General features: G+C 62.3%; 53 protein-coding genes and 1 pseudogene (2 of these 54 cut by a window edge). 26 read left to right on the top strand and 28 right to left on the bottom strand.

What is annotated here, in order from left to right:
• Positions 1–625, bottom strand: partial view of an acyl-CoA dehydrogenase family protein gene (locus MF270_RS17535; protein ID WP_238367134.1) — the 5' portion only. It extends 374 nt beyond the left edge of the window; only the first 625 of its 999 coding nucleotides appear in the window; the start codon lies at positions 623–625; its stop codon lies beyond the left edge, outside the window.
• A 59-nt stretch (positions 626–684) separates the two neighbouring features.
• Positions 685–2115 (bottom strand): MmgE/PrpD family protein, encoded by a 1431-nt coding sequence (locus MF270_RS17530; RefSeq protein WP_027264346.1) that lies wholly within the window; start codon positions 2113–2115, stop codon positions 685–687.
• A gap of 509 nt (positions 2116–2624) precedes the next feature.
• On the opposite strand from MF270_RS17530, the gene MF270_RS17525 reads away from it, so the two are divergent.
• The 5 genes from MF270_RS17525 to MF270_RS17505 all read left to right on the top strand — a co-directional run bounded on the left by MF270_RS17525 (position 2625) and on the right by MF270_RS17505 (position 8951).
• Entirely contained in the window at positions 2625–4052 is a 1428-nt protein-coding gene (locus MF270_RS17525; protein ID WP_027264347.1) for a hypothetical protein, read from the top strand.
• A 224-nt stretch (positions 4053–4276) separates the two neighbouring features.
• Positions 4277–5137, top strand: coding sequence for a CoA transferase subunit A (locus MF270_RS17520; protein WP_036051647.1), 861 nt, complete (start codon positions 4277–4279; stop codon positions 5135–5137).
• A 26-nt stretch (positions 5138–5163) separates the two neighbouring features.
• Positions 5164–5901, top strand: a complete 738-nt coding sequence (locus tag MF270_RS17515) for a CoA-transferase (protein WP_081710587.1) — start codon at positions 5164–5166, stop codon at positions 5899–5901.
• Positions 5902–5946: 45 nt separating this feature from the next.
• The gene (locus MF270_RS17510; protein WP_027264350.1) at positions 5947–6918 is read left to right on the top strand and encodes a TAXI family TRAP transporter solute-binding subunit; all 972 of its coding nucleotides are present in this window, start codon (positions 5947–5949) and stop codon (positions 6916–6918) included.
• An 89-nt stretch (positions 6919–7007) separates the two neighbouring features.
• Positions 7008–8951, top strand: a complete 1944-nt coding sequence (locus MF270_RS17505) for a TRAP transporter permease (protein ID WP_223228103.1) — start codon at positions 7008–7010, stop codon at positions 8949–8951.
• A gap of 83 nt (positions 8952–9034) precedes the next feature.
• Here MF270_RS17505 and MF270_RS17500 read toward each other — a convergent pair whose 3' ends face one another.
• Genes MF270_RS17500 through MF270_RS17475 form a run of 6 tightly spaced genes read right to left on the bottom strand, consistent with a single transcriptional unit; the run spans position 9035 to position 14383 of the window.
• Entirely contained in the window at positions 9035–9439 is a 405-nt protein-coding gene (locus MF270_RS17500) for a Zn-ribbon domain-containing OB-fold protein (protein ID WP_027264352.1), read from the bottom strand.
• A 4-nt stretch (positions 9440–9443) separates the two neighbouring features.
• Positions 9444–10616, bottom strand: a complete 1173-nt coding sequence (locus tag MF270_RS17495; protein WP_027264353.1) for an acetyl-CoA acetyltransferase — start codon at positions 10614–10616, stop codon at positions 9444–9446.
• A 47-nt stretch (positions 10617–10663) separates the two neighbouring features.
• Positions 10664–11806 carry an acyl-CoA dehydrogenase family protein gene (locus MF270_RS17490; RefSeq protein WP_027264354.1) on the bottom strand — a complete coding sequence of 381 codons (1143 nt, stop codon included), beginning with the start codon at positions 11804–11806 and terminating at the stop codon, positions 10664–10666.
• Entirely contained in the window at positions 11803–12240 is a 438-nt protein-coding gene (locus MF270_RS17485; protein WP_051372686.1) for a MaoC/PaaZ C-terminal domain-containing protein, read from the bottom strand. Before MF270_RS17485 ends, MF270_RS17490 begins: the two co-directional genes overlap by 4 nt.
• Before the next feature lie 59 nt (positions 12241–12299).
• Positions 12300–12971 (bottom strand): acetate--CoA ligase family protein, encoded by a 672-nt coding sequence (locus tag MF270_RS17480; RefSeq protein ID WP_027264356.1) that lies wholly within the window; start codon positions 12969–12971, stop codon positions 12300–12302.
• Entirely contained in the window at positions 12968–14383 is a 1416-nt protein-coding gene (locus tag MF270_RS17475; RefSeq protein WP_223228102.1) for an acetate--CoA ligase family protein, read from the bottom strand. Before MF270_RS17475 ends, MF270_RS17480 begins: the two co-directional genes overlap by 4 nt.
• 162 nt (positions 14384–14545) lie before the next feature.
• Here MF270_RS17475 and MF270_RS17470 point away from each other — a divergent pair, with 162 nt between their 5' ends.
• From MF270_RS17470 to MF270_RS17455, 4 genes are all read left to right on the top strand, one after another.
• The gene (locus tag MF270_RS17470; protein ID WP_027264358.1) at positions 14546–15754 is read left to right on the top strand and encodes a CaiB/BaiF CoA transferase family protein; all 1209 of its coding nucleotides are present in this window, start codon (positions 14546–14548) and stop codon (positions 15752–15754) included.
• Between the two features lie 30 nt (positions 15755–15784).
• The gene (locus tag MF270_RS17465) at positions 15785–16951 is read left to right on the top strand and encodes an acyl-CoA dehydrogenase family protein (protein ID WP_027264359.1); all 1167 of its coding nucleotides are present in this window, start codon (positions 15785–15787) and stop codon (positions 16949–16951) included.
• Positions 16952–16989: 38 nt separating this feature from the next.
• A complete protein-coding gene (locus MF270_RS17460) occupies positions 16990–19089 on the top strand; it encodes an acetate--CoA ligase family protein (RefSeq protein WP_036051580.1) in 2100 nt (699 codons plus the stop codon).
• A 144-nt stretch (positions 19090–19233) separates the two neighbouring features.
• Positions 19234–20037, top strand: a complete 804-nt coding sequence (locus MF270_RS17455; RefSeq protein WP_027264361.1) for an IclR family transcriptional regulator — start codon at positions 19234–19236, stop codon at positions 20035–20037.
• Between the two features lie 331 nt (positions 20038–20368).
• Here MF270_RS17455 and tnpC read toward each other — a convergent pair whose 3' ends face one another.
• The 3 genes from tnpC to tnpA are packed head-to-tail and all read right to left on the bottom strand — an operon-like array spanning position 20369 to position 22734.
• Positions 20369–21925, bottom strand: a complete 1557-nt coding sequence (gene tnpC / locus MF270_RS17450) for an IS66 family transposase (RefSeq protein WP_027264362.1) — start codon at positions 21923–21925, stop codon at positions 20369–20371.
• A gap of 54 nt (positions 21926–21979) precedes the next feature.
• Positions 21980–22333, bottom strand: a complete 354-nt coding sequence (gene tnpB, locus MF270_RS17445) for an IS66 family insertion sequence element accessory protein TnpB (RefSeq protein ID WP_027264363.1) — start codon at positions 22331–22333, stop codon at positions 21980–21982.
• Positions 22327–22734 (bottom strand): IS66-like element accessory protein TnpA, encoded by a 408-nt coding sequence (gene tnpA, locus MF270_RS17440; RefSeq protein WP_027264364.1) that lies wholly within the window; start codon positions 22732–22734, stop codon positions 22327–22329. Before tnpA ends, tnpB begins: the two co-directional genes overlap by 7 nt.
• A gap of 312 nt (positions 22735–23046) precedes the next feature.
• Between tnpA and MF270_RS17435 the strand changes: the two genes are divergently transcribed.
• The 11 genes from MF270_RS17435 to MF270_RS17385 all read left to right on the top strand — a co-directional run bounded on the left by MF270_RS17435 (position 23047) and on the right by MF270_RS17385 (position 35108).
• Positions 23047–24090, top strand: coding sequence for a TRAP transporter substrate-binding protein (locus MF270_RS17435; RefSeq protein WP_027264365.1), 1044 nt, complete (start codon positions 23047–23049; stop codon positions 24088–24090).
• Positions 24091–24203: 113 nt separating this feature from the next.
• On the top strand, positions 24204–24671 hold the full coding sequence (locus tag MF270_RS17430) for a TRAP transporter small permease (RefSeq protein WP_157815108.1): 468 nt from the start codon (positions 24204–24206) through the stop codon (positions 24669–24671).
• Between the two features lie 2 nt (positions 24672–24673).
• The gene (locus MF270_RS17425; protein ID WP_027264367.1) at positions 24674–25963 is read left to right on the top strand and encodes a TRAP transporter large permease; all 1290 of its coding nucleotides are present in this window, start codon (positions 24674–24676) and stop codon (positions 25961–25963) included.
• A 19-nt stretch (positions 25964–25982) separates the two neighbouring features.
• Positions 25983–26732, top strand: a complete 750-nt coding sequence (locus tag MF270_RS17420) for an SDR family NAD(P)-dependent oxidoreductase (RefSeq protein WP_027264368.1) — start codon at positions 25983–25985, stop codon at positions 26730–26732.
• Positions 26725–27897 (top strand): acyl-CoA dehydrogenase family protein, encoded by a 1173-nt coding sequence (locus tag MF270_RS17415; RefSeq protein WP_048534161.1) that lies wholly within the window; start codon positions 26725–26727, stop codon positions 27895–27897. The genes MF270_RS17420 and MF270_RS17415 overlap by 8 nt, the downstream gene beginning before the upstream one ends.
• Before the next feature lie 10 nt (positions 27898–27907).
• Complete coding sequence (locus MF270_RS17410; protein ID WP_027264370.1) at positions 27908–29422, top strand: class I adenylate-forming enzyme family protein; 1515 nt, start codon at positions 27908–27910, stop codon at positions 29420–29422.
• Positions 29419–29910: a MaoC family dehydratase gene (locus tag MF270_RS17405; protein WP_027264371.1), complete on the top strand. Its 492-nt coding sequence runs from the start codon at positions 29419–29421 to the stop codon at positions 29908–29910. The genes MF270_RS17410 and MF270_RS17405 overlap by 4 nt, the downstream gene beginning before the upstream one ends.
• Positions 29903–32014 carry an acetate--CoA ligase family protein gene (locus MF270_RS17400; protein WP_198952314.1) on the top strand — a complete coding sequence of 704 codons (2112 nt, stop codon included), beginning with the start codon at positions 29903–29905 and terminating at the stop codon, positions 32012–32014. The genes MF270_RS17405 and MF270_RS17400 overlap by 8 nt, the downstream gene beginning before the upstream one ends.
• Positions 32011–32829: a citryl-CoA lyase gene (locus MF270_RS17395; RefSeq protein WP_238367124.1), complete on the top strand. Its 819-nt coding sequence runs from the start codon at positions 32011–32013 to the stop codon at positions 32827–32829. The genes MF270_RS17400 and MF270_RS17395 overlap by 4 nt, the downstream gene beginning before the upstream one ends.
• On the top strand, positions 32826–33947 hold the full coding sequence (locus tag MF270_RS17390) for a CaiB/BaiF CoA transferase family protein (protein ID WP_027264373.1): 1122 nt from the start codon (positions 32826–32828) through the stop codon (positions 33945–33947). Before MF270_RS17395 ends, MF270_RS17390 begins: the two co-directional genes overlap by 4 nt.
• 6 nt (positions 33948–33953) lie before the next feature.
• Positions 33954–35108, top strand: coding sequence for an acyl-CoA dehydrogenase family protein (locus MF270_RS17385; RefSeq protein WP_027264374.1), 1155 nt, complete (start codon positions 33954–33956; stop codon positions 35106–35108).
• A 74-nt stretch (positions 35109–35182) separates the two neighbouring features.
• On the opposite strand, the gene MF270_RS17380 is transcribed toward MF270_RS17385, so the two are convergent.
• The 4 genes from MF270_RS17380 to MF270_RS17365 form a co-directional block, all read right to left on the bottom strand.
• Positions 35183–35425: an ATP-binding cassette domain-containing protein gene (locus MF270_RS17380; RefSeq protein WP_205964847.1), complete on the bottom strand. Its 243-nt coding sequence runs from the start codon at positions 35423–35425 to the stop codon at positions 35183–35185.
• The gene (locus tag MF270_RS17375) at positions 35422–35778 is read right to left on the bottom strand and encodes an ATP-binding cassette domain-containing protein (protein WP_198952313.1); all 357 of its coding nucleotides are present in this window, start codon (positions 35776–35778) and stop codon (positions 35422–35424) included. Before MF270_RS17375 ends, MF270_RS17380 begins: the two co-directional genes overlap by 4 nt.
• Before the next feature lie 117 nt (positions 35779–35895).
• Complete coding sequence (locus MF270_RS17370) at positions 35896–36138, bottom strand: hypothetical protein (protein WP_238367123.1); 243 nt, start codon at positions 36136–36138, stop codon at positions 35896–35898.
• A 66-nt stretch (positions 36139–36204) separates the two neighbouring features.
• On the bottom strand, positions 36205–37011 hold the full coding sequence (locus tag MF270_RS17365; protein ID WP_071974356.1) for an ABC transporter substrate-binding protein: 807 nt from the start codon (positions 37009–37011) through the stop codon (positions 36205–36207).
• A gap of 249 nt (positions 37012–37260) precedes the next feature.
• On the opposite strand from MF270_RS17365, the gene MF270_RS28220 reads away from it, so the two are divergent.
• Together MF270_RS28220 and MF270_RS28215 are read left to right on the top strand one after the other, a co-directional pair.
• Positions 37261–37785 carry a CoA transferase gene (locus tag MF270_RS28220; protein ID WP_250637868.1) on the top strand — a complete coding sequence of 175 codons (525 nt, stop codon included), beginning with the start codon at positions 37261–37263 and terminating at the stop codon, positions 37783–37785.
• Positions 37760–38446, top strand: a pseudogene (locus tag MF270_RS28215) (CoA transferase). Before MF270_RS28220 ends, MF270_RS28215 begins: the two are co-directional and overlap by 26 nt.
• A gap of 96 nt (positions 38447–38542) precedes the next feature.
• Here the strand turns inward: MF270_RS28215 and MF270_RS17355 are convergent.
• From MF270_RS17355 to MF270_RS17340, 4 genes are all read right to left on the bottom strand, one after another.
• Positions 38543–38722, bottom strand: coding sequence for an SDR family oxidoreductase (locus MF270_RS17355; RefSeq protein ID WP_027264377.1), 180 nt, complete (start codon positions 38720–38722; stop codon positions 38543–38545).
• A 395-nt stretch (positions 38723–39117) separates the two neighbouring features.
• Complete coding sequence (locus tag MF270_RS17350) at positions 39118–40164, bottom strand: TRAP transporter substrate-binding protein (protein WP_036051585.1); 1047 nt, start codon at positions 40162–40164, stop codon at positions 39118–39120.
• A gap of 62 nt (positions 40165–40226) precedes the next feature.
• The gene (locus tag MF270_RS17345; RefSeq protein ID WP_027264380.1) at positions 40227–41513 is read right to left on the bottom strand and encodes a TRAP transporter large permease; all 1287 of its coding nucleotides are present in this window, start codon (positions 41511–41513) and stop codon (positions 40227–40229) included.
• Complete coding sequence (locus MF270_RS17340; protein ID WP_083545805.1) at positions 41510–42103, bottom strand: TRAP transporter small permease; 594 nt, start codon at positions 42101–42103, stop codon at positions 41510–41512. Before MF270_RS17340 ends, MF270_RS17345 begins: the two co-directional genes overlap by 4 nt.
• 218 nt (positions 42104–42321) lie before the next feature.
• Between MF270_RS17340 and MF270_RS17335 the strand changes: the two genes are divergently transcribed.
• The 3 genes from MF270_RS17335 to MF270_RS17325 are packed head-to-tail and all read left to right on the top strand — an operon-like array spanning position 42322 to position 45621.
• Entirely contained in the window at positions 42322–43581 is a 1260-nt protein-coding gene (locus MF270_RS17335) for a CaiB/BaiF CoA transferase family protein (RefSeq protein ID WP_071974357.1), read from the top strand.
• Entirely contained in the window at positions 43578–44453 is an 876-nt protein-coding gene (locus MF270_RS17330) for a GntR family transcriptional regulator (RefSeq protein ID WP_027264381.1), read from the top strand. Before MF270_RS17335 ends, MF270_RS17330 begins: the two co-directional genes overlap by 4 nt.
• 4 nt (positions 44454–44457) lie before the next feature.
• A complete protein-coding gene (locus MF270_RS17325; protein WP_027264382.1) occupies positions 44458–45621 on the top strand; it encodes an acyl-CoA dehydrogenase family protein in 1164 nt (387 codons plus the stop codon).
• A gap of 84 nt (positions 45622–45705) precedes the next feature.
• Here MF270_RS17325 and MF270_RS17320 read toward each other — a convergent pair whose 3' ends face one another.
• The 3 genes from MF270_RS17320 to MF270_RS17310 are packed head-to-tail and all read right to left on the bottom strand — an operon-like array spanning position 45706 to position 48932.
• The gene (locus MF270_RS17320) at positions 45706–46872 is read right to left on the bottom strand and encodes an acyl-CoA dehydrogenase family protein (protein WP_036051588.1); all 1167 of its coding nucleotides are present in this window, start codon (positions 46870–46872) and stop codon (positions 45706–45708) included.
• Positions 46873–46888: 16 nt separating this feature from the next.
• Positions 46889–48127 carry a thiolase family protein gene (locus MF270_RS17315; protein ID WP_027264384.1) on the bottom strand — a complete coding sequence of 413 codons (1239 nt, stop codon included), beginning with the start codon at positions 48125–48127 and terminating at the stop codon, positions 46889–46891.
• Between the two features lie 16 nt (positions 48128–48143).
• Complete coding sequence (locus tag MF270_RS17310) at positions 48144–48932, bottom strand: enoyl-CoA hydratase/isomerase family protein (protein WP_027264385.1); 789 nt, start codon at positions 48930–48932, stop codon at positions 48144–48146.
• Between the two features lie 113 nt (positions 48933–49045).
• Here MF270_RS17310 and MF270_RS17305 point away from each other — a divergent pair, with 113 nt between their 5' ends.
• Positions 49046–50149: a CaiB/BaiF CoA transferase family protein gene (locus MF270_RS17305; protein WP_036051655.1), complete on the top strand. Its 1104-nt coding sequence runs from the start codon at positions 49046–49048 to the stop codon at positions 50147–50149.
• A 25-nt stretch (positions 50150–50174) separates the two neighbouring features.
• On the opposite strand, the gene MF270_RS17300 is transcribed toward MF270_RS17305, so the two are convergent.
• The 6 genes from MF270_RS17300 to MF270_RS17275 form a co-directional block, all read right to left on the bottom strand.
• Positions 50175–50963, bottom strand: coding sequence for an SDR family NAD(P)-dependent oxidoreductase (locus MF270_RS17300; protein WP_027264387.1), 789 nt, complete (start codon positions 50961–50963; stop codon positions 50175–50177).
• Between the two features lie 12 nt (positions 50964–50975).
• Positions 50976–51767, bottom strand: coding sequence for an ABC transporter ATP-binding protein (locus MF270_RS17295; protein ID WP_027264388.1), 792 nt, complete (start codon positions 51765–51767; stop codon positions 50976–50978).
• A 61-nt stretch (positions 51768–51828) separates the two neighbouring features.
• Positions 51829–53067, bottom strand: coding sequence for an ABC transporter substrate-binding protein (locus MF270_RS17290; RefSeq protein WP_027264389.1), 1239 nt, complete (start codon positions 53065–53067; stop codon positions 51829–51831).
• Between the two features lie 34 nt (positions 53068–53101).
• Complete coding sequence (locus MF270_RS17285) at positions 53102–54154, bottom strand: branched-chain amino acid ABC transporter permease (protein ID WP_027264390.1); 1053 nt, start codon at positions 54152–54154, stop codon at positions 53102–53104.
• Between the two features lie 3 nt (positions 54155–54157).
• A complete protein-coding gene (locus MF270_RS17280; protein WP_027264391.1) occupies positions 54158–55042 on the bottom strand; it encodes a branched-chain amino acid ABC transporter permease in 885 nt (294 codons plus the stop codon).
• 15 nt (positions 55043–55057) lie between these two features.
• Positions 55058–56753, bottom strand: the 3' portion of a protein-coding gene (locus MF270_RS17275; protein ID WP_223228100.1) for an AMP-binding protein. 302 nt of this gene lie beyond the right edge of the window; only the last 1696 of its 1998 coding nucleotides appear in the window; its start codon lies beyond the right edge, outside the window; the stop codon is at positions 55058–55060.

The raw sequence follows: 56753 nt of genomic DNA, 5'->3' as shown, positions 1-56753 counted from the left end.
TTGGCCGTCCGAACTGCACCCGGTCGTTGGCGTATTGAACGCTCATCTTCAGGATGGTCTCCATCGCCCCGGTGGTGGCAAGACTGCGGATAAGTGCACCAAGCCCGCGCATCCCTCCCACGGGTCGTGGCAAGGGGGTGACATCGGTCTCTGTCAGGGTATAATCGAGTTCGATGTCGTCGCGTGGCATCCCGGCAAAATCCTGCGCCGGGTCAACGATCAGATCCTTCACCGGCAGGGACAGGACGTGATCGACACCGTCCAGGACGCCAATGGTCACGATCCGGTTCGCCCAGCGGGCAAAGGGCACCAGTGTCAGATGCCCGCTCGCATGGATCTTCTTGCCGCGCCGTTCCAACCGCAGCGCTTCGCCTTCGGCGATGGTCAGCCTGCCACCGGGAAGGGCCATATTCGCGGCCGCCAGAACGGCGTTTGCGATCAGGGTTTCAGCCAGAGGCAAGGGCAGGCCATGCGCCCCGACAATACGCACAAGACCGAGCGCCTCGGCCGGTGGCACGCCGAAACCGCCTGCGTCCTCTGGCACCAGCGCCATGGTTAACCCTGCCTCCTCGATCTGCGTCCAGAGCGCCTCGGGGCATTGTCCCGAGGCGGCGTCTTCGCGCATGCGGTGGGTGACATGGTCGCGGAACAGTCGCTCTGCCATGTCATGAATCATCGATTCCATCAGACGGTCCTTTCAGACGGTGTTTGATCGGCGCTGGACATTTCCTTCACGGGCTTGTCCTGCCGCGCATGGTTTTTTTGCCCGTCGGGGGCCGACGCCTCTCGCAGTGGCGGCAGATGCAGCCGCGTGCGCAGATCCCGGCGGAACGCACTGGCAGAGGGCGCCGCGCCCCCGTCCCTGCGATATTTTCCGAGGCAATCGGCGATTTTGTCGCCGATCGCGGCAGGGGTTGCCGGATCCGAGGGAGAGCCGGGGTGCGCCGCGACCGAGGTTTCGGCCAGGGTTACGTTCCCTTTGCGCAGGCGGACATGGACCGTCCCATGGTCCACGCCAGCGTGATCCCGCCCCGCTTCCGGCATGGTTTGGATATGCACCATGTCCATAAGCCGGCGCACCGCGGGGCGATGGGGGCTGTCCCCTTCGAAATCCACCAGCCCGACCTGGCCCTGCTGCAGGGCCACGGCGAGCGTATAGGCGGCACAGAACTTGGCCTGCATTCCATCTTTGGGGTCGGTGACATGCAACGGGACCATGACGCTTTCGGGCACTGTCATTTCAATCACCGATCCTTCGGGCACCGCCTCGCCGCCGCGTTCGGCGTGAAGGTGCCGCCCGGCGGCGATCATCCTGTGGGTGAGGTAGCAGCAGGGATACAGCTTGCGGGACACCGTGCCCAGATCGATCCGCGGTTCCACCGCTGCGGGGTCGGCCGCAATCCCGTCCGGGCCGGCATAAAGGTCGAAGAAGCCGCGCGCCGCGAAGATGTCCGGGGCGCCCGTGATGCCGGCCTCGGCCATCCGGGTGGCCCGCAATCCGACAAGGGCGGCGTTTCCGGCCTGGATCGGTTTCGCCATGGCGCCGAAATTGATCTGCATTCCCCCGGCCAGCGACGCGGCCAGGGACAGGGCGTTGCGGACTGCGTCGTCGTCGAGCCCAAGCTGATGCGCGACCGCTGCCGCCGATGCCAGAACCCCGATGGTCGACGTTGCGTGCCAGCCCTTGTTGTAGTGGCCAAAACCCAGGATCTGACCGAGCGCGACATTGACGGCTGTTCCGACCGCAAGCGCGGGGGCAATGCGGCCGGCCGTGTCCGGCCGGACATCCACGGTGGCCAGCAGCGCCGACACGATTACAACACTGGGATGGGTGACGCTGACCGTATGGACATCGTCGAAATCGAGCGCATGACCGGCAACCGCGTTCAGGAACGCGGCCTGTTCGGGACTGCCACCTTCAGCAGCTCCTGCCGGGACTGCCGGTCCGCCCGCGTCAAGCGCCGCCAGCCGGCGAACCACCGGTTCATGCCACCCGCCATAGATGGCGGCTATGGTATCCTCAACGCAAAGCGCGGCCTGCTCGGCGTCTGCAACGCTCAGCCGGTGCGGCGCGGCGACGAACCGCGACAAACGGATGGTGAAATCGCTGATCATCCACTTCTTTCTCTGACACTGCATATTGCCTCATCAAGGCGGGCGCTATCAACTCTCGGCCCCACTCTTTCGCACATATGTGTTGGAGCGGGATGCTTGCGTTGTGATCCTTGCTGCCGTTGGATATTCTGGGTGCTCATCCTTCCTCTGTTTCCGTGCAGGATCGGGCGTTGGACGTGACCGTAGAACTTCGGAAAGAAGAACAGACGTGGTTGAGGGTATCGGCGTGAAAAGTCGGGCAGACAAGCACGCATGTGCGGAGAGACATTTCGAGGCATCGTTGTGTCATTGACCGCCAGACGATGTATCCTCGGAGGCCCGGAACCAAGGCGGTCAGTGCCACCACAAATCCGGGCTAGTCCGCCCTGCGCCGACAAGATGAGCACCTTGTGTGTCCTTGCCTGTGAATGGGAAATTGTCGGCATCGCATTTCCGCCGTCGTGCCATGAAAGACCGCATCTGCCGTTGCGTCACAGACACAACGAGCGCCTTCGGAAAAGGGGGGGCAGATGTCGCCTGTCGAGCGCCTGAAACGTTCCGGCAAGCGCAACAGGTTTACGGCCATTTGTCTGCTGATTTGTCTTGGCGCTGCCATCATTCAGGGTGTCTTGCCCTCCGCCGTCGCGTCCATCGCTGCCGCGCCGTTTTTCTGCATCTATCTTGCCATTTCGTCCCGCTACATCGCCCGTGTCGGATGGGTGCTGCTTTTCTTCTCGCTCGCGATCGCCCTTCTGGCGCTGGCCAATGGAATCGACCCCGGCATCTTCGTCCAGGCGGCGGGGCGCGTCGTGTTCCTGTCCGCTCTGCTGACGGCTGTCGCCTTCCTGCGCATCGCGGCCACCCAAGACCCGATTGTCGAGGTTGCCGGTGAATTCCTGACACTGCAGCCGCCGACCCGTCGCTACGCCTCTCTGGGTGCGGGCGGGCATCTGTTCGGGGTGCTTCTAAATCTCGGCGGGCTTGGGGTGATGCTGGAGATCATAATGAAAGGGCTGGCGGCGCATCGGCACGAGATGGACGAATTCGTGTTCCAGGCTCGCAAGCGCAGGATGGTGAGCGCCTGTATGCGGGGGTTTTCCTCGATCGCGTTCTGGACGCCGTTCGGAATCGCTCTCAATCTGATGATTCTCACAATACCGGGGCTCGAATGGACGACCCTGGCGCCTTACGGGATTGCTCTGGCCGGGATTCTGTTTCTTCTGGGATGGCTGTTCGACACGGTGGAATGGTGGCGCCCGCCCTCGGCGCGCGGCCGGGCACCGGCCCTGAGCGGTGACTTGCCGGACTGGAGCCCCTGGGCCGTCCTGATCGTGTCCGGGCATGTGCTTTTTTTGGGCGCCGCCGTGGTCACGCTGGACCGGTTGACCCAGTACAGTTTCCAGACCGTCCTGATCACCATCGTGCCGATCTATGCGCTGCTCTGGTCGGTTATGCGCAGCGGCAGTGGCAGCCTTGCCGGTATATCGCGCCGGTTTGTGACCCAGGCACCGGGTTTCGCGACCGAAATGAGCGTCATCGCGTCGGCGGGGTTCATCGGCCTCGTCGCGCTGGAGGTCGTTCCGGTCGAATGGATTGCCGACCATCTTGGCTGGATCGCAACGCGGCCTGTGCTGACCGTCGTGCTGTTGATCATGACGGTGTTTCTGACGGGGCTGCTGGGCGTGCATCCGATGATCTCGGTGGTCCTGCTGGCAGAGGTGGTCAACCGCGTCGGCGTGGAAGGTTTGTCGCCGCTTGCTCTGGGCCTTGCACTGGCTGGTGGCTGGAGCAGCATCATCTGCATGGGACCGGCCATCACGGCGGTGGTCTACGCCTCCTCCATCGTGGGCGAGCGGCCGCTGACCATCGGCTTGCGGTGGAACGGGATCTTCGGTGTTGCGAGCATCCTCCTCATCACGCTCATCGTTGGCGGCGGTGTCGCGGCAGGGTGGTTCTGACCGGTCTCAATTGCCTGTCAGGAACCGGGCGCAAGCATTTCCACATATGTGTTCGATCAGGCTTTGCGCTAGTCGGAAGGTGATGGACCCCATAGCGTCAACTAGGATGGGTCAGCGCAATCACTATCGGAGTGGCACGCCCAACGATGGAAGGCCAAGCGAAACCCACACGTCGCAGCAAGGTCACAGGCCTGCAAGACGCAGCCCGGCTGGCACGAGGCGCTTTGGAAGAACGCCCCGAGCTTTGTCTCGGTGGTCTGTTCAAGCAAAGCCGCCCTGTCGCACTGGTGCGCGCGTTGCTGGCCGCGGGCGCAGATGGTCTGCATGTGTATTCCTCGCCGGGCGCGGGGTATGATGTCGACCTGATGATTGCGGCAGGCGCGGTCGCACAGGTCTTTATTCCCGGCGTTACGCTGGAAAACCGGCTTTGCCCCAATTTCCGCCGCGCGGTCGAGGCAGGGCAGGTGACCGCGCACGCGCTGGATGCGCTGACCGTGGTGGGCGGGCTGATGGCGTCGGCTCATGGCGTGCCGTTCCAGCCAATCGACGCGCTGCGCGGATCGGACGTTCTGAAGCACAACCCGCTTTTGCACGAAATCGACTGCCCGTTCTCCGGCCGCCGTATTCACGCCGTCGGGCCGATCCGCCCCAGAGTGACGTTCTTGCACGCGCAGGAAGCCGACCGTTGGGGAAACCTGCGCCATCTCAGCACGATGGTCTACGCCGATCAGCTGATGGCACGCGCGTCTGACATGGTCATTGCCAGCGTGGACCGGATCGTGCCGGACGAGGTCGTTCTGGACGATCCCTCGCGGGTTACCGTGCCGTCTTATTATGTCGATGCCGTGGTCGAGGTGCCCTATGGCGCGCACCCAACCGCGAGCTTTCCCAACTATGCGATGGACGAGGACCATATCGACGCCTACGCCGATCTGGGGGATGCCGCCCGGACCGGCGACAGCACGGGGCTGGACACCTATATCGCCCGCCATGTGACCGGACCGAAAAACCAGAGCGACTACATCGAAGCGGTCGGGGGAGCCGGGTATTTCGCCGTGCTCGAAGCCGAGGCACGGAACGAATGAGTGCAGCGGTTTCCCCAATTGAACAGATGGTCGTCGTGTTGGCCCGCGATCTGGCCGACGGAGAACTGGGTGCGGCGGGTGCAGCCGCGTTGGTGCCGATGGCGGCCATTGCGCTAGCCCGCGAGCTGCATGCACCGAACCTGACGGTCGGCGGCGAGATGTTCTTCAACCCCGAGCCGGGGCGTTTGTATCCGTCGATGCTGGACGATCGTGCGCTCGGCCGCTGCGAGGCCGCCGAGACCTTTATCGAGTTGTTCGGCCACAGCCATCACGGGCTGGATTTTTTCTTTCACAGTGGCTTGCAGCACGATGTGTACGGCAACATCAACCTGCACCACGTCGGCGGCACGCTGCACGCACCAAAGATGCGCGGGCCGGGGGCAGCAAACCTGTCATACTGCCACACCTCGTCGCGGTATTACATTTGCCCCACCGTGCATACGGCGCGAAACTTTGTGGAAACGGTCGATTTCATCACAATACCCGGACATCTGTCCGGGCCTGCCGCGAAACGCGACGCCGGGCTGGTCAATGAAGGACCGCGCCTGGTGGTGACACCGCGAGCGGTTATGGATTTCGACAAGACGACGCTGCGAATGCGACTGAAATCGGTGCATGCGGGAAATACGCCCGAAGAGGTCCAGCGTCATACGGGGTTCGATCTGGCGATCAGAGGCGAGGTGCCGCAAACGCGGCCACCAACGGAGGAAGAATTGCGCGTTCTGAGAGAGCGGATCGATACATCGGGGGCCCTGCGTGCTTAAGCGACCGGGCTGACGTTACTTTAAAGGCAAAAACGGGAGGATAAAATGATCCAACGCAAGTTGACCGGATACCGGGCGGCGGTGGGTGCTATCGCGGCCATGGGCGCGATAGCCCTTGGCGGCGCGGCATCTGCCAAGGATCTCACGATGGGCACGACCAGCCCGACGTCGAGCCATTTCACCATTTCGGTTGCGATGAGCAAGGCGATCGAGACCGGCATGGAAGGCACCAATGTCAGCGTGATCGAAACCGGGGCCAGCGTGGACAATGTGCTGCGGCTGGCGCGCGACGAGATCGACCTTGGGCTTGCCACCACCGACATTCTGATCTCCGCCAGAAACGGGACCGGCAAGTTCGAAGGTAACGCAATCCCAGATACGGTTGCGCTTTATCCTTACAGCGCCTCGATCCTGCTGATCGCGGTCACCGAAGAGTCTGGTGTGACGACGCTGGACGAACTGGACGGAAAGAAGTTCAATCCCGGCATCCGCGGATCGGCGGCCGAGACGTTGACGACCGGTGTCCTGTCCATGTTCGATATCAACGCGGACCTGGTGCATGGCGCCGTTGGCGACGCGGTGGAAGGCATCAAGAACCGCCAGATCATCGGTTATAGCAAATACGGGGCCGCAAACTCTGTCGATGCAACCCTGCAAGAGTTGATGACAAGCACCAAGATGCGGTTGATCGGCTTCACCGAAGAGCAGGAGAAAGCGGCGACAGAAGCCATGGAGGGCGTCGGTTTCACGACTCTTCCCGCAGGGCTTATTCCGGGATCCGAGGAAATGCGGGTACCCAAGCTCAACGTCTTCTTCCTGACCCGCACCGGCGTCATGGATGACCAGAGCGCCTATGACATCGCTCGCAGCATCCACCAGAACATGGACCTGCTGGTCGAAGCCTGGCCGCAGCTTGCGGATTACGACATCGCCGCCGATGCCGTCGCCACAATCGAGACCGGTATACCCTATCATCCAGGTGCGGAACGTTATTGGAGAGAGGCGGCCGGAAGCTGACCGGAATCGCGGGCCGTCACGACGGCGGCCATAGGCTGATCCAGACGGGGTGCTGCGGGCACCCCGCCGTTACCGCTCTCGGAGAGAACATGACGCAGACATCGACCGCAATACCCAATTGGGAACGGCGCGGAGGGCAGGCGCTTGGAGTATTGTTGGCGGCATTCGTCGCTCTGCATTTCTACAATGCCTTATTCGGGCAGTTCGAACCGCTGGTTCAGCGGCCGATCTTTATCGGTTTCGGTATCGGCGGCGCGTTCTTTCTTTATGCGGCACGCGCCTCGCGGACCGGTGCGCGAAGCGGGATTGAACGGGCTGTGGACATCATGCTGGGACTACTGGCGTTCGCGGTTTGCCTCTACGTGATCCTGAACCGGGATCGCTTTTCGGATATCATGGTGCGCTATGGGCCGATCGACAAGGCGGCAGGTCTGATAGCTGTTCTGCTGACCCTCGAGGCCGCGCGCCGGGTGATCGGATGGTTCCTGCCGCTGCTGGCCCTTTGCACCGTGATCTATTTCTATTTCGGCTATGACCTGATCGACGGCGCCTGGCGCCCGCCGCGCGTTTCGGCACGTACCGCTGTCGAGACATTTTACAGCTCGACCACCGGCCTGTTCGGCTACCTTGCGGATATCGGGGCACGGGTCATCGTGATCTATGTGCTTCTGGGGGCGCTCCTGCTGTCGACCGGGGCAACGGATGCTTTCATGAAAATGGCAACGTGGATCGCCGGTCGAACGTATGGCGGCCCGGCAAAGGTCTGTGCCCTGTCTTCGGCGATGTTCGGGACGGTGACCGGTTCGGCAGTGGCCAACGTCATGGCGACCGGCTCGATCACCATTCCCACGATGAAGCGGCTGCGCTATCCACCGGCCTTTGCCGGGGCGGTCGAGGCCGTTGCCTCCTCCGCCGGCCAGCTTACGCCGCCGGTGATGGGGGCAGCGGCCTTCATCATGGCTGAGTTCCTGAACATTCCCTATACCGACATTGTCGTTGCGGCGATCGGTCCGGCATTTCTCTACTACCTGGCGGTATGGCTCGGGGTGGATCTCTATGCGCGTCGCACAGGGTTGCAACCGACACCGAGGAGCGAAATGCCCGAACCGGCGGAATTCCTCGCACCGGACAAGTCAATTCCCTTGTTTCTTCCCATCGCGGCGATGGTCTACTTCCTGTTCAACGGCTACACGCCGAGCTTTGCAGGTGCCGGTGCTGTTATCATACTGGTTTTGGCCTGTGTGGTGGTGCGCCCGTTCGCGCGTGACGGAAGAGAGCAGGGCGTGCTGGCCTCTTGGGCCAAGCTGGCGCGCGACCTCTATGAGGGGATGATCGAAGCAGGGCGGGCGTTGGTGATGATCGCCGCGCTGCTAGCCTGCGCCGCCATCGTCGTCAAGGTTCTGACGGCGACGGGTGCCGGGGTCAAAGTCTCGAACCTGTTGTTCTCTGTGTCCGGTCAGGGGTTGATCGTGGCCCTGTTGCTGGCGGCGGTGCTGGCGATCTTGCTGGGTATGGACGTGCCGACGACGGCCTCCTATGTGCTGGCGGCGGCAATCGCCGCGCCCAGTCTCGTGCGGCTTGGCCTACCCGAACTGACGGCTCATCTTTTTGTCTTCTACTATGCGATCCTGTCGGCCATCACGCCACCGGTCTGCGCCAGTGTCTATGCCGCCGCCGCCCTGGCAGGGGCCAATTTCTGGCGGGTGGCGGGTCGCGCGCTGATGTTGGCCGGAGCGATCTATGTGGTGCCGTTTCTCTTTGTGTTCCGGCCGGGCATACTGGCCCAGGGCGGCACGGTGCAAATCCTACTGGATATGGGCGTGGCCTGCGCCGCGGTTTTTGCCGTCAGCGTCGGCACAAGCGGCTGGTTTCGTGGAAAGGTGCCGGTCATCGGCCGGTTGCTGTTCCTGTCGGCTGCCGGCTTGCTGTTTTACGCCGCGCCTGCGGCCGACATCGTTGGTGGGCTGGCGCTGGCCGGGCTCTTGGCGTGGCGGTTTTTGCGCGGAGCACCGCAGCCCGGCCGCGCCGGGTGACCTCCGAAAAGCGAAGAGCCACCGCAGACAACCTCTGCGACGGCTCTTCCACATTCGGCCCCGAAGTGGCGGTGCCTCTGGCCTCAGGTCATTTTGAAGTAGGGAAAAGTCACTTCGTCGGTTGCCTTGACGAACGTCACTTCCACCTTGGCCCCGATATGAACCTTCTCGGGGTCGCCGGTCTGGATCCGGCTCATCATCCGGGGGCCTTCCTCCAGCTCGATCAATGCCACGACATATGGCACGTCATCCGCGAAAGTCGGCCCTGCCGGACGGCGCGCGATGGTGAAGGTATGCACCTTGCCGCGTCCGCTCACGGTGTTGAAGCGCAGATTGTCGGAATGGCAATACGGGCAAATAGAGCGGGGATAGAAATGATGTTTGCCGCAATCGCCGCAAAGCGGGATGTCGAGGCGGCCCTCGCGCGTGGCCTCCCAATAGGGGGCACTGTCATGGTCGATCACCGGAAGCGGTTTTTCAATGCTCATCGTCTTAGCCCTTCTGCAAAATCACGGTCGCACCTGAGGAAAGCGTACCCCCGGTACCATGCACCAGAGCGGTCTCGGCGCCCTTGACCTGGCGCTCGCCGCCTTCGCCGCGAAGCTGCCGGACGGCCTCGATCAGCAGGAACATTCCGAACATGCCCGGATGCAGCGCCGAGAGGCCGCCGCCGCTGGTGTTCATTGGGAACGCCCCGCCTGGTGCCGTGCGCTGGCCCGACACGAAATCCCCGCCTTCGCCGATCTTGCAGAAGCCGAGAGCCTCGAGCGAGAGCAGCACGGTGATGGTAAAGCTGTCATAGATCTCGACCAGGTCGATATCCGAATGGCTCACCCCGGCCATTTTTATTGCGCGTTCCCCGGCCTTTTGCGCGGGAAGCAGGCGGGCGAGGTCCGGCATTTCGCCGATGGCCCAGTGGGTATGCGCCTCGCCATAGCCCTTGACCGCGACGGGACGGGTGTTGAGGTCCTTGGCCCGCTCGGCGGTGGTCATGACGAGGGCGCCGGCCCCGTCGGTGACGAGACAGCAATCGAGCAGATGCAGCGGCTCCGAGATCATCGTGCTGGACAGCACGTCGTCAATGGACAGCGGATCGCGACGCGTCGCCTCGGGGTTCAACTGTGCCCATTTCCGCGTCGCGACGGCGATTTCGGCCAGATTCTCGGACGTGGTGCCAAATTCATGCATATGGCGCTGTGCGGCCATCGCATAGCCGCCCACAGGCGTGGGCATTCCGTAAGGCGTTTCATGCTGCATGGACAGGACTGAAGGCCGACCCCCTAGATTGCGGCTGCGCAGGGATTTCTGGTCCGAGCTGTAGACAATCAGCGCAACCTCGCAATAGCCTTCGCGAAGAGCCATGGCGGCATGTGCGATATGGGCCTCGAATGCCGAACCGCCAATATTCGTGCCATCGACGAATGTCGGCATGATGCCCAGATATTCGCCCAGCGTCACCGTGGCCAGTTGGCCGGGGCCGGGGACCCCCCACATGCCGGCCGTCAGAAGACCGTCGACATCGCTCAACTTCAGTCCTGCTTCTTCGACGGCGGCTTTTGCCACAAATGCGGCATGACCAAGGACCGAAGCCTTGGTGACGAACTTGCCGTCCTTCAGCGGCGCGTCGGCGATGCCGACGACCACCGGTTCTCGTCCGTTCTTCATATGCTCTTTCTCCTTCTTGTCGGGCTGTCCCGGTGCGCCCCGAACTGTTAGCCCGGGCGCATGGTCTTGGCGATGAGCGTACGCTGAATCTGCGAGGTTCCGCCGCCGATGGTGCTTTGCATCCCTTCGCGGAAATACCGCTCCATATCTGCTTCGGGCAGCATCGAGTGGCCACCCAGGATCTGCATTCCGTTGCGCGTCACCGTCTGCAGCGTCTCGGAGGCATAGAGCTTTGCCATCGAGACCTCTCGCGTGCAGGGCGTCTTGGCTGCGGCCAGGCTGGCGGCGCGATAAACCAACAGCCGGGCGGCATCGACCTGGGTCTGCATGTCGGCCAGCATGTGGCGGATCACCTGAAAGTCGAAGATCGGCTTGTCGAACTGAATCCGTTCGTGGGCGTAGCGCAGAGCATCGTCTACGGCTGTCTGGGCATTGCCCACATAGGCGGCGGCCACGGCCACGCGTTCCAGTTCCAGATGGTCGGTGATGATCTTCCAGCCATCGTTTTCCGTGCCCAGCAGCGCATCGGCCGGCAGTTTCACGTCGTCCACGAAAATCTCGGTGGTGCCGGTTGCGCGGCGCGCCATGGTCGGCAGCTTGCGGATGTCCAGACCTTCGGTGTCATTGGGGATCAGGAAAACCGACAGCCCCTTGTGTTTGGGCGCGTCGGGGTCGGTCCGGGTCAGCATTGCAAGGATTGCGTTATCGGCCGCAGCGCCCGAGCACCACAGTTTCTGCCCGTTGACGACCCAGCCGTTGCCGTCGCGCCGCGCGCGGGTCTTTGTCGATGCCGCATCCGACCCCGCGCCCGGTTCGGAAATCGAGATCGAAAAGCGGATGTCGCCATTGAGGAAGGGCTGGATGTACCGCTCTTTTTGCTCGGGCGTGCCGAATTTCTCGACATTCATCGCGGTGAACGTCGCCACCATCAACCCGGTCGAGAAGTCAAAGCCGTATTTGGCCAACCCTTCGCACATCAGGGCATAATCCATGATGTCACCGCCAAGACCGCCGCTCTCTTCTGAAAACAGGATGCCGAGCCAGCCCTGCTTGGCCACTTTTTCATAGGCTTCGTAGGGGTATTTGCGCTCGCGGTCGCAATTGCGGATATAATCGCGGCCGATCTCTTCGTCGACGAAACGCTCGACGGTGGCGCGCCACATCTCTTGCTCGGGTGTCAGAAAGTTCATGCGCTCTGTCCTTGTGTCTTGTCGTGCGCCGCACGGATTTTGGCCGGTTCTCCGGGGCGATCCAGACGCGACTTGCGGATCAGCAGGCTGAACTCGCAGCGCAGGACCGTTTCGTCCCGCTGGTTGATGCCTTCCAGTTTGCTGGTCACGACGCCGTGCCTTTCGTCATGGTCCTTCAGGTCGATGATTTCGGTGCGGGCCCAAAGGGTGTCGTTGATAAAAGTGGGCCGCAAAAAGCGTAGCTTGTCACAGCCATAGAAAGCGGCCAGCACGGAACTGTCGAAGGGGATCATCGCATTGACGATCGAGAACACGAGGCTGCCCTGCACGAGGCGCTGGCCATACAGAGACGATTTGGCGTGCTCGACGTTGGAGTGAAGTTCCAGCCAGTTCCCGGTCAACATGCAGAAATTGACGACATCGGTTTCGGTCATCGTCCGACCGCTCGAAATGCCGGTCTGGCCAAGTGACAACTCTCCAAAAGGGTGACGTATCACGTTGATTTCTCCTGTCCGTCCGCCTTTGATGACAAAACGATCAAGGCATCGGCGGCGACCAATCCCTTCCCGTCGGCCCGAACCATCACAGGGTTGATTTCAATTTCCGAGATCAGATCGGCGTTCTCGGCAAAGAAAACAGATATGCGTGAAATCAGGTCTGCCAGGGCATCTTTGTCGGCCGGTTCTGCGCCGCGTAGTCCAGTCAGCAACCGCGCCCCCGGACCCGATCGCAGCATGGCCGCGGCAGTTTGCGGGGTGGCGGGCGCAAGCCTGATTTCGGCGGCATCAATCAGTTCTACAAGGATGCCGCCAGGACCGGCCAGAACGATCGGACCAAAGGTGTCGTCGCGTTTGCAGCCGATAATCCATTCGGCCACGGACCCTTCTTCCATTTCCTCGATCAGCGCCGTGCCGCCCGCAAAACGTTCCGCCATTTCCGCGGCGGCCTGTTTCGCCTCGTCGGGGGAAAGACCCAAACGGACGAGCCCGTGATCGGACTTATGCGGATAGTCATCGTGACACAGCTTGGCGACACAGCGCCCGTGGTCGGGGTCACGTCGGGGCACCGGGATTCCAATCCGTTGCAGCAGATCCTTCGCATCGGCCTCGTGGATAACCGTGCGCCCGGCACGCTGCCAGTTTTCCAGCGTTTCTCTTTGGGTCATGCCACTTCTCCTGTCGCGACCGCGAGTGCGGCGAGGCCCGATGCCGCCCGAGCGGGCGAATCATAGACAGGAACGGCTCGTTCGCGCAGCGCCTCGCCCGAGGCATTGCTGCGTGCCGAACCGGTCCAGACGATCAGAATCGGCTTGTCTGTGCTGTCGAACGCCTCGGCCAAGGCCTCGATGAACTGCTGATCTGGCACAAATGTGATAATTGCGATGGCAATATCCACGCCCGGATCGGCGGCAACGGCCTCCAGACAGCGTCCGACATATGTGGGATTCGCCAAAACCACACCGGTCAGATCGACCGGGTTTGTCACCGACCCATAAAAGGGCACATAGCGCGACAGCGCCGTCTGCGTCGTTTCATCCAGCACCGGAACCTCGAAGCCGGCGCTTTCGGCCAAGTCGGTCATTTCGACGCCAAGCCCGCCGGTGACAGAAATGATCCCGACCCTGTTTCCGGCAGGTCGTCGACCCGCGGCGAGCGCCGTCACGGCATCGACGGCGGCGACGGATTCACGGGCGCGGATGACACCGGTTTCGCGAAAGACCGCGCTGATCACCCGGTCGTCCCCGGCCATGGCGCCGGTATGCGACTGGACCGCGCGTGACCCGGCGCGGCTGCGCCCACCCTTGACCGCGACAATATGCTTCCCCGCCTGTGTCAGCCGCTGGGCCGCTTCGGAAAAACGGCGTCCGTCGCGCAGTTCCTCGACGTAGCAAAGAACCACCCGCGTCTGGGGGTCGTTGCCCAGATAATCCAGCAGGTCCGCTGCGGTCAGGTCGGTTTCGTTGCCGCTGGAAACGATGGCGTTGATGCCCACGCCGCGTTCGCCCAGGCGCAACGCCATAAGGCCCGCAAGCGCGCCGGACTGGGAAATCATGGCCACGGGACCAGGCCGAAGATCGTTGAACATCGGGCTGAAGGTCAGTTGCAGGTCCGCCGCGGGGCGCACCACGCCTTCGCAGTTCGGTCCGACCAGTCTGAAGGGCGCGTCTTGCATGATCCGGCGCAAGCGCTCTTCGTTGTCATGCCCTTCTTCCCCGGCTTCGGAAAAGCCCGAGGTGACCCCGACCACGACCTTTACATCGAGCCTGGTGCAGGTCTCCAGAGCGTCCAGCGCGACCCCGACCGGCGTTGCCAGCACAACCACGTCGATCGGGCTGTCAATCTCGTCCAGACTGCGCACAGCCGGAAGGCCTTCGATCTCGCCGCCCGAAGGGTTCACGGGGATAATCGTGCCGCTGTAACCGTTGCTCTTCAGCAGGGCCATGACGGCCTGCCCCAACTTGCCCTTGGTGCGGGACGCGCCGACCACCGCAATGGTGCGAGGGTCGAACAACCCGTCCAGTGCGTCGGCTACCGTGGGCCGGCATGCCGTCATTCGATTCGTGTTTGGCTCTGCCATTCTTTCCTCCGTCAAGTGAAAAAACATCGGCTCGTTTCGGCGATCTAACGGTTGTTCGATTGTTCTCGCAATGGATTCTAGTTCCGAGCAGAATGAGGCTTTCAGAGCCGCAAACTAGGGCTTGACGTCGGAAAATTCGCAGAACGAGGCAGACACGTGAAAATGGAAAATGGGCCACTGAGCGATGTCAGGGTGATTGAACTGGGGCATGTGATCGCAGCACCGATGTGCGGCGCATTGCTGTCCGATTTTGGCGCCGACGTGGTCAAGATCGAGCGTCCGGGGCAGGGTGACATGCTGCGGGTACTGAGCGCGCGGGCCAGTGATGGCGTTGGCGCCTGGTGGAAGACCCTGGCACGAAACAAGCGTCTGATGGCGCTGGATTGGAAGAGTGAAGACGGCCGCGCCATTCTGCGCCGGCTGGTCGAAAACGCCCATGTGCTTATCGAGAACTTTCGACCCGGTGTTCTGGAACGGGCAGGGTTGGCCCCAGAGGTCCTGCATGAGTGGAACCCCGATCTGGTGATCGTGCGGATCTCGGGCTATGGCCAGACGGGGCCGCGCGCCTCGTGGCCGGGTTTCGGTCGGGCCGGCGAGGCCATGAGCGGACTGGCGCACATCACCGGCTTTGCCGACAACGCGCCGATGCACCCCGGCTTTCCCGCTGCGGATTCGACCACAGGCCTGATGGCGGCCTACGGCGCGATGATGGCGCTGCATGCGGTGCAGAACGGCCGCGCCCGGGGGCAAGTGGTGGACCTGGCTATTTTCGAGCCGCTGTTGCGCCTGATCGACTATCACGTTCCGACGCGAACCGGCGCGGGGCTGCCGGTTGACCGAAACGGGCTCCAGGCGCCCAATTCCTACGCCCCGGCGGGGGTGTTTCGCGCCCGCGACGGGAAATGGGTCACAATCAGCGCAGGCAGTGCCGCGACCGGGCGGCGGCTTCTGGAAGCCGCGGGCGGAAAGGAATGGGCGGAACAGCCGCAATTCCAAAGCCTCGATGGCTTCGCGGAGCACATGGACGAGATTGTGGACCGTCTCGGCGCATTTGTGGCACAGCATGACGCGCAGAAGGCGATTGACATCTTCCAGGCCCACGATGCCGTGGCTGCGATGGTCTATGACGTCGATGACATCCTGGCCGATCCGCAGATCGCCGCGCGAAGGGACATTGTTGGGGTGGAGGGCGACGACACCAAGGTCGTCGGACCCGTGCCAAAGCTGGACAAGACGCCGGGACGGCTGCGCTGGCTTGGGCGCCGCGAACTGGGTGCTGACACCCGGGCGATTTTACAAGAGCTCGCGTACGACACCGGGCAAATCGACACCCTAATCGAACAAGGCACTGTGGCCGAACCGGGCCGCTGAGCCGGGTCTGCAAGACGTGAGGAGAAAATCATGACCTATCAGATGACATCCGAACAGCAGGGAATCCGCGATGCGATCCTGCGGATCTGCGAAGAATTCGACGACGAATTCTGGCTGACACGCGATCGCGTAGGCGGTTTCCCGCGAGAGCTGCATCAAAAGCTGGCCCGCGATGGCTGGCTGGGGATTGCAATCCCCGAAGAGTACGGAGGTGCCGGTCTTGGCATCGTCGATGCCGCGATCATGATGCAGGCCATTGCGGAATCCGGCGGCGGCAACAGCGCCGCATCGGCGATTCACATGAATATCTTCGGTCTGAACCCAGTCGTGAAATTCGGCACCGATGACCAGAAAAAGAAATACCTTCCGCCTTTGGTGGCAGGCGATGAACGTGCGTGTTTCGGGGTGACCGAGCCGACAACCGGTCTGGACACCACCAAACTGAAAACACGCGCCGTGCGACAGGGTGACCGATATGTGGTGCACGGCCAGAAGGTCTGGATTTCAACCGCCCAGGAGGCCGACAAGATCCTGTTGCTGGCGCGCACGACCCCGCTTGAGGACGTCAAGAAACCGACAGAAGGATTAAGCCTTTTTTACACCGATCTGGACCGATCTTTCGTCACCGTGCGCGAGATCGAAAAGATGGGCCGCAAATGTGTCGACTCGAACGAACTGTTCATCGACGGGCTTCCGATCCCCGCCGGGGATCTGATCGGCGAAGAAGGCCAGGGCTTTCGTCAGATCCTGCACGGGCTGAACCCCGAACGGGTTCTAATTGCCGCTGAAGCAGTCGGAATCGGGCGGAATGCGCTTCGGCGCGCCGCGGATTACGCCAATGAGCGCGTCGTTTTTGGCAGACCAATCGGTCAGAATCAGGGTGTACAGCACCCCCTGGCCGCCAGCTGGGCGGAACTGGAGGCGGCCAACCTGATGGCGATGCACGCCGGCGCGCTCTACGACGCGGGCAAGCCCTGCGGAAATGAAGCCAACGCAGGAAAATATCTGGCCGCCGAAGCGGCGGTGAAGGCGACACAGACCGCGCAGCTGACCTTCGGGGGGTTCGGATACGCCAAGGAATACCATGTCGAGCGTCTTGTTCGCGAGGCCATCCTGTTCCGCATCGCGCCGGTCACCCCGCAGCTGGTGCTTTCGTTTATCGCGGAACATGCCCTCGGCCTGCCAAAATCCTACTAGTTACGAACATCAAAGGAAGTCCCATGCGAATTCATGGAATGGATGCCATTTTCAACCCTCGCTCGGTAGCGGTGATTGGCGCCTCAAGCGATCCCAAGCGCATCGGCGGAAGGCCGGTGGATTTTCTCAAGCGGCACGGTTTCGACGGCCCGATCCTGCCTATCAACCCGAAATCGCCAGAGGTGCAGGGCCTGACGGCGTATCCGTCGATCTCGGAGGCACCCACGACACCGGACCTGGCCGTGATCGCGCTGCCCGCGCCGCTGGCCGTTCAGGCGGTCGAACAGTGCGCGGCCCAAGGTGTGCGGGGGGCGGTGATCTTCAGTTCGGGGTTCTCGGAGGTCGATGCCGACGGGGCCGCCCTTCAGGCGCGCATGGTCGACATCGCGCGCGAGGGCGGCATGCGGCTTGTGGGGCCGAACTGCCTTGGCATCGCGAATGTGCGCCACAACCTCTATGCGACATTCACGCCCGGGGTCGAAAAACACCTGCCAAAACCCGGCGGCGTGTCGATCGTCAGTCAAAGCGGCGCGTTCGGCTCGTATTGCATGACGCTCGTTCGAATGCGCGGACTTGGGGTCAATATCTGGGCGACGACGGGCAATTCCTGCGATGTCGATTTTGCCGATGCCGTGGCCTATTGCGCGCAGGATGACGATACCCGCGTCATCATGGGATATCTCGAAGGGGCAACCGATCGCGACAGGCTGGTCGAGGCACTTGAGCTGGCGCGGGCCCGGGGAAAGCCGGTGGTCATGATGAAGGTCGGGCGCAGCGCGGTCGGAGCAGAGGCCGCGCAGTCGCATACCGCCTCATTGGCTGGGGCAGACGCGGTTTATGACGCGGCGTTCCGGCAGTACGGCGTTTACCGGGCGCAATCGGTCGATGAAATGTTCGATGTGACTTATGCCTGTGCCGAATCCGCGTCGATGATGCAGGGCGACCGGCTGGGCCTTGTGACAGTCTCGGGCGGGGTCGGGGTGCTGATGGCCGACGAAGCCGAAAAGCTGAAACTGGACGTGCCTGCGCTTCCCGATCATGCACAGAAAAAGCTGAAAGAGGTGCTGCCATTTGCCGGTGTCCGAAACCCGGTCGATGTGACGGCGCAGCTGGTCAACCAGATCGATCTTCTGGAAACCAACATGGATGTGTTGTTTGGTGACGGCGAGATCGATGGGGCCATCATCTTCATGTCGACGGTCGGACTTGTCGCCGACCTGAACGAAGCCATTCGGCGCGGACTGGAGCGCATTCGCGAGAAATATCCCGATCGGCCAATGCTGTTCTGTTCGCTGACAGAGCCAGAGGGGCGCGCCGCGTACGAAAAGTCGGGGTTCATCGTGTTCGAGGAACCGACCCGTGCAGTCCGGGCGATGGCCGCATTGCGCTATTTTGCCCGTTCCTTCGCGCGGGCAGGCGAAAAGGACCCGATACCCGAACTCTCCAACCTGTCGCCGTTGCCGGACGGAATTGTGAACGAGATCGAGGCCAAGGCCCTGCTTGCAGAGGCCGGAATCGGGATCGTGCGCGAAACCCTGGCCACCACCCCCGAAGCGGCAGCTCAGGCAGCGCAAGAAATGGGATTCCCGGTCGTGCTGAAGATTGCCTCGCCCGACATCTTGCACAAATCCGACATCGGGGGCGTCGCGCTTGATCTGCGTTCGGCCGAAGATGTCCGCTCTGCCGGGGCACGAATCTTGGAATTGGCGTCCGAGAAGATGCCCGGTGCGCGGATCGACGGGCTGGTCGTGGCGGAACAGGCAGCACCTGGACTGGAGGCTATACTCGGCGTGACCCAGGACCCGGCTTTCGGCCCGGTGGTCATGTTCGGTCTGGGCGGGGTGTTTGTCGAGGCCCTCGAAGACGTGTCTTTCCGCGTCGCACCATTCGGACCTGTCGAAGCGCGCCGTATGATTGACGAAATCCGCAGCCGCAAACTGCTGGACGCATTCCGGGGCGCGCCCGAACGCGACATCGACGCCCTCGCCGGCGCCCTTGCCCGACTGTCTGCTTTTGCCGCCCATCACGGGGCCGCGCTTGAGACCATTGATGTCAATCCATTGATCGTCGGAGCAAGCGGGCAGGGAGCCGTCGCCGCTGACGGTGTGATCATACCCGCCAATCGAGGAGGCCACTGACAACCGAACCCGAAATCTTTCCTGATCCCCAAGCCGCTTGCGGCGTGCCCCCGGCAGTTTTCTAACAGTTGACAGAATTTACAAGCGCGGCCATCCTTCCGTATGGAACGCTGTGCATATAACTGCACACGAAGGGAGGAGATCATGGAAACCGCGCATCAGACTTCAGCAAGAACAGGCGGCGATCAAATTGTGAAATCGGTGGCGCGCACCTGTCAGACTTTGGTGTATTTCGATGAAGTTCAGCGACCGCTTTCGGTCGTGGAAGTGTCCAAGGAACTGGGGTACCCGCAGTCAAGTACCTCGGCGCTGCTCAAAAGCTTGGTGAAGCTTGGATTTCTGACCCACGATGCCCGAAAGAAGAGTTATTTTCCCACCGAGCGCGTTCCGCTTTTAGGGTCGTGGATGAATCCAGATCTGTTCGGCGAAGGCACCATCCACCGGCTGCTCAAGGCAATTTCGGAACGCACACGGCATGTGGTGGTTCTGGCAACCAAGAATGGGGACGAAGCCGAGTACGTGCAAGTTGTCCGCCCGAAAGATTCGCCGATCCACCACATATCGCTCGGGACACGTCGTCCGCTGGGTAACTCAGGTGTCGGGCGCGTTCTGATGAGTCGTTTCAGTGACGACGAAGTGCGCAGTCTGTTCCGCAGGATCAACGCCTATCGCGCGCCCGACAAACCGGCAGTGGATGTGAAAGCTTTCGTGGCCTCGTTGGCAGAAACCCGTGCCAAGGGCTATTACCTCTCAACCGATCAGGTGGTTCAAGGGAGCGGCTTGATTTCCATGCCGTTTCCTAACCATCTGAACTCGCGGCTTTTCGCTGTCGGGGTTGGCGCTCCAACTGATGTTATCTTGAGATCCGAAAAAGAGATCGTAGGGATCATGCACGAAGAAATCGTTCGAAATCTGAAGAAGATGGGTCAACAGTCCCTGACCGCCTGACCGCCTGGATCAGCCAGCGCCGTAAAAAATGGCCCGGCTTGACGAAGACGGGACTTGGGGGGCGCGGACGAAACGCGCCACTTGCCAATGTCAGGGTCCGTTTTCAGGCGGCGGAAATAGCCTCTTCGCGTCAGGCTCAAGGTTGAGCCTGACCGGCGGGGCGTCGTTAGCACCGGCATCCCCGAAGGCCGGGCGGTGTAGGATGCGCTGCCCAGAGCAGTGCGACCACGGTTTCGGCCCGCCCCAAGAATACCGGCTTGAAGAGAGGCGCCGCGAAAGAGGCCGACCATCATCGTGTTGATCGTAAGCGGCGTCTACGCCCCACCGGAGTTCAGCTCGACGGCTTGAAGTTCCAGGGTAGCAACTCGTCGATCCGGTTCGCGGGATGCCCTGCCGCGATCGCCTCGAGCGTCGCCTTGAGATAGACAAAGGGTACGATTTCGTTGATCTTTGCTGTGGCGATGAGCGAGGCGATGCGGCCCCAGGTCCGACCACCTTCGTCGTGGCCGGCGAAGAGTGCGTTCTTCCGCGTCAGGGCGATCGGCCTGATGAGATTCTCCACGGCATTGGAGTCGATCTCGACGCGTCCGTCCTGCAGGAAGGTCTGTAGCCCGTCCCACTGCCGGTGGATATAGGCGAGTTTCTCTCCGAGGCGGGACTTGGCGGAGATCCGGCGGCGCTGGCTCTGCAACCATTCGCCGAACTGGGCCACCAGCGGCGCGGTGCGTGTCTGTCTCGCCGACAGGCGCTGTCCCGGTCCCATGCCGCGGATCTCGGTTTCGATCCGGTAGAACTCGGCGATCCGGCGCAGCCCCTCGGCGGCGATCTCCGATCCATCACGGTCGAAGACTTCCTTCAGCTTCCGGCGGGCATGTGCCCAGCAGTGCGCAACCGTGATCGGCGCGCCGCCCTTGCGCGAGGGGCGCGTCAGCCGATCGTAGCCGGGATAGCCGTCCAGCTGCAGGATGCCGTCGAAGCCCTGCAGGATCTGCTCCGCGTTCACGCCGGCGCGGCTCGGGCGGTAAGTGAAGACCACGCCGGGCGGGTCATCGCCGCCCCAGCCCCGATCATCTCGGGCCAGCGCCCAGAGGAAGCCAGTCTTCGTCCTGCCTCGCCCGGGCTCCAGAACCGGCGCCGTCGTTTCGTCCATGAAGAGTTTGCCCGAGCCCTTCAGGTGCTCGGCGAGCCGGTCGACCACCGGGGCAAGGTGGAAGGCCGCGGTGCCGACCCAATCGGCGGGCGTGCTGCGCCGAAGGTCGATCCCGGAACGCGCGAGGATCTGGCTCTGGCGATAGAGAGGCAAATGGTCGGCGAACTTGGCGACGAGCACATACGCAATGGCGCCCTCGGTCGGCAGCCCGCCCTCGATCAGGAAGGCAGGGGCTGGCGCCTGGGTGACCCCTTCGGCGTAGGCACGGCAGGCATACTTGGGTCGAACCGTCACGATGACGCGGAGCTGGGCCGGCACGATGTCCAGCCGCTCGCTGCGGTCCTCGCCGATCCGGTGCATCGTGCCGCAGCCGCAGGGACACTCCAGGCTGGCCGGCTCGATCATCTGCTCGATCCGGGGGAGGCTCTCAGGCAGATTGCCCCGATTGCGGCGGGCGACCTTGGATCGCCGCGGACCGGACGAGGCCGTGGCGTCTTCATCCTGCTGGGCCTCTGCCTCGACGACGGCAGTTTCCAGATCTTCGAAGGCCAGCTGCCGCTCGTCCTCACTCAGTTTCTCGGACCTTTTGCCATGCACGACCTGGTTCAGTTCGGCGACGAGGTGCTCGAGGCGCTTGTTGGCTTCCCTGAGTGCATCACGCTCGCGCAGGACGGCCAGAACAGCGTCACGCTGGTCTTCCGGAATGGCCGACAGGTCGAGGGATAGGGCGCTGGACATGGCGGCATCATATCCCGCTCCTGCGTTTGTCAGGCCGGCTTTCCCCGCCCTGAGTCACTCTGCCACAGCGGGGGCGCGCGTCTCCAGAGACCGCACCCGCCGCCAGTCCAGCCCGGCGAACAGCGCCTCGAACTGGGCGCGATTCAGGGTCATCGCACCATCCCGGATCGCGGGCCAGGTGAAGGTGCTCTCCTCCAGCCGTTTGTAGGCCATGACGAGACCGCTGCCGTCCCAGAACAGGATCTTCATCCGGTCTGCGCGCTTCGCCCGAAAGATAAAGACCGTCCCGGTGAACGGATCTTCGGTCAAGGTCGACTGCACCAAGGCTGCCAGTCCATCATGCCCCTTGCGGAAGTCTACCGGCTTCGTCGCCACCAGGATGCGGACCCCTTGAGACGGCATCAGCATGCAGGCGCTTCCAGAGTGCGCACGATCGCGGCGATCTGACCTGCCGACGTGTCAGAAGACAGCTCGATCCGGGTTGTTCCCTTGACGATCCGGATCACCTGCTGGGGCTTCGCGTCGGAAAGCTCGGGCGTCTCAGTCGGATCGCAAATGACCAGAGGCGCGAAGACCGGCTCTCCGAGTTCCGCCGGAGGAAGAACCAGCTGGCCCTGCTTTGCCAGACGCCGCCAAGCCGAGAGCTGGTTTGGGCGGATGTCATATCGCTCGGCAATCGCATTCACGGTCGCTCCCGGCTCCAAAGTCTCTGCCACAGCGCGAGCCTTCACGTCGTCCGGCCAGCGCCGATGACCTGACCCGTAGATCTCGACGCCCAGAGATCTGAGAAACGAATTTGTCGCGCACATTGCGAAACACACTCCCCATCATGAGATGGATATCACCTCGCAGTGCCGGAGCTCATCTACAACGTGGGGCGCAGCCGCCGCTTACTGTTGATCGGCAGGCCACGGAATCCTTTCTTTCGGCCGTGAAAGCGCTGGAGATTCCCACCCACGATTGGCGTTCGATCTTCTCTGTTGCGTCGCCGCGGATTCAGTTCGCGTATTCGCATATATGTGTGATCTCGCGACAGTTGCGCTCCCGGCCACCCATAAACATTGACCGGTTCACCGCACCATGGTGCGCTGATCGACAACGCCACAGGGAGGAAGACTGCCATGACAAGAAACACAAAACTCGATCGGTTTGCCGCAGGGGCGGCGCTGGTGATCGCGGTCGGAACGATGCCGCAAATTGCGGCGGCCGAAGTGACACTCAAGGTTGCAGATACCTTTCCGCCCGGCCACTACATCGTCGAGACCGGCACCACCTACTGGATGGACCGCGTAACCGAGCTGACCGATGGCGAGGTCAAGTTTCAGTATTTCGGTGCCGGTCAGTTGGGTTCGCTGCGCGATATGTTCTCGATGGTGCAGACAGGCGTGGTGGACATCGGCTATGTTCCGCCGGCCTATAACGGGGGCACGATGCCGCTGGCGGGCGTGCACACGCTTCCTGGCCTTTTCTCGCAGAGCGTTGTCGGGACGCCCGCTTTTTTTGAAACGGTGACGTCGGATCCGATCCTGCAAAACGACTTCCTGGCCAACGGGATGCGCCCAGTCTGGGGTGTAATGACCTCGACCTACAACCTGTTCACCCGCGACCAGGATGTTAGCGGCATTGATGACATCAAAGGGCTGAAACTGAAAACCATTGCCGGGAACATGGCGGAGTCGGTCAAGGCCCTAGGGGGCGCGCCGGTTGATATTCCCAGCCCGGAAACCTATCAGGCCATCCGCACCGGCACCGTCGACGGCACGATCTTTCCCACCACCAGCATCTATTCCTACAAGCTGGACGAGGTAATCGATACCGCCGTTCTGGGTCTGGATGTTTTTGTGTATTGGGCGCCCTACGCGATCCGCGAGGAGGTCTGGCAGGATCTGTCGCCAGAGCATCAACAGGCCATTCAACAGGCGTCGCAGGAGGCGATGCAGCGAGTTGCCGAAGAAACCGACCGATCGGCCGCCGAGCTTGAGGACAAGATGCGGGACAGCGGTATCGAGGTCATCGTTCTGGATGAAGCGCAGCGCGAAAAGGTCAAATCGGCCACAGCGCCGGTGTTCGATGCCTGGGTCTCTGGTCTGCAAGAGCGCGGACTGCCTGCGGGCGAAGTGCTGGAGATGTTTCGTGCGAACATCGAAAAGCACCAGACGCAGTAAGGCGCGCAACCGTGTCCCGTCACGATCTTGATCCCCGAGAGGACGCCGTGCCGTCGCCGAGAGTTGGATTGCACGGTCCTCTGGGCCGAGCGATGGACCGGGTGGATACCGGGATGAACTGGCTGTCGCGCGCTGCGATGATGGTCATGCTGGTGCTGATCCTCATACAGGTCTTTACGCGCTATATCCTGAATGACCCGATCGAAGGGGTCATTGGCGCTACAGAGCTATATCTGATGCCCATCATCGTGTTCGGAAGCCTGAGCTATCTGGAAATGTATGATGGCCACGTGCGAGTGGGGATAGTGTTTGATGCTCTGCCCGAAGGGCTGCGGGCCGGTTTCAATGTCGTCTTGCGATTGGCAGCGGCCGCGTTTTTTGCGCTGATCTGTTACGGTGCCTCGCGCGAGGCGCTTAAGGCGTGGGACTTCGGATATCGCACATCCGGCGACATCGACGCGCCTCTCGTCACCACGCTTGTGATTGCGCCGATTGGCTGCGTGCTGATCGTTCTGCGCCTTCTCGTAAATGCGGCGGGTGACGTTCAGCACCTTCGCGGCGCTTCGGATCGGATTGGCTGAGTATGGAATTTCTTGCACCTGTGTCGCTATTGCTGGCGGGGCTTCTCGTCGTCGGGATGCCGATAGGCTTCGCGATGGGCATCGCCGGCACCGTCGGCCTGTATCTGATCGGCGGGCTCAATCTGGCGCTCGGCATCCTGTCGGTGGCCCCGTATCGCAACACCGCCTCTTGGCTGTTGACCGCCATTCCCTTGTTCATCTTGATGGCCGAGATCCTGTCGGCCAGTCGGATTTCGTCGGACATGTTCCGCGCCGCCAACAGGTGGGTGGGCCATTTGCCCGGCGGACTGGCCGTGGCCACGGTCTTTACCAGCGCAGGCTTCGGGGCGGTTTCGGGCTCGTCCACCGCGGCGACGGCCACGATGGCGCGCACCGTCGCGCCCGAGGCTGAGAAATATGGCTATGACCGCGGCATGATCGTAGGCACGGTTGCGGCCGCCGGGACGTTGTCGATCATGATCCCGCCTTCGGTTGTGCTGATGGTTTACGGTATCATCACCGAAACCTCGATCGGCGGGCTGTTCATTGCCGGCATTCTGCCGGGTCTCATTACCGCGCTCAGCTTTGCCGGGATCACGATGGTCTGGGCGACGCTGAACCGCGATCTGGCGCCACCAGTGCAAAGCCATGGGTGGCGTGAGCGCTTCGCGTCACTGCGCGACATCTGGCCGGTGGTTCTGCTGTTCGTCTTTGTCGTGGCCGGGATTTATTCTGGCGCTGTCACCGTGACCGAAGCCGCCGCGGTCGGCTGCTTTGGCGCGATCATGATTGCCGCCGTGTTGCTCAGACGTATGGGCTGGCGCGAATTCATGGGGGCGCTCGAACGTACAACGCGCCCGACTGCAATGATCTTCACCATTATTATCGGGGCGCACATTTTCGGCTATTTTGTCACCCTGACCATGGCACCGCAGGCGCTGGTTTCGTACGTGCAAGGGCTTGAGATCGGGCCGGGCGTGGTGATTTTAATCCTGATCCTGATCTACATCCTGCTGGGCTGCGTGATGGATCAGCTGGCGATCCTGATCCTGACCATGCCGATCGTCTTTCCAATGGTCATGGAGCTTGGCTATTCGCCGATCTGGTTCGGCATCCTGGTGACCAAAACGGTCGAAATCGGGCTGATTACCCCCCCAATCGGAATGAACGTTTTCGTCGCCAGCTCGATCACCGGCGTACCTCTTAAACGGGTCTTTGTCGGGGTGCTGCCTTTCGTGCTGGCCGAGTTCGCGGTCTTGGCCCTGATCGCATTCTTTCCCGAGATCGTAACCGTGTTCTCGGGCGAATACTGACAACCTGAAGGAGCGTAACTTGGAACTGGGACTAAAGGACAAGGTGGCTATCGTCACCGGATCGGGTCGCGGGATCGGCGCAGTGACCGCCCGCGCGCTGGCCGAAGAGGGGGCGAAGGTGGTGATCACCGATATCGACCCCGAAACCACAGAAGCCACCCGCGCCGCTCTTGAGGCCGACGGATACGACGCGATCGGCGTGGTCTGCGATGTCACGAACGAGGCACAGGTCGAAGCCCTCGTCTCGCGCACGATCGAAGCATTTGGCGCCGTCCACATCCTGGTCAACAATGCCGGATTTCCGCGCGACAACTACATCACCAAGATGCCCGAACAGGACTGGGACGCTGTTGTGGGCGTGATCCTGAAGGGTGCCTATACCTGCTCGCGCGCCGTGGTGCCGTACTTCATGGAACAGAAGTGGGGCCGGGTGATCAACATCTCCTCTCGCGCCTATCTCGGCAATCCGGGACAGACCAACTATGCCGCCGCCAAGGCCGGCATCATCGGCTTCACCCGGGCGCTGGGGATGGAACAGGGGCGCTTCAATGTCACCGTAAATGCCATCGCGCCGGGGTTCATCGCCACCGAGATGATCGAGGCGCTTCCAAACTACGACCGGATAAAGTCGCGCGCTCTGGCAATGAATACCGTGCAGCGCCTTGGCAACGAACGCGACATCGCCAACGGCGTGGTGTTCCTCGCCTCGGATGCGGCGGAATACATCTCGGGCGAGACGCTTCACATCACCGGGGGGCGATATGGCTAAACATGTCCCGGCCTCCGCCTGTGTCGAGGATCAAGAGACGCGGATGCTGCGAGACAGCATCCGGGGCTTCATGGCGCGCGAGCTGACCGAAGAGCGCATCTCGCAATGCGAGGCGACGGGCGATCTGCCCTGGGCGATAATGGGCGAGCTACGCCAGTTCGGCTATCTTGGCGGGCTTCTCTCGGAAGAGGCCGGTGGCTACGGCCTCAGCTATCGCACCTGGGCGATGATGATGGAGGAAGCAGGATACCGCTGGCTTTCACTCCGGGTTCTGCTCAACACCGTGAACATCGTGATCGCACTGTTCCACCACCTGGGCGATGCGCGCCAGAAGGAAAAGTGGCTGAAACCCGTCATGGCTGGCCAGATGCCGGTCTGGGTGGGGATCACCGAACCCGACCACGGCTCTGATGTTGCCTCGGTGCAGACCCGCGCCGAGGACAAGGGCGACCACTGGCTGATCAATGGCGGCAAGCTGTGGACGACGAACGGCGTCAACGGCCGGGTCGGAATCCTGGTGGCACGGACATTCACGGAAGGCTGTGATGGCGATCTGAGTCTGTTCATCGTGGACCTCGAGGAGACCGATTTCGAAGCTTCGCGGGTGGGCACGATGTTCATCAAGGCCACCGCGACATCGCAGCTGGCCTTTCAAGACGCAAAGGTGCCAAAGGAAAACCTGTTGGGTCCTGCGGGAAAGGGCCTCAAGGCGATCCTTACGGGGTTGAATTATGGCCGGCTCAACGTGGCGGCGGGCGCGGTGGGCGCGGCGCAGCGGTCGTTGGACCTGTCCACCGATTACGTCAAGACGCGCAAGCAGTTCGGCAACGTGATCGGAAGCTATCAGCTGGTGCAGAAGCTGATCGTCGACATGACCATCCGCACCGAAGCGGCGCGCGCGTTGACTGACCGTGCCGCCCAAGCGCTGGACGCGGGTCTGCCTGGGCGCAAGGAATGCTCGATTGCCAAGCTCTATGCCAGCGAGGCGGCGCATGAGGTGGCCTCGATGGCGCTGCAGGCGCACGGCGGGCTGGGCTATTCGACCGACTACCCCGTCGAACGGTTGTTCCGCGACACGCGCGGCGGGCTGATCCCCGAAGGCACATCGGAAATCCAGACATTGATCATAGGGCGCGAGGTTCTCGGGATCTCGGCCTTCACCTGAGGAGGCGGCCATGCCGATGACCTTTCTCCAGGCCCTGAGGTTGAACGCGCGGCGGTTCCCCACGAAACCCTCGGTGGTGTTCGAGGGGAGGAGCCAGACCTATACGGATTTCCTTGACCGGGTGGAACGGATGATGACGGTGCTGGCGCGGCGCGGCATCGGACCGGGCGACAAGGTGGCGGTGATCTCGGAAAATCATCCCGATTTCCTTGCCGCCTATGTGGCGGTGACGGGGCTAGGCGCAATTCCCGCACCGATCAACTATCGCATCGCGCCCGAAGTCATGGCCGATGTGGTTGCCCGCTCGGACAGCAAAACCCTGCTGCTGGGCGATGCGGCGCTGGATCATGCCGATCTGTTCCGGACCGTGGTGGACGACATCGTCACCATCGGCGACGGGGCCCCGCAAGGACTGCCGCGCCTGTCGGACCTTCTGGCAGACACACCGCCCGATCCGCCGCAAGGGCAGGACGGCACCACGATCATGCTGCACACGTCGGGGACCACCGGCAAGCCCAAGGGCGCGCTGCGCAGTCTCTTCGGCATGGAGGAACGCGCCATCGAGCAGCGTTTCCGCCCCGACGACCGGGCGCTGTCGGCGCTGCCGATCTGCCTGTCGGCCGGCTGCACCTATACGCTGCTGCCGCTTTATCTGGGTGCCAGCGTCTATCTGATGCGCCGCTTCGACGGGGCCGCCGCGCTACGGCTGATCGAAGACGAGCGGCTGACCGCCACCATGCTGCTGCCCGCCATGCTCCAGCGGATGGTCGAGGCCGAGGGGTTCGCGAGCGCCGATCTGTCGTCGCTGGGGACTTTGCAATCTGGCGGCGGCGAGATGTATCTCGACCTCAAGCGTGCCGCGCTCGACAAGTTCGGCGATGCGCTGATGATCTATGCCGCCTCCAGCGAAGCAGGACCCTATGCCAACCTGACCGCTCGGGATCTGCGCCGCAACCTTGCGGGCAACTGCGTCGGCCGCCCCTTCTTCGGGGTGGAACTCAAACTGCTGGACGACGATGGAAACGAGGTGCCGCAGGGCGAGGTCGGCGAGATCTGCACCCGCAGCGAAAGCCGCTACGACGGGTATTACAAGGATGAGGCGCTGACCGCTGAAACCCGGCGCGGCGACTATCTGACCGTGGGCGATCTGGGCCGGATCGACGACGAAGGGCTGCTCTGGTTCACGGGTCGCAAGCGCGACATCATCAAGAGCGGCGGCATCAATGTCTACGCCCCCGAGATCGAGGAGGCGCTGGCCGGCCACCCGGCGATTGCCGAGGCGCATTGCATCGGCCTGCCCGATCCGCACTGGACCGAGGCGATCTGCGCAGTGATCGTGCCCGCGCCGGGCGCGCAGCTGACAGCGGCCGATGTGATCGCCCATGCCGAAACCCGGCTTGACCGATACAAGCGCCCGCGGCGCGTGGTCTTTATGACGGCGGTGCCGCGCAACCTGACCGGCCGCGTTCTCAAGGCTGAACTGAAAGAGGCAGTGCTAGCGCTGCCAGAGGAGGAAACCCAATGACACGGCCCGATCTTTCGGCCCTCAAGGGCCAGCAACTCTACTGGGAGGACCTGAACGAAGGCGACCAGTTCGATAGCCCCACCCGTACCATCACCGAGGCCGACGTGGCTAATTTCGCCTGCCTGTCAGGCGACTTCAACCGGCTGCACGTCGATGCCGAATATGCCGCCGATTCGGCCTTTGGCCAGCGTATCGCGCACGGGCTTCTGGTGGTGTCGGTGATGTCCGGGCTGACCACGCGGATGCTGATGAACACGTTCCTGGAACCCTCGCTTCTGGGGTTGCTCGACATGCAGTGCAGCTTTCCCAACCCCACCTTCATCGGCGACACGATTGGCGTGCGCGTTACCGTAGCCGAGAAGCGCGAGACTTCGAAACCCGAACGCGGCATCCTGTCGTTCCGGCGCGAGGTCATCAACCAGCGTGGCGAAACCGTGGTGGAAGGGGTCTGGAAACTGCTCGTCCGGCGGGCGCCGCAAGGTGGCTGAGCCGGTGGTCGCCCGCGACTTTCCCGATCTTTCGCGGCTCTTGTCGCCACGCAGCGTGGCGATCCTGGGCGCCAGTGAAAGGCCCCGTAGCGTGGGCAGCGACACCTTGCTGAACCTTGCCGAGCATTCCGACTTCGATGGGCAGATCTTTCCGGTCAACCCCGGGCGTGAAAGGGTGCATGGTTTGCGCGCCTATTCTGCAATGTCGGCCTTGCCTGGCCCCGTCGATGTGGCGGTGGTGTGCCTTCCAGCCGATGCGGTGGTGGGCGCCTTGCGCGATTGCGCGGCAGCAGGAACGGGGTTTGCGGTGGTCTTCACCTCTGGCTTTGGCGAAACCGGGGATGAGGGCCGTGCCGTCGAAGCCGAGATGGCTGAAATCGCCCGGCAAAGCGGGATGCGCATCTACGGGCCGAACTCGCCAGGGCTGAGCAACATCAACCGCCGCCTTGGGCTGACCTTTTCACCGGTATTCAAGAACGACACGCTGGGCGGCGGCATTGGGCTTGTCACCCAGGGCGGCGGACTTGGCCGCGCCTTCATCCAGGCAAGCGAACGGGGTATCGGCGTTGGCCTGTGGTGCTCTACCGGCAACGAAGCCGACCTGACCATGGCCGATGTCGTGTACCACATGGTGGGCGATCCCGACATAAAGGTAATCGCCCTTCTCGCCGAAGGCTTCCGCGACGGGCCGCGCTTTCTGGCAGCTGCCCGCGCCGCTGCTCGCGCCGGCAAGCCGGTGGTGGCGATGAAGGTGGGCAAGTCGGACTATGGCGTTGCTGCCACCCGTTCGCACACCGCCGCGCTTGCCGGATCGGCGGCGGTCACCTCGGCACTGTTTCGCCAGCATGGCATCGTCGAGGTGGAGGATCTGGACGAATTGATCGATACGGTGGCGCTGTTCGAGCGCGTCGGCATCGCCCCGCGGCGGGGGATCTGCGTCTATTCCTTCTCGGGTGGCACAGCGGCGCTGGCCGCCGATATGGTGGGCAGCGCCGGGCTGATCCTGTCCGAACTGGCCCCCGGCACCCGCGCGGGGTTGCGTGCGCTGGCCCCGTCTTATGCGGCGGTCGATAACCCGGTGGACCTGACCACCCAGGTCTTCACCCAAGACAAGCTCAACCGCGATTGCCTGTCGCTGGTGGCGCGGGACCCGGCCACCGATGTTGTGCTTCTGCCGATTCCCGCCGACTACGGCCCGATCACCGACCGGTCCGCCGACGACATGGTCGCGCTGGCGCCGGACAGCCCGGCTCTGCTCCTGCCGGTCTGGATGAGCGGGCATCGCGCCGCTGGCTATGCCACGCTGAACGCGGCAGGGCTGGCGCCTTTTCGCAGCCTCGGCAAGGCAGTGACGGCGTTGAAGCGGCTGATCTGGCGCGGCGACTGGAGCCCCTCGGGGACCTCCACGCTTGCTCTACCCGCATTTCCGCCCGGCGAGCTTGACGAGGCTGCCGCCAAGGCGGTGCTGGCCGACCTGGGTCTGACCGTGCCCGAAGGACGGGTCGTGACCAGTGCCAGACAGGCAGGCGAGGCGGCGCGCGGGATCGGCTTTCCGGTGGTGCTCAAGGCGCTGGTGCCCGGTCTTCTGCACAAGACCGAAGCCGGGGCCGTGGCCGTCGGGCTGATGGATGAGCAGGCGCTGGCGGCGGCCTGGGGCGCGATGATGACATCGCTTTCAGCACAGGGGCACAGGCTGGAGCGCGCTCTGGTTGAGCGCATGGAACAGGGGCCGGGCGTCGAGGTGATGGCGGGACTGCACCGCGATCCGGTGTTCGGCCCGGTGGTGAGCTTCGGCCTCGGCGGCGTGATGGTCGAGGCGCTTTCTGACGTCACGCACCGCGCCGCGCCCTTTGGGCGGGACGAGGCGCTGGCGATGATCGACGAGATCCGCGGACGCGCACTGCTGGGTCCGCTGCGCGGCCGCCCCGGCGCCGATCTGGGCGCGCTGGCCGATCTTCTCGTGATCCTGGCCGCCCTGGGTGCGCGCGGCGACATCGCGGAGATGGATCTCAATCCGGTGCGCGCCGGTCCGGCGGGTGCGACGGTGCTTGACGCGGTGATCCTGCGCGCTCCGACCGAGATAGAAGGAAAGGCAAGGCAATGACGGTAAAGACGGACATCGGTTTCACCACCCGCGACCGCATCTATGTGCGCGGGCGCGATCTGGCCGATGAGATCCTGGGCAATATGGATTTCGTCGACATGATCTATTTCACCGCCACGGGGAAAGAGCCGGATGCCCGCACCCGCGCGATGACCAACGCGATCATCGTCACCGCCACCGATCACGGCCTTACCCCCAGCGCCATCGCCGCGCGGATGACCATTCTCGGCGCGCCGGAATCGCTTCAGGGTGCGGTGGCCGCGGGCTTGCTGGGCGCGGGGAACCATTTTCTCGGCACCATGCAGAACGCCGCGGCCTTTACCCGCGACGAGATCGGCGAGCTGTCCGACAGCGACGACGACGCAGCCTATGCCGCCCGCGCGCAAGAGGCCGTGCGCGCCTTTCGCGCGGCGCGCCGGATCGTGCCAGGCCTCGGTCATCCGATCCATGTCGACGGCGACCCCCGCACGCCGGTCCTGCGCCGGATCGCCGGCGAGAATGGGTTCGACGGGCGGCACTGGCGCTTCATGGCGGCCGTCGAGGCCGCCGCCCGCGAGGAATATGGACGTCTGCTGCCCATCAACGCCGCCGGCGCGGTCGGGGCCACCGTTTCGGACATGGGGCTTGCCCCGATCTGGGCGCGGGCCTTCGCCCTGATTGGCCGATCCGCCGGGCTTCTGGCGCATCTGATGGAAGAGCTCGAAAATCCGCAGGGTCAGAAGATCTGGGACATGATCCTGGAACAGGACGACTCGGCGGAATGCGCCGGGATTGCCGACCCGGACCGCGCAGACAGCACAGGAGAGCAAAAATGACCGGCACTGCACCGCTTTCGGGGCTTCGCGTTCTCGATCTGACCGAGCTTCTGCCTGGGCCCTATGCAACGCAGCAACTGGCCGAGATGGGGGCCGAGGTCATCAAGGTCGAACGTCCTGCGGGCGACGCCGCGCGCGCCATGTTCCCCGGCCTCTTTGCCGCCGTGAACCGCGGCAAGAAAAGCATCGCCCTGAACCTAAAGGATGACACAGACCGCGCGGCTTTCCTGCGGCTGGCCAAACGGGCGGACGTCGTGATCGAGGGTTATCGCCCGGGCGTGACCGCGCGGCTGGGCATCGACTATGAGACGCTTTCGGCGCTCAATCCCGGCCTCGTCTACTGTTCGGTCAGCGGCTATGGTCAGACCGGGCCGGCGCGCGACTGGCCGGGGCATGATCTGAACTACGCGGCGATGGCGGGCGCGGTGGCGATCTCGGGCGCGCCCGACGGACCGCCTGAATACACGACGGGCGTGCCGATCGGGGATCTCTCGGCAGCCATGTATGCCATCATCACCATTCTTGCTGCGTTGCACGGACGCGACGCCACGGGGCGGGGCCAGTATCTGGACGTGGCGATCACCGACGCGCTGGCCAGCTGGGTCGCCCCGCGCTACGGTGTGTGGGACGCCGGACGCCAGGCCGGGCGCGAGATCACAAAGGCCGATATCCTGCGCCGCGCCGCCTATGGTATCTTCGCGACCGCCGACGGTAAATACATCACCATCGGCGCGATCGAGACGCATTTCTTCCGCCGCCTGATCCGTGCCACCGGGATGACGGGCTTCGACGATCCTGCGCTTGACGACTTCGCCGCACGCACCGACCGCACGGATGATATCCGCGCCGCCCTGACCCCGCTGATCGCCGCGCGTCCCTATGCGCATTGGGCGGAGATCTTCGAGGCCGAGGATGTTCCCTTCGCCCCGGTCAACGGGCTGGAGGATCTGGCCCGGGACCCGCAGCTCAAGGCGCGCGGGATGGTGCGCTCAGCCGGCGCGGCCCAGGTGATGGCCTTCCCGGTGCCGATGGCTGGGATGAGTGATCCGGCGGGCCACGTCCCGGCAGTGGGCGAGCATCAGGCCGAAATTCTGGACCAAGCCGAAAAGCTGGAGTGAGGACCGATGCAGTTTGAGCTGGACGACTGGCAGGAAACGGCGCGGCGCAGCTTCCGCAAATACCTTGACGCCGAGGTGGCGCCCCTGGTCGAGGCGCACGAGGATGCCCACCGTCCGCCGCCGCCCGAAGTGTTGCAGAAGATGGGCGAGTTCGGCCTGCTGGGCGGTCTTTTGCCAGAGGCGCAAGGCGGTGCCGGGCTTGATTATCTGACATATTGCGCGCTGCTGTGCGAGCTGTCTCAGGTATGGCCGTCGCTGCGCAGCATCGTCAGCACGTCGAACCTTGTCCTGATGATCGTCGCGCAGCATGGAACGCCGGAGCAACAGGCAAGGTGGCTGGGCGATCTGGTTTCGGGTCGCAAGACAGCCTTTTTTGCGCTGACCGAGCCGAACGTCGGCTCGGACGCCAGCAACGTGGAAACACGGGCCCGGCGCGACGGTGATGGCTGGCGGCTGAACGGACGCAAACTGTATATCTCCAACGGGACCGGGGCCGATCTCGGGGTGGTTTTCGCGCGGTCGGGCGACGGCGAACGCGCGGAGGTATCGGCCTTCGTGGTCGAGGCGGGAACAGCAGGGTTTTCAACCCGAGAGGTCCGCAGCATGGGCATGAATTCATGCCCGCTAGGCGAGCTGCTGTTTGAGGACGTATTGCTGCCCGCAGACCACCTGATCGGCGCCGAGGGCGAGGCGTTCGCCATCGCCAAGCATTATCTGAACGTGGGGCGCTGTTTCGTTTCTTTCACCTGCCTGGGCCTGTCAATTGCCGCCTATGAGGCGGCGCTGCGATATGCGGGCGCGCGAGAACAGTTCGGACGCAAGATCGGCGGGTTTCAACTGGTCCAGCAGATGATCGCAGATATGTTGACTGGCGTGGAAACCTCGCGGTTGCTGGCGTGCCGGGCCGCTGACGCGCTGGATCGCGGGGCACCGGATCGCGGCCGGGCCTGTTCCATGGCCAAGCGTCACAACTCCGATACGGCTCTGCGGGTTTGCGAGACTGCCCTGCAAGTGCACGGCGGGGCCGGATACACCCGTGATTTCCCCGTCGAGCGCTATTATCGCGATGTGCGACATCTCACGATCGCTGAAGGCACCAACCAGCTTCAGGCGCTGCTTCTGGCACAGGGGGCCCTGGGCATCTCGGCGCTACGGGGCTGATCGGTCCGCAGTTTGCGCACGGTCTGTCGCCGCTGCCGGTCTGAATGGCAGGCGGAATGCGGGCACAGGGCGGGTCAGATTCCCAAATACGAACGGCGCACGTGATCGTCGTGGCGCAAGACGTCAGAGGCTGCGGCGAGGGCGATTGTCCCGTTTTCCAGAACATAGGCGCGGCTGGCGAAATCCAGCGCCATGTAGACATCCTGTTCCACCAGAAGAATGCTCAGGCCGGTGCGGCGCCGACCGTCGAGGGCCTCGTACATCTGCTCGACCATCAGAGGCGCGGGGCCGAGCGACGGCTCGTCGAGCATGATCATGCTGGGCCGGGCCATAAGCGCGCCCGATCGCCAGCATCTGCTGCTGACCGCCTGAGAGCCCTCCGGCAAGTTCGCGGGCCTTCTGGCTCAGCATCGGAAAGGGCGTCCTTTCGGTCTTTCGCGTCGAGTGCGGCGCTCGCACCCACGATCAGATTTTGCTCGACCGTGAGTGACCCGAAGACGTGCCGCGCCTCAGGAACATGGACGAGGCCGAGGCGCGGAATCTCGCTGGCGGCAAAACCGCCGATTTCCTTGCCATCGTGGCGGATCGCTCTGGAACGGGCGGCCACAAGGCCCGAAATCGTGCGCAGAAGGGTGGATTTGCCCGCGCCGTTCGGTCCGATCACAGCCACGACCTCGCCCTCGGCCGATCTCGATGCTGACGCCGTGGAGCGCGTCGAGCAGACCGTAACCGGAGACGAGAGACTCGATCGACAGCTTCATCTTGGGCCCCGGTTATAGTTTTCGCATCAGTTCAGAGGATTGGGCTCTTCCACAGCCACCTCTGGCGGCCAGATCGTGACCTTTTTCGTGCCGCCGTTCTTCCATTGCGCGATCAGGTTCTGCGATCCGACGTTCCTGCCGTGTTCGTCGAATTTGATCCGCGAGAACGGCGAGATCAGCTGATCGCCGGGGATGTCGATCTTAAGGATGGCGGCGCGAAGGTTCTCGGTCGTCAGTTTCTGGCCGGACTCAAGCGTCTTCTCCAGCACGGCCTTCAGCGTGTAGACACCGCGGTTGCACATCGACGCATAGCTTGACGGCACGATGCCGTGCCGTTACTCGTAAGCCTTCACAAAACGCTGGGCGCGGTCCATGTCGGGATTTAAGTAGTCCACCGTGCTGAGATTGACGTCCTCGACGAAGCCCCTGTCCACCAGTTGCGGGGTGCGCACATCAACCGGACCGCCACTGATTCCGACAATGTAGGGCTTGAAGTCATGCTGCTGCATTGCCTGGAGCTTGGTCACCACATCTTCGGTGTAGCCGGCCCAGATCACCATGTTGGCACTCGATGTCTGCACCCGCTTGACCGGCGGCAGAAGGTTGCGATCGCTGCGCGAATACGGCGCGCTGGCGGCGATCTCGATGCCCCGCTCCTCCAGCAGAACTTCGATCCGCTCGATGGTTCCGGCGCCGCGCGGGCTGTCTTCATAAAGCAACGCCGGGACGACGTCGCCTTGCGTCATCAGGTGTTCGAAGAATTCCACGACCGTGGCCGCCTCGGTATCGGCTGTGATCTGATCGGAGAAATACCATTTGTAACCGCGCTCGAGGAGCTCGGCCGACACCGCCGGCGAGTTCAGGTGAGGAACCCGCGCCTGCTCGGCGAACTGCGCCGCAGCCGATGTGCCTGCGCTGATCTCGCAGCCAAGGATGACCGGAGCCCGCTCGAGGCGGGTCAACCGCTCCATCACCTGGCGCACCACCCCGGGATTGCCCTGTGTGTCGTAAAGTTGGATCTTCAGCGGCCGACCGGCGACGCCGCCATCGGCGTTGATGTGCTCAAGGGCAACTGCGATCCCCTTTTGCGCATCCTGTCCGGTCACGGCGATCGCTCCCGACATGGCGACGATCGCCGGCATCACGATTTCTTCGGCTTAGGTGTTTGATCCCACGGTTTAATGGTGTGATCCTTTCGCAGGAATGGAAGGAGGCCCTATGGGACAAGTTCGTCACGGAAGCGCCACGACCACGCACGCCGTCAGAACAGCAATACAGCGATCGCAAGCTTCGCTCGCGGCGCTGCGCCCTTGGGTCGCGGGTCGACTGACCGCCAGACTACGGCGCGCATTGCTGACTCGAAGGGTGCGATACCGCAAAGGGAAAAGAAAATGGACAGTCAGCCGCAGCAGCCAGCCGAGGGGGACGGACCGCTTGCGGGTTACAGGGTGCTTGATCTTTCGGTCAACGTGCTTGGACCGGTGGCGATCCAGATCCTCGGCGACATGGGGGCCGACGTCATCAAGATCGAGTCACCCGACGGCAACTACACACGCCAGGTGGGACCGTCGCGCAACCCGAAGATGGGGGCACTGTTCCTCAATACAAACCGCAACAAACGCTCGGTCGTGCTCGACCTGAAGAAACCCGACGCGCGGGCCGCGCTCCTTGATCTGGTGCGTTCCGCGGACGTGCTGGTGCATTCGATACGCCCCGGCGCCGCCGAACGGCTGGGCGTCGACTACGAGGCGATCCGCGCGGTCAATTCCCGCATCATTCATGCCTCGTCTTCTGGCTTCCGGCTGGATGGTGAGCGCCGCGACTGGCTTGCTTTCGACGATGTGATCCAGGGCGCCAGCGGCGTAGCCGGGATGATGGCCCGGGCCACCGATGAGCCGCGCTATTACCCACGGTAATCGCCGACAACTATGCGGTTACATCCAGGCATCGTCCATCGCGATGGCCTTCGTCTGGCGCGAGCGCACCGGCCACGGGCAGCAGGTAAACGTGCCGATGATGGATGCGATGGTCAACTTCAATCTGATCGAGCATCTCTGGGGCGCAACGCTCGACCGGCCCGATCTGGGCATGGGTTACAGCCGGGTATTCTCGCCCCATCATCGGCCTTATCCAACGCAGGACGGGCACATCTGTGTGATGGCGGCGATGGACAACCAGTGGCTGCGTCTCTTCGACGCCATAGGCCGGCCCGAGCTGCGCGACGATCCACGATTTGCCACAGCAGAGTTGCGCACCGATCACATTGACTAGTTATATTGGTTCCTCGCCGAGGCAATCGCGGGGAATACAACCGCCGAGTGGCGCCGCCGGTTCGACGCGGCCGACGTGCCGAATGGACCGGCCAACAGCCTGGAGGATCTGCTGGTTGATCCCTATCTGGTTCAAACCGGGTATTTCGAGCGCCACGAGCACCCGACAGAGGGCGCCGTCGTGACGCTCCGGATACCGGTCCAGTTCTCGGACAGCCCCGGCCGGGTGCGCCGGCTGCCACCGCGGCTGGGCGAGCACACGGAGGAGGTTCTGTCCGAAATCCGCCTTCCGCGCGCCGACGCCTGACGGAACCAGGCCAGGCGGGCAGCCGGTGCCCGGCTGGCCAGGATCGGTTCGCGGCCAACCGGACCCGCCTGTCCCAAGCTTCCGGCTCCGCCCATTTTACTGCGCGGTATAGCCGCCATCGACCACCATTTCGGATCCGGTCATATAGGATGCCTCGTCGGACGCCAGAAACGGCACCGCCCCGGCTACTTCTTCCGGTTGGGCCGGGCGCTGCATGATCGTTGTCCCAAGTATATCCTTCTGACCGTCCGGGTCAGCCAGTCTGAAAGGAACCATCGCCGGAATCAAATGTGCGGAAGATCCTGTACGTTATCCATCCAGGATTTCTTTCGAGATGGTCATTCATGCGTCCTTTCGATGAAGCATGGACCGGATCAGTCATACACAAAAGGTCGGACACTCTCGCTGCCGCCCATCTGCGCCATATCGCCGAAACCCAATTCGCCCGCGCCGTTCGCGCATCAACTCGTCGCCGAGATCGGGACCGGCGAGGCGCATCTACGCCAGATCAATGTGGCCGAACGTATGCACGGCTCGCCCGGACTTCAGCTGCATAACGGACGACCAGGCTGAGTGTCGAAGGGCAGGATTCAGATGCACCCACCGGCTGACTTCTGCGCGTTTTTGGTGGCCTGGCCCGACACAGGAGCCGGGCCGACCACGATCTGGTATCAGTTCCTTTTCAGCGCGGACCGGAAGGCTTCCAGGATCTCGGTTCCGGGCTTGCCTTGGGCATCGAGTTGCTCGGCCCATTCGGACCCAACCGTCGACAGGATCTGGTTCAGCTTTTCGACATCTCCGGCGGGCAGGTCAACGAAGGTCACGCCCGCCTCGGCGATCTGCTGCTTGACTTCAAGGTTCTGGCGGTCGGCAGTTTCGCATCCTTCCCTAGTCAAATCTTCGCCGATCTCGGTGATCGCCTGCTGGACGTCTTCGGGCAGACTGTCCCACTTTTCCTGCCTGATCACGTAGGTCGCGACAAAGGAACCAAAGTTCATCCCCTGCGTACCCCAGTCAAGGAATGTTTCCATTCCGTAAGGGGTGACACTGGGATAGGGGAAGAGCCCGGCGTCGATCGTCCCGCGCGACAGCGCCTCGCGCACTTCGGGCGCCGGCATCTGCACCGGCACGCCGCCGATTTTCTGGACGGTCAGGTCAAGCGCGCCGCCAGTGCTGCGGATCTTCAGGCCGTCCATGCTGTCCAAACCGGTGATCTCACGGCTCGACGTCAGCAGGTTGTAGGGCGGCAGCACCATCGCCATCAGCAGGCGCACGCCGTTCGGCGCGAATTCGGCCTGGTCTAGCGCGCCGCCGGGCTTGGCGATCTCCCAATAGGCCATCGTGCCCTCACACGACGTCGAAAACGCCTCGGGCAACTGCCCGACCGCCGAAAGGGGCATCTTGTCGCTGACATAGGAGGGGCCGACATAGCCGATATCGGTCACGCCGGTCTGGGTCAGCGAGAGCAGGTCCTTGGCCTTGCCGAGTTGCTGAGCCGGGAAGTACGCGAACTCGGTTTTCCCGGTCCGCTCGCTCACCCGTTCCATGAAAGGTTCGATCAGGCTCTGGGCAATGTAATGGCCGGTGGGCAGGCTGTCGGCCGCGCGCAGTTCGATCTCCTGCGCTGCAACCGGCTGCACGGCGAGCGGTAGCAAGGCAACGCTCAGGGCCCAGCCCGCTGTCCGTAAGGGCGATGGGAATTTGGATATTCTGGTCATGATTTCATTCTCCTCCTGTCTTTTAGGGTTATGGACTGGCGCTATTGCGCAGGCCGACGTCGTCAGTTCATTGTCGAGGGCAGCCACAGCACCAGCACGGGAAATGCAGTGAGCAACGCGATCACCAGCAAATGCGCCAGAACATGCGGAAACGTCCCGCGAAAGATTTCGCCCAAGGGTCGCCGGGTATATCGGGCCACCACAAAGACATTCATGCCCAGCGGCGGAGTGACCATGCCGACCTCGGCCGTCACCACGACGATCACCCCGAACCAGATCGGGTCGAAGCCCAGCGACAGGACCAGCGGCAAAAGCACCGGCACCGTCAGGATGAGGATGGCGATCTGGTCCATGAAGGCACCCAGAAAGACGTAGATGATCAGGATCACCACCATCACCCCCATCGGCGAAATACCAAGGCCGCCGATCCATTGGGTCAAATCGTTGGTCACCCGCGTGAGGGTGAAGAAATAGCCAAAGATATGCGCGCCGAGGATCACGAAAAGGATCATGCAGGTGGTCTGCGCCGCCCGTCTCAGGCAACCCCAGGCTTGGCTGAATCCCAGTTTGCGCTCGTGCAGCGCCAGCAGCATCGCGCCGAAGGCGCCGATCCCCGATGCCTCGGTCGGCGTGGCAATGCCCGAGTAGATCGTGCCGGTGACGGCCAGGAACAGCAGCAGCATTGGCCCGACACGCGACAGCGACGCAAATTTATCGCGAAAGCTGTAAGGCTGGCCGGCAGGCGCGACCGAGGGATCAATCCGCACCAGAACCGCGACCGTGGCCATGATGGTCAGAGCGACCAGAATCCCCGGTATCACCCCCGCCACCAGCAGCTGTCCGACCGAGACATCGGCAATGATCCCATAGAGAATCAGCGCCACAGATGGCGGAATCAACATCGCCAGTGTGCCCGAAATCGCCACGACGCCGCTGGCCAGCTTGGGGTCGTAGCCTTCGTCGATCATCGCCGGGATCGAAGTGGATGCCAGCGTTGCCGCCGCTGCCGTGCTCGACCCCGAGATCGCGCCAAAGCCCGCCCCGGCTACCGCGGTAGCCATGGCCAGGCCGCCGCGGAGACGGCCGACCCAAATGGTTGCAGCGCGAAAGAGATCTTGCGCCACGCCCGAGATGATCACGAATTCGGCCATCAGGATGAACATCGGGATGGTGATGATTTCGTAGGAATTCGCGGTACTTAGGGGTGCAGTCTTCAGGATGCCGCCCAGTACCGCCATGCCGCCGAACAGATAGAGCCCTACAGACCCCGAAATCGCCATTGCCAAGGCCACCGGCAGCCCGATCACAAGCAGCCCGGCCAGAAGCGCAATTACCAGAGCCACCGTCACAGGACGTCCTCCCCTTGGAGCGCGGTGGTCTCGGGCGGGGGCGGCATTTCAACCAGATCGTGGCGCGAGAAGATGGAAAACGCGTGCCCGACCACCCGGTAGATCAGGCGCAGCGTCAGCAGCGCGGTGCCAATCAGGACGACCAGATAGGCCGGCCAGGTCAGCCATGGGACCAGCGCGGCGATCCGGTCCTGCCCGGCATAGGCGCTCTGGAAGCGGCCCCAGGCCTCGAACGCGATCAGCGCCATGACAACTGCCCCTGCAGCATAGCCCACCGCCTGCCCCAGATGGCGAACCCGTCGCGGAAGTATGTTTTGGAACAGATCGATTGCCACGTGCCCGTGATGATGGAGTGTGTCGGGCAGCATCAGGAAGAATACCGTGACCACAAGGTAGAGACCGATCAGGTCGTAGGACCAGCCCAGTGGCATCGAAAGCGCGTAGCGCATCGCAACATCCACGACCACGATCAGCATGATCACCGCCAGTGCGACACAGGCCAGCGCCGCAAACCCGGTCTCTAGCACGGCCAGCCCCCGCGAAACGGCCAACAGGCCGCGCGCGCCCCCCCTTTTCTTCGGCGGTTCCATTGCGGCCACCCCCCCCCTTTTTTTTGGCGCTATTTCGGGCCATTTCCATCGGCGATTTCCACGCCGGAAACGAGCCGCCTTAGCCTCATTGTGGCGCCAAACTTAGCAAGGCCCCCTTGCATGTCAACGCTCCCCGTGCAAAAAAACTAGCAATACAGTCTTTTAGTCTTTTGTAGCGTGCGGTCGGTGCAGCCGATCCGGTGCCGGGGGGGGGAATCATGTTTCAAATGCTCGACGGGGTGCGCGTGGTAGAGCTGGGCCATATTCTCCTGGCCCCCTACGCCACCCAGTTCCTGGGCGATTTCGGCGCTGATGTGATCAAGGTCGAAGCGCCGGAAGGCGACTATTATCGGCGCCTCGGCGCCTCGCGCGTGCCGGGTATGACCGCTCAGTGGATGGCGGTGAACCGGAACAAACGCAGCATTGCGCTTGATCTCAAATCCCCCGAAGGGCGTGCGGCGCTGCTGGAGATGCTGAGTCAGGCGGACATCGTGGTTCACAATATGCGAGTGCCTGCGATCGAGCGGCTGGGTCTTGGATATGACGCCGTGCGGGAGGTCAATCCGCGCATCGTCTACTGCGCCGCGATCGGGTTCGGGCAGGACGGGCCCTATGCCGACTTGCCCGCCTTCGATGACCTGATTCAGGCCCGGTCGGGTCTGGCCGAGGCCAACGGGCGCAACGCAGGTGCCCCCGCCTTTGTGCCGATGGTGGCCGCCGACAAGATCACCGGGCTGGCGCTGGGTCAGGCGATGCTGGCCGGCCTGTTCCGGCAGCGCACCACCGGCGAAGGGTGCTACATCGAAACGCCGATGTTCGAAACGATGATATCGGTGATGTTGAGCCAGCATTTCAACGGGGCGGCCTTCCGGCCTCCGGAAGGCGGGTTCGGCTATGCGCGGGTCATGAGTCCATTCCGCAAACCAGCGCAAACCAGCGACGGTTTCATCGCGCACGGGATCTACAAATTCGATCAATGGCAGCGGTTTCTGCGTGCTGTGGGTCGCGACGACGTGGCCGACGGCCCCATGATGACCGACGCGGCGACCGCACAGCGGCATTTTCCCGAACTCTATGAACTTGTTGTAACGCATATCCTGCCGCAGCGGACCACCGCAGAGTGGCAGGCGCTGTTCGATGCCCTCGATATTCCCAATGCCCCAGTGATGGCGATGGAGGACCTGCCCGACGATCCGCATGTCCGCGCCGTTGGCCTGATAGAAGATTATGACCATCCCCAGCAGGGGCCGATGCGCCGGGTCCGAAGCCCTTATACGATGCGCGGCGTCGAGATGGGCCCCGATCTTCCGGCACCTGCCCTTGGCGCACAGGGCACGGCGATCCTGGAAGAGTTCGGCTTCTCACCGGAAAGGGTTGCTCAACTGATAAAGGCCGGTGTCGTTGTGCAACCCGAGCAGGACTCGTCGGTAAACGACGGTCTGACAGGAGCGGTGCCTCGGTCCGGCGACCAGCCTTGAGCGGCACCCGGACCACCGGCGTCGGCCACTGTCCCCGCCCGGAGGAAGGCTCGGCCAGGGAACTGCTTCGGCAGCGTGACGGCATCCCCTTGTATCTCAAGCTCGCAAGCCTATTTCGCGAAAAGATTCGCTGCGGCGATTGGCCCATACACAGCCAGTTGCCAACCCTTCCGGCCCTGCGCGACGAATACGGCCTGGCGCGCGAAACCGTCCGCCAGGCTCTTGGGGTTCTGCGCAATGAGGGCATGATCGACAGCACGCGCGGACTGGGCACCTTCGTGACTGCGGCGGCCGAGGAGAGCGAGCCACGTGCGCCCGCCTACGATCCGCTGACGCTCGGGGCACAGGTGCGTATAGATATATTGTCGCGTGCGCCCTGTAAGGAGCTTCCCGATCTTGGCCGCGACCTGACGGGGATGGAAACGCCGCTGGTTCATGTGCGCAAGCGCCATCACGCCGGGCAGCAGCCGTATTCGCTGGTCGATCTGTGGCTGCCGCAACGCTATTTCGAGATGCTGCCCGAGGGCGCTGACGAAACGCAGCTATATTCGCAACTGCTGCGCGACCACACCGGCATGACGGATCTGTCGGGCGACCAGATCATCACCATCGTTCGGGCCGACATCGCCACCGCGCACCTGTTGGGCATCACCCTCAGCGAGCCGGTGGCCCATGTGGTCTCGCGCTTGTTCGATCCCGAAGGCCGCCCGGTCATGGCTCACCTCGTGCAGATCCGCAGCGACGTCTTTTCCGCCGAGCGCCAGTTCGGCAATCTCGCCACAGGAGATCCCGGCTCCTGGCGCCCGCATATGGCGGAACCCGCCCCGCCCGAGCATTCGGGCGAACCACACCCACGTCAGAAGAAGGAGTGATCGCATGGATTTCGATCTCACCGAAGAGCAACGGGCCATCCGCGACGCGGTGGCCAGGATCTGCTCGCGTTTCGACGATGCCTACTGGCTGGAACGCGAACGAACCGGGACCTTCCCCGAAGATTTTGCGGCCGAGATCGCAAAGGGCGGTTTCTATGGCGTCACGATGGAAGAGCAGTATGGCGGATCGGGCCTGGGTATCACAGAGGCATCGCTGGTCATGCAGGAGATCGGGCGTTACGGCGCGGCGGCCAGTTCCGCGGTGCATATCAATATCTTTGGGCTGCAACCGGTGGTCGGCTTCGGCACCGACGAACAGAAGGCTCGAATGCTGCCGCCTCTGATCCGCGGAGAGCACCGCTCCTGCTTCGGCGTAACCGAACCGGACGCCGGCCTTGATACCACGCATATCTCGACCTTTGCGCGCCGACGCGAAGACGGTGGGTATGTGGTCAACGGGCGCAAGGTCTGGACCTCGACCGCACAGCGCGCAGATCACATCCTGCTGGTGACCCGGACCACGCCCATCGAGGACTGCGAGCGACCGACCGACGGCATGTCAGTGTTCTACACCGATTTCGACCGCAGCAAGATCGACGTGCATGAAATTGCCAAGATGGGCCGCAAGGCGGTCGACTCCAACGCTATCTTCATTGATGGGCTGGAGGTGCCCGAAGAGGACCGCATCGGCGCGGAAGGTGAGGGTTTCAAGGTCCTGCTCCACGGGCTGAATGCCGAGCGGATCATTGTCGCCGCGGCTGCGGTCGGGTTTGGGATGTACGTACTGGAAAAGGCGGCCGCCTATGCGCGCGAACGCGTCGTCTTCGACCGTCCAATCGGCCAGAACCAGGCGATCCAGCATCCGCTGGCCTCGGTGTGGATGCGCCTTCAGGCGGCGGAACTGATGACCTACAAAGCCGCCACGCTTTACGATCAGGGCAAGCCCTGCGGGCTGGAGGCCAATACCGCGCGCAACCTCGCCGGCTCGGCGGCCTACGAAGCGGCATTCCGCGCGGTGCGCACCCACGGCGGCTTTGGCTTCGCGCAGGAATACCACGTCGAGCGTTACTTTCGCGAAAGCGTACTGAACTTCATCGCGCCGGTCAGCGAGGAGTTGATCCTCTCCTACGTGGCCGAGAAGGCATTGGGGATGCCCAAGTCCTACTGACTCTTCGCCCGTATCGCGATCACTCCGGGTCGTGCCCACCCTCGACGCTGACGAGCGCCGACGGTGGGGCGGCCAAGGCCCTTTTCAGAACGCGTTAAGCCCGGTCAGGTTGCGCCCGATGACCAGTTTTTGGATTTCGGTGGTGCCATCGGGAATCGGCATGACCTTTGCATTGCGGAAGTGCCGTTCAACGGGGAACTCTTTGGTGATGCCGTTGCCGCCGTGGATCTGCACCGCTTTGCCGGCGATTTCGACGGCCATTTCGGTTGCATACCATTTCGCCATCGAGGTCTGGGTGTCACAGCGCACGCCCAGGTCCAGAAGTTGCAGCCCGCGCTGGCACAACAGGCGCGCGGCATCCAGGTGCGTGGCCATGTCGGCCAGGTAGCCTTGAATCAACTGGTGCCCGCCGATCGGCTTACCATGTTGTTGGCGATCCTGCGCATATTTGACGGCACATTCCAACGCCGCCTGCGCTATGCCAATGCTCGTCAGGCCGACAAACACGCGAGCGCTCTCAAACAGTTTCAATGTCTGGAACAGGCCGCCGCCTGCATTACCCAGAACATGGTCAGCGCTGGTTTCGGCACGGTCGAAAAACAATTCGCAGGTCGATGCACCGACAAGCCCCAGCTTGCGCAATTCGCGGCTCTCGTAGTTGCCGGTATCGCGGTCGACGATGACCATGGAAATACCGTCGTCCAGATTGCAGACAACGATGGCGAAATCCGACTGGGCCCCATTGGAAATCCAGAGCTTCTGGCCAGTGACGAAAATCTTATCGCCCTCGCGGTCCGCACGTGTCTTGACCTCGCGTACGTTCGAACCGACCTCTGGTTCGGAAATACAGGTGGCACAGATCCGTTCGCTGCGCAGGAGCGGCTTCAGATAGGCCTCTTTCTGCGCCACATTTCCCAAGAGGTTGACCGCGAACACGGCATGACCCTGAATCAGCACCGCGATTGCCAGATCGGCCCATATCCGGGCCAGTTCCTCGTATAGGATGCCATAGGTCATGCGGTCGATTCCGGCACCGCCGTCCTCTTCGGGGATCAGGCCGCTGATCAGCCCGAATTCCTCGACCTTGGCGAACAGGGACTTCAGGGTTTTCGCATCGGGGGGGTGGCCGAGGTTCTCGTATTTCTCGGCCAGCGGCGCGAACTCTGCCTCGGCCATCTTGCGGAAGTTTTCCAGCAACATGCGTTGCTCATCTGTATAGATTGCCTGAGCGGCGGCGATCACGTTTTCCATGGTTCGTCTCCTTGTTTCAACGGCCCAGAATGGTGACGCAGGCGGCCGCTTCTTCTACCCCGTGCAACCCCCCGCCGTTTTCGGCGATGGCGTTCTTTGCCCCTTCGACCTGACGCGCGCCAGCTTCGCCGCGTAGTTGCGTGACCAGTTCGAAAACCTGCCCTATCCCTGTGGCACCGACCGGGTGGCCCTTGGATTCCAACCCGCCCGAGGGGTTCACCGGAATGCGTCCACCGATCTTTGTCTCGCCGCGCAGACTGGCGGGACCGCCCTCGCCGAATTCGACAAATCCGAGGTTCTCGATCTGGATCACTTCGCCCACGGCCGTGGCGTCATGCACTTCGGCCACCGATATATCCTCGGGGCCGATCCCGGCCTGTTCATAGGCCTCAAGCGCGGCAAGCCGGGTCAGGTGGTTCTTGTAATCTTCCGGCGGACGATCGGTGCCCGAGCGCAGGATCGCGGCCTTGACCTTGATCGCGCGCGCGGGATCTAGGCCCAGACGTTTTATCCCCTCGCCGGTGCATAAAACGGCCGCAGCGGCCCCGTCCGAGATCGGGGCGCACATCGGCAGGGTCAGCGGATAGGTGATCGGCGGCGCGGCCAATACCCGATCGACGCTCATGGCTTCTCGGTATTGCGCCAGTGGATTATGCACGGAATGCGCATGGTTCTTGGCGGCGACGGCGGCGAACTGTTCCTGAGTTGTGCCAAAGGTCTTCATGTGCAGCCGGGCGAAGCCTGCGTAGACATCCATGAACACGCTGTAGGGCTTGGGCGATTTCGATCCTTCGGGTTCCTCGACCCCTGCACCCAGATCGGCCAGCCGTTGCGCGACCTCTTCGCTGTTGCTGACGTCCCAGCCGCTGTCGAAGGCCGAAAACATCAACGCACGGTCGTCAGAATACATCTTTTCGGCGCCCACGGCGAGACAGCAGTCGCCATTGCCGGCCTTGAGGAAATCGACTGCCAGTTTGAACCCGGTCGAGGCGCTGGCGCAGGCGTTTTCGACATTCACCACCGGAATGCCCTGAATGCCCATTTCACGCAGCGCGATTTCGCCGCGGATCATGTGCTGGCCCTCCATGTGGCCCTGCACCGCGTTCGAGAAGAATGCGCCGTCGATACGATCTGCCGTCACTCGGGCATCGGAAAGCGCGGCGGCGACGGCCTCGCCGGTCATGTCCTTGATGGTTTTGTCCCGGAACTTTCCGAACGGCGTCATCCCGATGCCAACGATGTAAATGTCCTGCATCGTTTGTCCTCCTGACCTAGTATCCGCGAAACTGCGGTTTTCGTTTTTCATTGAACGCCGACAGACCCTCGTGCATGTCCCAGGATCGCATGTGCGCGCGCAGGTTCAGCATCTCTTCGGAAAGCGCGGCGGTTTCGTCCACGTCCAGCGACCGATTGGAAACCGTCTTCATGCGGCGTAAGACCGCCGGGCTTTTTTCTGCCAGCCTGTCGGTAAAGGCCTGCACCGCTTGTCGCAGGTCTTCGTCCGCGACGACCTTGTTCACCAGTCCCCAGTCCATCATGTCCCGTGCCGAAACGTTCTCGCCCGAGAACAGCAGGTATTTCGCGCGGTTCAGGCCAATCCTACGCGGCAGGATCGCCGCACCGCCGGCCCCGGGAAAGACGCCAAAGTTGGAATGTGCGTCGCCCAGTTGCGCGCTTTCGGCGGCAAAGACCAGATCGCAGGCCATCACCATTTCCAAACCGCCCGCCATCGCCAGCCCGTTCACTGCGGCGATCACCGGTTTCGGGCCATGTCGCATAAGCCCAAACGTGTGATCGACAAGATCCAGAAGATCCGGCTCGCCTGGTGCATGTTTGGCGCCAGCAACTTCTTTCAGATCGGCACCGGCGCAGAATGCCCGGCCAGAGCCGGTCAGGACAATTGTACGCACCCCATCGTCGGCCAGCGCCGATTCCAGTGCTGCCGCCATCTCGCGCAGCATCTGCGTTGACATTGCGTTGAGCTGTTCGGTGCGCTGGAAGGTAATCCATTCAGTTTTTGCGACCCGCTCAACGAATAGCGTCTGCTTTGCCTCACTCATGCTAAGCTCCTGATAATTATACATATTATTGGTTTTTCGCCTTGTCTTTTGCGGCGATTTACGCTGCACTCGGGCGGACCCGCACGTGGAAAACAAAAGAACTGGAGATTGATATGAGCACTGCACCCCTGGCCGGCCTGAAAATCCTCAGCCTTGCCGAACAGTTTCCCGGTCCCTATGCCACAATGCTGTTGTCCGACATGGGAGCCGAGGTGATCATGATTGAACGCCCGGGCATCGGTGATCCGGCCCGGCAATTTCCGCCCTTGTTCCGGGCACTGAACCGAGGCAAGCGCAGCGTTGCGTTGGATCTGAAATCGGCCGAGGGGCTGGCACGGTTTCGCGAACTGGCCAAGGAATCGGATGTCATCGTCGAAGGGTTCCGCCCTGGCAAGCTTGCGGCCTTGGGTGCCGGTTTCGAGGACATGCGTAGTGTCAACTCGCGGCTGGTTTATGTATCGATTTCGGGTTACGGGCAGGACGGCCCCTATCGTGACAGGGCTGGCCATGACCTGAGCTATGAAGGGGTTGGCGGTTTGCTGGCCGATCAGGCCGATGCAAAGCAGCCCGGCCCTGTGCCGCCGATCCCCCTTGCGGATGTTGGCGCGGCGTTGTTCGCGGCGATCGCAATCCTGTCGGCGGTGGTGTCGAGCCAGCGCACAGGGCAGGGGCGTTACGTGGACGTGTCCATGTCGGATGCGGTGGTTTCGATGTTGACCGCATTCCTCGTTCCCGCCGCCAATGGAACACCGCTGGGCGAATTTATCGCCGAGCCGGGCTATGGCGTGTTCACCTGCAAAGACGGCAAGCTCTTGACCTTGTCCATCGCGCATGAGGACTGGTTCTGGAAACCGTTCTGCGATGTGATCGACAGGGCGGATCTTGCGCCGTTGACAGGCCGCGACCGTGTCGCCCGCAAGGCCGCGCTGCGCGAAGAAATCGCGGCGATTCTGGTTGGCAAGACGCGCGCCGAATGGGGCGACCTTCTGGATAAGGCGGGGGTGCCATGGGGTCCGGTCAATTCCCTGGTCGAAACGTTGGACGACCCCCATGTGCGTGCGCGCCAGCTGCTGCGCAAGATTACGCATGACGGCGGCAAGGCCGAGACTTTTATTGTCCAGCCGTTGAAATTTGATGGCTTCGAAACCGCAACACCGAATCTGCCCCCTGAACTCGGGGCAGATAATGACAGCGTTTTTTCGGACGACGCCACCTAGAGGCGGCGGTTGGTCGATGTCTACTCTAGCAGGCAAACGAATACCCACCATTCACTGGATAGGTCTGTCCGGTGATCCAGCTGGCAGCATCCGAGCAGAGGAACAGGATCATTCCGGCGGGGTCTTCCGGCTCGCCCAGACGGCGGATCACGTATTGCGACAATGCCCGCTTCTCGGTCTCTGCATCCGGGATCAGGTCGGCGACAGCCGGAGTTCTTGTGCCCCCCAAGGCGACGCAATTCGCGGTGATCCCGAACCGGCCGCCGGCCTTTGCAATTGCCCGCATGAAGCCGGCCGCACCGGCCTTGGCCCCGGAATAAACCGCCAGATGCGGTTCACCGACACGGCCGGCGTCGGAAATGACGGTCACAATGCGCCCATAGCCACTGTTAACCATCAACGGCATGGCGTGACGGGTGCAGTTCAGCACCCCATCGAAATTGGTGGCCATCCAGCGGCGCCATTCATCGGGATCGGATTCCCAAAAAGGGACCAGATCGTCGAGCCGCGATGTCGGCCCGGCGTTGCCCGCATTGTTGACCAGAATATCCACGCCGCCAAATGTGGTCTGCGTTTCGGCAAACGCCGCGCCAACCGCGTCGAAATCCGAGACGTCGAAGGCGAGCGGCAGAGCCTTTGCACCCGCTGCCTCCACTTCCGCGGCAACGCTTTCGGCCCGTTCGGCGTGAAAATCGTTGACAACGATGGCACCGGCTCCGTGTTCCGCCAGATAAAGCGCGACTTGCCGACCAACGCCTTGCCCCGCTCCGGTTACAAATGCGGTACGACCTTTGATGGAAAGCAGGTTACTCATCTTCGCTCCTTTCTATCCCAGCCATCTCTTCCGGCGGCGATAGTGTTTGATATCTCGATAGCTTTTGCGCTCGCCCGATGCGGTTACGCCGAGATAGAATTCCTTGATGTCCTCGTTGTCAGCGAGCTTGTCGGCAGGGCCGTCCATCACGATCCGGCCGTTCTCCATCACATAGGCATAGTCGGCGATCGATAGCGCCGCGGCGCTGTTTTGTTCGACCAGGAAGAAGGTCGTGCCTTCTGACTTGAGCTGCTTGAGCACTTCATAAACATCCCGGACCATCATCGGGGCCAATCCCAACGACGGTTCGTCGATCGCGATGATCTTGGGGCTGGCCATCATGGCCCGGCCGATCAGCAGCAGTTGTTGTTCGCCACCAGACATGAAGCCAGAGGTGCGGTTGCGCAGGTCCGCAAGCCGGGGCATCAAGGTGTAAACATGGTCCAGGCGCTTTTTCAGCTCGGCGGAGTTGGGCACCATGTGCCCGCCGACGATCAGGTTTTGCTCTGACGTCAGATGCCGCAAAACGCGCCGCCCTTCCATCACATGGATGAGACCGTTCTTCACGACTTCCGAGGCTTCCATGTTCTGAATGGGAGTTCCGTCCAGAACGATGGACCCCGCCGAAACGGTTCCATCCTCGGATTTGAGCGTTCCCGAGATGGCTTTAAGCGTCGTGCTTTTTCCTGCGCCATTGCCACCGAGCAGAGCAACACATTGTCCCGCACGGACTGTCATGGACACGCCTTTGAGCGCCAGGATGACGTCGGAATATGTCACCTCTACGTTGTTGAGTTCCAGCATGGTCATATTGCCCGGGGCTAAGGATCAGAACGGGCGCCGCGACTGCGGCGCCCGGATTAATTCACCATTTCTCAACTTGCGGAACGTCGACACCCGTTGCCGCGATGGTGATTTTCCCATCTTTGACGGTGCCCACATTCACTTTGAGGCCTTCCAATGGGAACGGTGCTTCTGGCGTAAAGGACAAGGTCGGCAGGAACCCATGGGTTTCTTCGGTGGTGATCGGTTTGGCAAAAAGCGCCTCACGTACCATCTCTCCGGTCAGGCCCTCGGCGCCGTTCGCCTCGATCGCGTGATCGATCACGGTCACGGTATAGAGACCCTGAGATACGCCCATTGCGGTCACGACGTTCCAAGGTGCTTCGAGTCCGTAATCGGCAACCAATGTCTCGTAGAATTGTCGCGCGGGAGTGTCCTCATCGGCCGCAATCACCATGCCGTAGGCTTCAAAGTCCCCCTCCATTTGCTCAAGCCCGCCAAGCGCGCTACCCGAGGCTGGAAGCCCGTTATGCGAACTCATCATGATCGGGATGTTCGCCCCGTTGGCCTGCAGCCCACGTTTCGCGGCAACCACGATAGAGGTGTTCGTTTGGATTACCAGCACCTCGGCCCCGGCTCGTACAACGCGGCGCATTTGCCCCGTCAGATCGGTGGGTTGAACTTCGGTATAGATGACCTCGACGAGGTCGATCTCCTCGGGGTGCTCTTCGGCATAGAGTTCAATGCCCTTTGCCATGTCGACATAGGCAGGCGATGCTTCTGAGGCGAGGATCGCAACCTTGAGCGGTTCGTCTCCGCCGCGCTGTTCACGCATCCAGTTCAGAAAGCCGACACTTTCGTGCGAATAGGTCGGGCGTGGGTTGAAAATCCAGGCATCCGGTTGCCAGGCAAAACCGTAGGCCGCTGTGGCCATGAACATCGGGATTTTGTCTTCCGGCAGGCGTTCGGAAAGGGCCGCGACGTCGGGCCCGCCGAGGCCGACAACCGCAATCGGGTCCAGTTCCGATTTGATCCCGGGCCAGAGACTTGCCACCTGTGCCGCGTCATAGCGGGTTTCGTAGTTTTTGTAGTTCAGCGTGACGCCAAGTTCCTTGCCGCGGGTTTCATTCCACCAGGTGAACACAGCCTCACGTCCGCCGGCCAGAATGGGCATGATGTCAGCATAAGGGCCGGAAAAGTCCGACAGCAGGGCCAGATTATAGGTCTCTTCGGCCTGCGCCTTCAAAGGCATGGTCGCCGCGGCCGCCAAGGCAGCCGCAGCCAGAAAGCCGCGAAGACCTCGATTCGATTGGTAAGTCATATTCTTCCTCCCAGGTTTAGAGCCGCTCTATTTCTCAGTAAGGAAACGGCCAGATACGGTATGACGACTTCAGGATGTTCCAGCGGTGCATCAGCCCCTTGGGTTCGAGGATCATAAACAATGCGATCACGCCGCCAAGAACGACATTCATGCCAGCGAACACGATGTCACCGCCAAGGAATGATACCGAGTCGGCGATATTGGGGCCGACCGTCGCGATAATTTCCTGGATGATGCGGATAATGAAGACGCCGATCAGGGCCCCCACGATTGAACCCATCCCGCCGACGATGATCATCGCGACGAAGAAGATCGAGTGAAACAGGGTGAACTGGTCTACCCCCACGAAGCGGATCAGATAGGCCCAAAGCGCCCCGCCGACGCCCGCATAGAAAGCGCCGATCAGGAAGGCATTTGCCTTTGTGGCCGCGACATTGATCCCCATTATACCCGCGGCCACGTCATCATCCCTGACCGCCACGAAGGCACGGCCGAAGCGTGACCGAACGATCCCGAACGCGCCCGCCACCATGATCGCGGTGACCGCGAAATTCAGATAGAACTGCGAAGATTCGCTGACAAATCGCAGCCCGAAAAGCTCGGCCGGGGGCACGGTGATACCGTTCGATCCACCCAGCCAGGTAGACGGCAGGTTCAATACGGCAAAGTGGAACAGGAACTGAGCTGCAATCGTGGTCAGTGCCAGATAGAACCCCTTGATCCGCGCCGCGGTCAAGCCAAAGAGAAAGCCGAACAGCGCAGCCGAGAGCCCGGCCAGAGGAATGGTCAGCAGAAACGTAAGGCCGGTCTTCGAGGCCAGTATCGAGGCCGTATAGGCCCCGACCCCCATGAAAGCCGCCTGACCCAGGTTGATCTGGCCCGCATAGCCGGTGCAGATCTGAAGCCCGACGGCGATGACGGCGCTGATCATCATCATATTCAGGATAGCGATGATACGGCTGCTCACCAGGTAAGGCGCCAACAGCAGTAGAGCCATGAATACGACGAGGGCCAGAAACTGCCAGCGCGTTCGGATCAAACGTCTGTCACTGCGATAGCTTGTCGGGAATACGCCGGAAGGGTCCATGGATTACACCCGTTCAATTGTGCGCCAGCCGAACAGGCCGGTCGGTCGGATCAGCAGAATGGCAAGCATGATGATATAGGGGACAACGCTGCCCAGTGACCCTCCGATCAGCGGGTCAAGATAGTTGGTTGTCAGGCTCTGGACGATGCCGATAATCACGCCCGCAAGGATCAGCCCGCCGATGGATTCCAGCCCGGCAAACAGCGCCACCGGCAGGGCCGCGAACCCGATATCCGAGGCCAGGAAGGTCAGCGATTTGCCGCTGAGAAAGATCATCGCACCAATTGTGGACAGGATTGCCCCGAGAACCCAGGCAAAGGCAATCGAGCCTTTCACCGAAATGCCCATCGAGGAGGCCACGACGTGGTCTTCCGCCACGGCGGTCATCCGCAGGCCGGACCGGGTCCGGTTGAAGAACCACGACAGGCCGACGGCGGCGACAATGGTGATGATCCCGCCTATCAGGAGGTTCATCGGGATCAACATGTCGCCGAGGAACAAGGGTTTCAGCGGGAAAATGATCGGGAAGGGCCGCACGGCGGGACCGAACACAAGCAGCACCAGACCGCGCAGCAGGATCAGAAGACCGACGGTGACCATGACCATCGAGAAAACCGATTCACCGATCAGCTTTGTCAGGAAAATCCGTTCGATTGCGTACCCGACCAGCCCGGCCAGAACCAGCGAAAGGGGTATCGACAACCAAAGGCTAAGCCCCGCTTGCATCGTTGTGAACCAGACGATGAACCCGCCGATGATCACAAGCTCGCCCTGCGCGAAGTTGAACACCTTGCTGGCGCGATAAATCACAACAAAGCCCATGGCCACCAGCGAATACAGAAGGCCGATCAAAGCCCCGGTAATGATGTCATTGATGAAATAGACCATTGTCGCCGACCTCCTTTAAGATTTGGACTGCCGCTTGGCAGCCTTCGATGCGTTTTCAACATCCGACACGCGAACCGTGGTCTTGAGAACGCCTTGACGACCGTCCTGATAGGTCACAGCGATTTCGAGATCTGTCTCGTCATCGCCAGCATAGATCGCCTCGACGAGCTTGGCATACCGTTCCTCCAGAAAGGCCCGGCGAAGCTTTCGGCTGCGGGTCAACTCGCCTTCATCCGGGTCGAGTTCCTTGGGAAAATTCGCAAAACGTGCCACGCGCGAGCCTTCGGGCAGGAGCGCATTGATGCGCGCCACTTCGCCTTTGATAAGGTCCAGAACTTCGGGTTTCTGCGACAGATCGGTGTAGGTCGAAAAGCTGATCTTGTTCTCTTCCGCCCAACGCCCGAGAACTTCCATATCGATATTGATAAGCGCGCTGACGAAATTCCGGCGTTCGTCGCCCAATGTCATGAGGTCCTTGATGAAGGGGCTATACCGCAACCGCGTTTCGATGAACTGCGGCGGATAGCTGTGACCGTTTGCCAGGCGGCGCATGTCCTTGACACGGTCAAAGAACAATAGCTCGCCGTCGTCGGTCATCGAGACCGCATCACCGGTCTTGTACCAACCGTCTTCGGTCAGCACCTCTGCGGTCTTTTCGGGCTTGCCGTGATAGCCGCCGAAGCCCGATCCGCCACGCACCTGAAGCTCCCCTTCGTCCGAGACCCTGTATTCCAGCGGTTCGCCGTAGTTCGTGTTGCTTTGCATCCAGCTGCCGCTGGTTTCCAGCTGATAGCTTTCGCCGACATGCGCGGTCAGAAGGCCGATTTCGGTCGCGCCATACACGTTGCGCAGCTTAACCCCCATCGCGTGGAACATACGAAAGACGTCAGGTGCCATCAGGGCGCCGCCGCTCATTGCGTTTTTGGCCTTACCAAGGCCAAGATTGTCGCGCAGGTGATGCAGCACCAGAGCTTCGGCAAAGGGAAGCTGCAGGCGTGCGGCAAGGCTGGGGCTACGCCCTTCCAGCCGCTCGACGTAAACGTTGCGGCCAACCTTCATGCCCCAATTGTACATCGCATTGCGGAACTTGCCCGCGCCCAGCATCCGGGCCTGAACGATGGAGGCGAGGTTTTCCCACTGGCGCGGACTGAACACCAGTGCATCAACCGCCAGTTCGCGAATGTTGGTCAGTACGTCTTCAGGGCCTTCGGGAAAATTGACGACCATGGGCGCGATCAAACCGATCGACAGGCCGAAAATCTGTTCCGTGACCCAGGCAGGCGAAATGTAGGTCAGGTATTCGGTGCCCGGCGCGATTTCGATTGCCCCCATCACCCGCGAGCAATTGTCGAACAGGTAGCGATGGCTGATGACAACGCCCTTGGGTTTTCCCGTGGTCCCCGAAGTATAGGACAGCAAGGCGGTATCGTCCGCCCGTCCACGTTTTACGTGTTCTTCAAATCTGGCGGGTTCCTTGGCGTGGATCTGACGCCCTGCCGCGCTCACACTTTCAAACGAATGCAACAGGGGATGATCATAGCCCCACAGACCGGAATCGTCCCAGTAAACGACCGCCAGGGCGCCCGAGTACTTGCCCGCAATCTCGATGCATTTATCGACCTGCTCCTGATCCTGCGCCAGAAAAACCCGCGTTTGCGAGTCTTCGGCCAGATACAGAATCTCTTCAGCGTTTTGATCCGGATAGACAGAC

It is taken from the genome of Mesobacterium pallidum, assembly GCF_019966535.1.
Taxonomy (GTDB): domain Bacteria; phylum Pseudomonadota; class Alphaproteobacteria; order Rhodobacterales; family Rhodobacteraceae; genus Mesobacterium; species Mesobacterium pallidum.
This window is presented reverse-complemented; position numbering and strand designations above follow the sequence as displayed.

What these genes read in the sequence shown, in the direction of transcription:
- MF270_RS17405 (WP_027264371.1), top strand. Translation starts at nt 29,419, where the DNA reads ATGACACGGCCCGATCTTTCGGCCCTCAAGGGCCAGCAACTCTACTGG.
- MF270_RS17320 (WP_036051588.1), bottom strand. Translation starts at nt 46,872, where the DNA reads ATGGAAAACGTGATCGCCGCCGCTCAGGCAATCTATACAGATGAGCAA.
- MF270_RS17280 (WP_027264391.1), bottom strand. Translation starts at nt 55,042, where the DNA reads ATGGTCTATTTCATCAATGACATCATTACCGGGGCTTTGATCGGCCTT.
- tnpC (WP_027264362.1), bottom strand. Translation starts at nt 21,925, where the DNA reads ATGTCCAGCGCCCTATCCCTCGACCTGTCGGCCATTCCGGAAGACCAG.
- MF270_RS17410 (WP_027264370.1), top strand. Translation starts at nt 27,908, where the DNA reads ATGCCGATGACCTTTCTCCAGGCCCTGAGGTTGAACGCGCGGCGGTTC.
- MF270_RS17350 (WP_036051585.1), bottom strand. Translation starts at nt 40,164, where the DNA reads ATGACCAGAATATCCAAATTCCCATCGCCCTTACGGACAGCGGGCTGG.
- MF270_RS17295 (WP_027264388.1), bottom strand. Translation starts at nt 51,767, where the DNA reads ATGCTGGAACTCAACAACGTAGAGGTGACATATTCCGACGTCATCCTG.
- MF270_RS17505 (WP_223228103.1), top strand. Translation starts at nt 7,008, where the DNA reads ATGACGCAGACATCGACCGCAATACCCAATTGGGAACGGCGCGGAGGG.
- MF270_RS17425 (WP_027264367.1), top strand. Translation starts at nt 24,674, where the DNA reads ATGGAATTTCTTGCACCTGTGTCGCTATTGCTGGCGGGGCTTCTCGTC.
- MF270_RS17510 (WP_027264350.1), top strand. Translation starts at nt 5,947, where the DNA reads ATGATCCAACGCAAGTTGACCGGATACCGGGCGGCGGTGGGTGCTATC.
- MF270_RS17460 (WP_036051580.1), top strand. Translation starts at nt 16,990, where the DNA reads ATGGATGCCATTTTCAACCCTCGCTCGGTAGCGGTGATTGGCGCCTCA.
- MF270_RS17315 (WP_027264384.1), bottom strand. Translation starts at nt 48,127, where the DNA reads ATGCAGGACATTTACATCGTTGGCATCGGGATGACGCCGTTCGGAAAG.
- tnpB (WP_027264363.1), bottom strand. Translation starts at nt 22,333, where the DNA reads ATGCTGATGCCGTCTCAAGGGGTCCGCATCCTGGTGGCGACGAAGCCG.
- MF270_RS17485 (WP_051372686.1), bottom strand. Translation starts at nt 12,240, where the DNA reads ATGACCGAAACCGATGTCGTCAATTTCTGCATGTTGACCGGGAACTGG.
- MF270_RS17305 (WP_036051655.1), top strand. Translation starts at nt 49,046, where the DNA reads ATGAGCACTGCACCCCTGGCCGGCCTGAAAATCCTCAGCCTTGCCGAA.
- MF270_RS17335 (WP_071974357.1), top strand. Translation starts at nt 42,322, where the DNA reads ATGTTTCAAATGCTCGACGGGGTGCGCGTGGTAGAGCTGGGCCATATT.
- MF270_RS17465 (WP_027264359.1), top strand. Translation starts at nt 15,785, where the DNA reads ATGACCTATCAGATGACATCCGAACAGCAGGGAATCCGCGATGCGATC.
- MF270_RS17455 (WP_027264361.1), top strand. Translation starts at nt 19,234, where the DNA reads ATGGAAACCGCGCATCAGACTTCAGCAAGAACAGGCGGCGATCAAATT.
- MF270_RS17380 (WP_205964847.1), bottom strand. Translation starts at nt 35,425, where the DNA reads ATGATCATGCTCGACGAGCCGTCGCTCGGCCCCGCGCCTCTGATGGTC.
- MF270_RS17340 (WP_083545805.1), bottom strand. Translation starts at nt 42,103, where the DNA reads ATGGAACCGCCGAAGAAAAGGGGGGGCGCGCGCGGCCTGTTGGCCGTT.
- MF270_RS17475 (WP_223228102.1), bottom strand. Translation starts at nt 14,383, where the DNA reads ATGGCAGAGCCAAACACGAATCGAATGACGGCATGCCGGCCCACGGTA.
- MF270_RS17525 (WP_027264347.1), top strand. Translation starts at nt 2,625, where the DNA reads ATGTCGCCTGTCGAGCGCCTGAAACGTTCCGGCAAGCGCAACAGGTTT.
- MF270_RS17500 (WP_027264352.1), bottom strand. Translation starts at nt 9,439, where the DNA reads ATGAGCATTGAAAAACCGCTTCCGGTGATCGACCATGACAGTGCCCCC.
- MF270_RS17355 (WP_027264377.1), bottom strand. Translation starts at nt 38,722, where the DNA reads ATGGTTCCTTTCAGACTGGCTGACCCGGACGGTCAGAAGGATATACTT.
- tnpA (WP_027264364.1), bottom strand. Translation starts at nt 22,734, where the DNA reads ATGTGCGCGACAAATTCGTTTCTCAGATCTCTGGGCGTCGAGATCTAC.
- MF270_RS17365 (WP_071974356.1), bottom strand. Translation starts at nt 37,011, where the DNA reads ATGCCGGCGATCGTCGCCATGTCGGGAGCGATCGCCGTGACCGGACAG.
- MF270_RS17530 (WP_027264346.1), bottom strand. Translation starts at nt 2,115, where the DNA reads ATGATCAGCGATTTCACCATCCGTTTGTCGCGGTTCGTCGCCGCGCCG.
- MF270_RS17395 (WP_238367124.1), top strand. Translation starts at nt 32,011, where the DNA reads ATGACGGTAAAGACGGACATCGGTTTCACCACCCGCGACCGCATCTAT.
- MF270_RS17430 (WP_157815108.1), top strand. Translation starts at nt 24,204, where the DNA reads ATGAACTGGCTGTCGCGCGCTGCGATGATGGTCATGCTGGTGCTGATC.
- MF270_RS17385 (WP_027264374.1), top strand. Translation starts at nt 33,954, where the DNA reads ATGCAGTTTGAGCTGGACGACTGGCAGGAAACGGCGCGGCGCAGCTTC.
- MF270_RS17325 (WP_027264382.1), top strand. Translation starts at nt 44,458, where the DNA reads ATGGATTTCGATCTCACCGAAGAGCAACGGGCCATCCGCGACGCGGTG.
- MF270_RS17310 (WP_027264385.1), bottom strand. Translation starts at nt 48,932, where the DNA reads ATGAGTGAGGCAAAGCAGACGCTATTCGTTGAGCGGGTCGCAAAAACT.
- MF270_RS17495 (WP_027264353.1), bottom strand. Translation starts at nt 10,616, where the DNA reads ATGAAGAACGGACGAGAACCGGTGGTCGTCGGCATCGCCGACGCGCCG.
- MF270_RS17435 (WP_027264365.1), top strand. Translation starts at nt 23,047, where the DNA reads ATGACAAGAAACACAAAACTCGATCGGTTTGCCGCAGGGGCGGCGCTG.
- MF270_RS17285 (WP_027264390.1), bottom strand. Translation starts at nt 54,154, where the DNA reads ATGGACCCTTCCGGCGTATTCCCGACAAGCTATCGCAGTGACAGACGT.
- MF270_RS17300 (WP_027264387.1), bottom strand. Translation starts at nt 50,963, where the DNA reads ATGAGTAACCTGCTTTCCATCAAAGGTCGTACCGCATTTGTAACCGGA.
- MF270_RS17390 (WP_027264373.1), top strand. Translation starts at nt 32,826, where the DNA reads ATGACCGGCACTGCACCGCTTTCGGGGCTTCGCGTTCTCGATCTGACC.
- MF270_RS17490 (WP_027264354.1), bottom strand. Translation starts at nt 11,806, where the DNA reads ATGAACTTTCTGACACCCGAGCAAGAGATGTGGCGCGCCACCGTCGAG.
- MF270_RS17415 (WP_048534161.1), top strand. Translation starts at nt 26,725, where the DNA reads ATGGCTAAACATGTCCCGGCCTCCGCCTGTGTCGAGGATCAAGAGACG.
- MF270_RS17290 (WP_027264389.1), bottom strand. Translation starts at nt 53,067, where the DNA reads ATGACTTACCAATCGAATCGAGGTCTTCGCGGCTTTCTGGCTGCGGCT.
- MF270_RS28220 (WP_250637868.1), top strand. Translation starts at nt 37,261, where the DNA reads ATGGACAGTCAGCCGCAGCAGCCAGCCGAGGGGGACGGACCGCTTGCG.
- MF270_RS17480 (WP_027264356.1), bottom strand. Translation starts at nt 12,971, where the DNA reads ATGACCCAAAGAGAAACGCTGGAAAACTGGCAGCGTGCCGGGCGCACG.
- MF270_RS17470 (WP_027264358.1), top strand. Translation starts at nt 14,546, where the DNA reads ATGGAAAATGGGCCACTGAGCGATGTCAGGGTGATTGAACTGGGGCAT.
- MF270_RS17515 (WP_081710587.1), top strand. Translation starts at nt 5,164, where the DNA reads ATGGTCGTCGTGTTGGCCCGCGATCTGGCCGACGGAGAACTGGGTGCG.